The sequence below is a fragment of the Vibrio sp. NC2 genome (genome assembly GCF_025195005.1).
Lineage (GTDB): Bacteria > Pseudomonadota > Gammaproteobacteria > Enterobacterales > Vibrionaceae > Vibrio > Vibrio splendidus.
The window spans coordinates 207,643-265,313 of sequence record NZ_JANVFC010000001.1 but is presented as its reverse complement, the minus strand read 5'-3'; the positions used below and the strand labels follow the sequence as shown (position 1 = coordinate 265,313).

Annotated in this window: 47 protein-coding genes (1 of these 47 running past the window's edge); 26 read left to right on the top strand and 21 right to left on the bottom strand. The window is 43.7% G+C overall.

Features of this window, described 5'->3' with window-relative positions:
• Positions 1-132 precede the first annotated feature (132 nt).
• The 3 genes from NX845_RS01215 to NX845_RS01205 all read left to right on the top strand — a co-directional run bounded on the left by NX845_RS01215 (position 133) and on the right by NX845_RS01205 (position 3,358).
• Entirely contained in the window at positions 133-2,076 is a 1,944-nt protein-coding gene (locus tag NX845_RS01215; protein ID WP_065681255.1) for an ATP-binding protein, read from the top strand.
• Complete coding sequence (locus NX845_RS01210; RefSeq protein ID WP_004734693.1) at positions 2,069-2,566, top strand: response regulator; 498 nt, start codon at positions 2,069-2,071, stop codon at positions 2,564-2,566. Before NX845_RS01215 ends, NX845_RS01210 begins: the two co-directional genes overlap by 8 nt.
• 249 nt (positions 2,567-2,815) lie before the next feature.
• On the top strand, positions 2,816-3,358 hold the full coding sequence (locus NX845_RS01205; RefSeq protein WP_004734692.1) for a hypothetical protein: 543 nt from the start codon (positions 2,816-2,818) through the stop codon (positions 3,356-3,358).
• 160 nt (positions 3,359-3,518) lie between these two features.
• Here the strand turns inward: NX845_RS01205 and NX845_RS01200 are convergent, their stop codons facing one another.
• The gene (locus NX845_RS01200; RefSeq protein WP_004734691.1) at positions 3,519-4,100 is read right to left on the bottom strand and encodes a TfoX/Sxy family DNA transformation protein; all 582 of its coding nucleotides are present in this window, start codon (positions 4,098-4,100) and stop codon (positions 3,519-3,521) included.
• Between the two features lie 357 nt (positions 4,101-4,457).
• Between NX845_RS01200 and NX845_RS01195 the strand changes: the two genes are divergently transcribed.
• From NX845_RS01195 to NX845_RS01175, 5 genes are all read left to right on the top strand, one after another.
• Positions 4,458-5,378 carry an HDOD domain-containing protein gene (locus NX845_RS01195; RefSeq protein WP_004734690.1) on the top strand — a complete coding sequence of 307 codons (921 nt, stop codon included), beginning with the start codon at positions 4,458-4,460 and terminating at the stop codon, positions 5,376-5,378.
• A 54-nt stretch (positions 5,379-5,432) separates the two neighbouring features.
• On the top strand, positions 5,433-6,338 hold the full coding sequence (locus tag NX845_RS01190) for a lysine exporter LysO family protein (protein WP_065681254.1): 906 nt from the start codon (positions 5,433-5,435) through the stop codon (positions 6,336-6,338).
• Positions 6,339-6,512: 174 nt separating this feature from the next.
• Positions 6,513-7,040, top strand: a complete 528-nt coding sequence (locus tag NX845_RS01185) for a hypothetical protein (RefSeq protein WP_065681253.1) — start codon at positions 6,513-6,515, stop codon at positions 7,038-7,040.
• A gap of 119 nt (positions 7,041-7,159) precedes the next feature.
• On the top strand, positions 7,160-8,803 hold the full coding sequence (gene panP / locus NX845_RS01180) for a pyridoxal-dependent aspartate 1-decarboxylase PanP (protein WP_017077843.1): 1,644 nt from the start codon (positions 7,160-7,162) through the stop codon (positions 8,801-8,803).
• Between the two features lie 359 nt (positions 8,804-9,162).
• Positions 9,163-10,017, top strand: coding sequence for a MurR/RpiR family transcriptional regulator (locus NX845_RS01175; protein WP_004734686.1), 855 nt, complete (start codon positions 9,163-9,165; stop codon positions 10,015-10,017).
• A 123-nt stretch (positions 10,018-10,140) separates the two neighbouring features.
• On the opposite strand, the gene NX845_RS01170 is transcribed toward NX845_RS01175, so the two are convergent.
• Positions 10,141-11,442: an iron-containing alcohol dehydrogenase gene (locus NX845_RS01170; RefSeq protein ID WP_017094366.1), complete on the bottom strand. Its 1,302-nt coding sequence runs from the start codon at positions 11,440-11,442 to the stop codon at positions 10,141-10,143.
• 528 nt (positions 11,443-11,970) lie between these two features.
• On the opposite strand from NX845_RS01170, the gene NX845_RS01165 reads away from it, so the two are divergent.
• Positions 11,971-12,234: a GrxA family glutaredoxin gene (locus NX845_RS01165; protein ID WP_009847069.1), complete on the top strand. Its 264-nt coding sequence runs from the start codon at positions 11,971-11,973 to the stop codon at positions 12,232-12,234.
• A 249-nt stretch (positions 12,235-12,483) separates the two neighbouring features.
• The gene (locus NX845_RS01160; protein WP_017077841.1) at positions 12,484-14,166 is read left to right on the top strand and encodes an aspartate:alanine antiporter; all 1,683 of its coding nucleotides are present in this window, start codon (positions 12,484-12,486) and stop codon (positions 14,164-14,166) included.
• 291 nt (positions 14,167-14,457) lie between these two features.
• On the opposite strand, the gene fabV is transcribed toward NX845_RS01160, so the two are convergent.
• The 3 genes from fabV to NX845_RS01145 form a co-directional block, all read right to left on the bottom strand.
• Positions 14,458-15,660: an enoyl-ACP reductase FabV gene (fabV, locus tag NX845_RS01155; RefSeq protein WP_004734683.1), complete on the bottom strand. Its 1,203-nt coding sequence runs from the start codon at positions 15,658-15,660 to the stop codon at positions 14,458-14,460.
• A gap of 210 nt (positions 15,661-15,870) precedes the next feature.
• Positions 15,871-18,153, bottom strand: a complete 2,283-nt coding sequence (locus NX845_RS01150; RefSeq protein ID WP_065681252.1) for an acyl-CoA dehydrogenase — start codon at positions 18,151-18,153, stop codon at positions 15,871-15,873.
• Between the two features lie 55 nt (positions 18,154-18,208).
• Positions 18,209-18,838 carry a TetR/AcrR family transcriptional regulator gene (locus NX845_RS01145; RefSeq protein ID WP_029222147.1) on the bottom strand — a complete coding sequence of 210 codons (630 nt, stop codon included), beginning with the start codon at positions 18,836-18,838 and terminating at the stop codon, positions 18,209-18,211.
• 767 nt (positions 18,839-19,605) lie between these two features.
• Here NX845_RS01145 and NX845_RS01140 point away from each other — a divergent pair.
• Both NX845_RS01140 and NX845_RS01135 read left to right on the top strand, forming a co-directional pair.
• A complete protein-coding gene (locus NX845_RS01140) occupies positions 19,606-20,913 on the top strand; it encodes a TolC family outer membrane protein (RefSeq protein WP_017095900.1) in 1,308 nt (435 codons plus the stop codon).
• The gene (locus NX845_RS01135; RefSeq protein WP_029406074.1) at positions 20,913-21,524 is read left to right on the top strand and encodes an OmpA family protein; all 612 of its coding nucleotides are present in this window, start codon (positions 20,913-20,915) and stop codon (positions 21,522-21,524) included. Before NX845_RS01140 ends, NX845_RS01135 begins: the two co-directional genes overlap by 1 nt.
• A gap of 248 nt (positions 21,525-21,772) precedes the next feature.
• Here NX845_RS01135 and nhaA read toward each other — a convergent pair whose 3' ends face one another.
• From nhaA to NX845_RS01110, 5 genes are all read right to left on the bottom strand, one after another.
• A complete protein-coding gene (gene nhaA, locus NX845_RS01130; RefSeq protein WP_004734677.1) occupies positions 21,773-22,936 on the bottom strand; it encodes a Na+/H+ antiporter NhaA in 1,164 nt (387 codons plus the stop codon).
• A gap of 273 nt (positions 22,937-23,209) precedes the next feature.
• A complete protein-coding gene (locus tag NX845_RS01125) occupies positions 23,210-24,358 on the bottom strand; it encodes a lipocalin-like domain-containing protein (protein ID WP_017079058.1) in 1,149 nt (382 codons plus the stop codon).
• Positions 24,348-26,801 carry an ABC transporter permease gene (locus tag NX845_RS01120; RefSeq protein WP_029222149.1) on the bottom strand — a complete coding sequence of 818 codons (2,454 nt, stop codon included), beginning with the start codon at positions 26,799-26,801 and terminating at the stop codon, positions 24,348-24,350. Before NX845_RS01120 ends, NX845_RS01125 begins: the two co-directional genes overlap by 11 nt.
• Positions 26,782-27,453 (bottom strand): ABC transporter ATP-binding protein, encoded by a 672-nt coding sequence (locus NX845_RS01115; RefSeq protein WP_004734674.1) that lies wholly within the window; start codon positions 27,451-27,453, stop codon positions 26,782-26,784. Before NX845_RS01115 ends, NX845_RS01120 begins: the two co-directional genes overlap by 20 nt.
• Positions 27,454-27,575: 122 nt before the next feature.
• Positions 27,576-28,949: an MATE family efflux transporter gene (locus NX845_RS01110; RefSeq protein WP_017083326.1), complete on the bottom strand. Its 1,374-nt coding sequence runs from the start codon at positions 28,947-28,949 to the stop codon at positions 27,576-27,578.
• Positions 28,950-29,045: 96 nt separating this feature from the next.
• On the opposite strand from NX845_RS01110, the gene NX845_RS01105 reads away from it, so the two are divergent.
• Entirely contained in the window at positions 29,046-30,506 is a 1,461-nt protein-coding gene (locus tag NX845_RS01105) for a DUF2867 domain-containing protein (protein WP_065681251.1), read from the top strand.
• A 196-nt stretch (positions 30,507-30,702) separates the two neighbouring features.
• On the opposite strand, the gene NX845_RS01100 is transcribed toward NX845_RS01105, so the two are convergent.
• The 3 genes from NX845_RS01100 to rsuA all read right to left on the bottom strand — a co-directional run bounded on the left by NX845_RS01100 (position 30,703) and on the right by rsuA (position 33,467).
• On the bottom strand, positions 30,703-31,362 hold the full coding sequence (locus NX845_RS01100; protein ID WP_010441495.1) for a DUF2913 family protein: 660 nt from the start codon (positions 31,360-31,362) through the stop codon (positions 30,703-30,705).
• The gene (locus tag NX845_RS01095; RefSeq protein WP_065681250.1) at positions 31,362-32,579 is read right to left on the bottom strand and encodes a Bcr/CflA family multidrug efflux MFS transporter; all 1,218 of its coding nucleotides are present in this window, start codon (positions 32,577-32,579) and stop codon (positions 31,362-31,364) included. Before NX845_RS01095 ends, NX845_RS01100 begins: the two co-directional genes overlap by 1 nt.
• A 192-nt stretch (positions 32,580-32,771) precedes the next feature.
• The gene (gene rsuA, locus NX845_RS01090; RefSeq protein ID WP_004734669.1) at positions 32,772-33,467 is read right to left on the bottom strand and encodes a 16S rRNA pseudouridine(516) synthase RsuA; all 696 of its coding nucleotides are present in this window, start codon (positions 33,465-33,467) and stop codon (positions 32,772-32,774) included.
• A 97-nt stretch (positions 33,468-33,564) separates the two neighbouring features.
• On the opposite strand from rsuA, the gene NX845_RS01085 reads away from it, so the two are divergent.
• The 4 genes from NX845_RS01085 (at position 33,565) to NX845_RS01070 (ending at position 38,006) form a co-directional block, all read left to right on the top strand.
• The gene (locus NX845_RS01085) at positions 33,565-35,307 is read left to right on the top strand and encodes a DEAD/DEAH box helicase (protein ID WP_065681249.1); all 1,743 of its coding nucleotides are present in this window, start codon (positions 33,565-33,567) and stop codon (positions 35,305-35,307) included.
• Between the two features lie 104 nt (positions 35,308-35,411).
• Positions 35,412-35,810 carry a PepSY domain-containing protein gene (locus NX845_RS01080; RefSeq protein WP_004734667.1) on the top strand — a complete coding sequence of 133 codons (399 nt, stop codon included), beginning with the start codon at positions 35,412-35,414 and terminating at the stop codon, positions 35,808-35,810.
• Positions 35,811-35,897: 87 nt separating this feature from the next.
• Positions 35,898-36,557, top strand: a complete 660-nt coding sequence (locus NX845_RS01075; protein WP_004734666.1) for a response regulator transcription factor — start codon at positions 35,898-35,900, stop codon at positions 36,555-36,557.
• Positions 36,558-36,659: 102 nt separating this feature from the next.
• Entirely contained in the window at positions 36,660-38,006 is a 1,347-nt protein-coding gene (locus tag NX845_RS01070) for an ATP-binding protein (protein ID WP_065681248.1), read from the top strand.
• A gap of 84 nt (positions 38,007-38,090) precedes the next feature.
• On the opposite strand, the gene NX845_RS01065 is transcribed toward NX845_RS01070, so the two are convergent.
• The 4 genes from NX845_RS01065 to NX845_RS01050 form a co-directional block, all read right to left on the bottom strand.
• Entirely contained in the window at positions 38,091-38,567 is a 477-nt protein-coding gene (locus tag NX845_RS01065) for a hypothetical protein (protein WP_065681247.1), read from the bottom strand.
• Positions 38,568-38,680: 113 nt separating this feature from the next.
• Positions 38,681-41,497 carry a M16 family metallopeptidase gene (locus tag NX845_RS01060; protein WP_065681246.1) on the bottom strand — a complete coding sequence of 939 codons (2,817 nt, stop codon included), beginning with the start codon at positions 41,495-41,497 and terminating at the stop codon, positions 38,681-38,683.
• Entirely contained in the window at positions 41,494-43,197 is a 1,704-nt protein-coding gene (locus NX845_RS01055) for an ABC transporter ATP-binding protein/permease (protein WP_065681245.1), read from the bottom strand. Before NX845_RS01055 ends, NX845_RS01060 begins: the two co-directional genes overlap by 4 nt.
• Before the next feature lie 78 nt (positions 43,198-43,275).
• Positions 43,276-45,627: a TonB-dependent siderophore receptor gene (locus tag NX845_RS01050; RefSeq protein ID WP_017086499.1), complete on the bottom strand. Its 2,352-nt coding sequence runs from the start codon at positions 45,625-45,627 to the stop codon at positions 43,276-43,278.
• A gap of 515 nt (positions 45,628-46,142) precedes the next feature.
• Here NX845_RS01050 and NX845_RS01045 point away from each other — a divergent pair.
• The 6 genes from NX845_RS01045 to NX845_RS01020 are packed head-to-tail and all read left to right on the top strand — an operon-like array spanning position 46,143 to position 50,967.
• The gene (locus tag NX845_RS01045; protein ID WP_065681244.1) at positions 46,143-46,886 is read left to right on the top strand and encodes a DUF3450 domain-containing protein; all 744 of its coding nucleotides are present in this window, start codon (positions 46,143-46,145) and stop codon (positions 46,884-46,886) included.
• A gap of 2 nt (positions 46,887-46,888) precedes the next feature.
• A complete protein-coding gene (locus NX845_RS01040) occupies positions 46,889-48,250 on the top strand; it encodes a MotA/TolQ/ExbB proton channel family protein (protein ID WP_083994889.1) in 1,362 nt (453 codons plus the stop codon).
• On the top strand, positions 48,244-48,756 hold the full coding sequence (locus NX845_RS01035; RefSeq protein ID WP_017086502.1) for a MotA/TolQ/ExbB proton channel family protein: 513 nt from the start codon (positions 48,244-48,246) through the stop codon (positions 48,754-48,756). Before NX845_RS01040 ends, NX845_RS01035 begins: the two co-directional genes overlap by 7 nt.
• Entirely contained in the window at positions 48,746-49,153 is a 408-nt protein-coding gene (locus tag NX845_RS01030) for a biopolymer transporter ExbD (protein ID WP_017086503.1), read from the top strand. Before NX845_RS01035 ends, NX845_RS01030 begins: the two co-directional genes overlap by 11 nt.
• Positions 49,125-49,784, top strand: a complete 660-nt coding sequence (locus tag NX845_RS01025) for an energy transducer TonB (protein WP_017086504.1) — start codon at positions 49,125-49,127, stop codon at positions 49,782-49,784. The genes NX845_RS01030 and NX845_RS01025 overlap by 29 nt, the downstream gene beginning before the upstream one ends.
• Positions 49,785-49,788: 4 nt before the next feature.
• Complete coding sequence (locus NX845_RS01020) at positions 49,789-50,967, top strand: lipopolysaccharide assembly protein LapB (protein ID WP_017086505.1); 1,179 nt, start codon at positions 49,789-49,791, stop codon at positions 50,965-50,967.
• Between the two features lie 34 nt (positions 50,968-51,001).
• Here the strand turns inward: NX845_RS01020 and NX845_RS01015 are convergent, their stop codons facing one another.
• Positions 51,002-52,264, bottom strand: a complete 1,263-nt coding sequence (locus NX845_RS01015; protein WP_260256410.1) for an LssY C-terminal domain-containing protein — start codon at positions 52,262-52,264, stop codon at positions 51,002-51,004.
• A gap of 14 nt (positions 52,265-52,278) precedes the next feature.
• Complete coding sequence (locus NX845_RS01010; protein WP_017095886.1) at positions 52,279-53,007, bottom strand: glycosyltransferase; 729 nt, start codon at positions 53,005-53,007, stop codon at positions 52,279-52,281.
• Positions 53,008-53,376: 369 nt separating this feature from the next.
• Here NX845_RS01010 and rplY point away from each other — a divergent pair, with 369 nt between their 5' ends.
• The gene (rplY, locus tag NX845_RS01005) at positions 53,377-53,655 is read left to right on the top strand and encodes a 50S ribosomal protein L25 (RefSeq protein WP_004734628.1); all 279 of its coding nucleotides are present in this window, start codon (positions 53,377-53,379) and stop codon (positions 53,653-53,655) included.
• Positions 53,656-53,912: 257 nt separating this feature from the next.
• On the opposite strand, the gene NX845_RS01000 is transcribed toward rplY, so the two are convergent.
• Entirely contained in the window at positions 53,913-54,263 is a 351-nt protein-coding gene (locus tag NX845_RS01000) for a hypothetical protein (protein WP_026012311.1), read from the bottom strand.
• Between the two features lie 365 nt (positions 54,264-54,628).
• On the opposite strand from NX845_RS01000, the gene NX845_RS00995 reads away from it, so the two are divergent.
• Positions 54,629-55,570, top strand: coding sequence for an MBL fold metallo-hydrolase (locus NX845_RS00995; RefSeq protein WP_065681241.1), 942 nt, complete (start codon positions 54,629-54,631; stop codon positions 55,568-55,570).
• Between the two features lie 36 nt (positions 55,571-55,606).
• Positions 55,607-56,761: a DUF1566 domain-containing protein gene (locus NX845_RS00990; protein WP_208774055.1), complete on the top strand. Its 1,155-nt coding sequence runs from the start codon at positions 55,607-55,609 to the stop codon at positions 56,759-56,761.
• Positions 56,762-57,067: 306 nt separating this feature from the next.
• Here NX845_RS00990 and NX845_RS00985 read toward each other — a convergent pair whose 3' ends face one another.
• On the bottom strand, positions 57,068-57,671 hold the 3' portion of the coding sequence (locus NX845_RS00985; RefSeq protein ID WP_102446918.1) for a nucleotidyltransferase domain-containing protein. The gene runs 158 nt beyond the window's last position; 604 of the gene's 762 nt are visible here — the last part of the coding sequence; its start codon lies beyond the right edge, outside the window; it ends in the stop codon at positions 57,068-57,070.

Below are 57,671 nucleotides of genomic sequence, written 5' to 3'. Positions count from 1 at the left end.
AAACAAGAAACATTGAGTTAAATCAGTCTATTGCTCGATACTTCGATTGCCTCAATAAATTAACGGCTAGCTCTCATCCTTATTGAGCGGTTCTTGCTAGGCTAGAGACGTCGCTACTATTAAGGTTGAGCTGTGAATCAATACGCTGTTATCTGTTTGGACAATAATCCGGTTAGCATTGAAAGAATACGTTCGGAGCTGGCTCCGTTAGCATCTGTATTCGATATTTATACTGCCGAGAACATAGAAGACGCGCATCACGCATTAGAAGATATCCATGATCACCACCAAACCGTTGCTTTAGTGATCACTCATCATCATTCTGGATTTAATGGTGTGCAATTTCTTATTGAACTGGAACAGCTGCCCCATAGTAATACCGCAAGAACGATATTAGTCAGCGCTTCGTCAGACATTCAATCCATTCTGACCGCGGTGAATGAAGGCCGGCTCAATCACTGCCTAACCAAACCCGTTCAAGATCAAGTTCTATTCAAATCGGCGCAAAAAGAGCTGACCTCTTTTGTTATCCAATACGACTCAGAAAACCTGTTATCTTACAGTGATGCGTTGGATCAACAGCGCTTATTCAGAGCGCACATCGAGCAAAAGATTCATTCTTTTCAATCGGGGTTCATTCACGACTACCACCAGCTTTCTGACAATGCCCTTGCAGAGCGTGTCGTCAGTGCATTACAAGATGTGTTTTCAAAAGATGACAAAACCAAGGCTATTCGAGACTACTCACCTAAACATCTACTCACTGTAGAAGGTGAAGACAATCGCTTTTTATGGCTGATCATTGAGGGTGAAGCCGCTCTCTATAAAAAAGATGAGTTGGGGCAACAGCGGGAAGTGGTACGACACTCTAAGGGCAATATTGTCGGCGGGATGTCGTTTGTGACGGGTGAACCTTCGTTCTCAACCGCGATAACCCTAACCCAGACACGAGTCATCAAACTGGATAAAGATAGCTTTGCTCAGGTAATGCACTCAAACAATACCCTGCTGCCGTTATTCACCAATCTATTGCTCCGTCACTTTAACCGCCGCTTGCAAAGAAGTATCACGAATAAAATCAAGCTGCAACAAACGTTGGAGTCACTAGAGTCTGCACATCAACAATTGATCGAGAAAGAGAAGATGGCGATGCTTGGGCAACTTGTCGCGGGCGTTGCTCATGAGTTGAACAACCCTATTGCCGCGATCTTACGAAGTATTGAAACCTTGTCTGAACATCTCGACCAGATACTCGAAAACTCGTCATTCCCAGAATCGAATAAAGGGACTGACGTGCTGGCGCATTCAAAGTTAGCCAAGCCACTATCAACGGCTCAAGAAAGACAACTCGTAAAGCATCTTACGTCGACTATCGATGATCGTGCGCTAGCCAAAAAAGCTGTGAGACTAAACCTAAGCCAAGATTCGGCGGTTCTAGACACCTTGAAAGACTCACCTGTCGCAGGCAAAGAGCTGCTCAATGACTTAGAGCATTACCACTATGTTGGAAACTCTATCCGCTCAATTCAAGTATGCAGCAAGCGTATTGCCGATATGGTTAAAAGCCTAAAAAGCTATGCCCGAGAAGATGAAGAGGTTCGCCACTACGCAGACATTCACGAAGGGCTTGAAGATACCTTAGTGATCTTTGAAAACAGACTCAAACATCACCAACTTGAAAAACATTACGACACCGAATTACCGCCTTTATTGTGCCAGTCGCTCTCGCTACAACAAGTATGGACGAACCTGATCTCTAACGCTCTCGATGCCCTTTCTGAACGAGGAAAAGTGTCAATCACTACCTCTCAACAGACGCAAGGTGACGACACGTTTCTAGTAGTGGAAATTTCCGACACCGGCCATGGCATTGCGAAAGAAGACATCAGCACCATTTTCAACCCAAATTTCACGACCAAAAAAGAAGGCAACTTTGGTTTAGGAATTGGTTTATCTATTTCTCAACAAATCGTTTCGGCTCATCAAGGGTTTATTTTGGTGAAGTCTGAGGTAGGCAGCCATACACACATGCAAGTGTGGCTTCCATTCAAACAAGAAGGAGCACCTCATGAATAAGTACCTAATTTTATGTGTCGATGATGAGCCTGAAGTCCTCAACAGTGTCCTTCAGGACTTGGCGATATTTGAAGAGAACTTTCTGGTTGAAGGTGCTGAGTCTGTCGATGAAGCCAAGCAAGTAATTAAAGAAATGGGACAAGATGGTATAAAGCTCGCGTTAATCTTGTGCGACCACATCATGCCTGACAAAACCGGTATCGACTTTCTCATAGAACTCAATCAGAACGATTACACTAAGCCGACACGCAAACTACTGCTCACAGGGCAAGCAGGCCTGGAAGATACGGTTACGGCCATTAACAACGCTGCGCTTGATTTCTATATTTCTAAGCCTTGGCAAGGTGATCAGCTCAGAGACACGATTACTCAACAACTGACCGACTATGTCATTGCAAACGACAAGCAATTGCTAAACTGGACTTCCATTTTAGATACCGAGCGCATCCTCACGTCAATGGCAAACAAGCGAACAAGCTTTGGCGAATAACCTAATGCATTGTGAATCGACCTTAAGTTTTGGTGAATCGACCTTAAATTTTGGTGAATAGTCCCATAAACATGAGATCTCAGTTGCAGAGCAGCGCCTAAATTGTATATTTTTTAGCTAAATGGCAAAGGATTGGCATTTTTATGGATTACTTTTCCATGAGTTAGATTAAACTGTCTCAATGTTTATGGTTTGCCTGATTTTTCTCAAGCCAAAGGAATTAACACTAAATAAAGGTTTACGGTCGTTATGCGCAAAATTCTACTTACTACCGCTATGCTATTGGCTTCTAGCCAAGCACTAGCTGTTGATGAACAACCACAAGTAATGAGCAACTTTAACTACGATTACTTTGAAGCACGTATCGGTGCTAGCCCAGTAACATTTGGTGGCGCGTTCAGTAAGTCAATTCACCCGAATGCTCACGCTATAGCACGTATCGATTCAGAATTTGAAGGCGATTACGACTCAGCTGTAGGTCTTGGTTTCCACGCTCCATTAAACAACTGGGCAGACCTAACAGGTGAAATGCTAGCTCGTATCGTTCAGCCTGAAAACTCAAGCTCTACTGATATCGGTATGGAAATCAACGTTGGTGTTCGCCAATGGCTTGGTCCACAACTAGAAGTTGGTGGTAAAGGTGGTTACGTTTCTATCGATGACAACGATGATTGGACGGGTTCTGTTTACGCGCGTTTCCACTCTACAGAGCTTTTCTCTTTAGGTGCTGAAGCTCGTATTAACGACTTCTACGGTGACCAGCTAATGTTCACGGCTCGTTTCAAGTACTAATACTTAACGCTCAAGCCCTAACAAATAAGCTATCCATGAGCACTTAGCCTTTTGATACTTAGTCTTTTAAGAAATCCGGCTAAGACAGAAACAAAAAACCGAGGACATTCCTCGGTTTTTATTTATTAGTAATAATCTTAAGCATATAAGGCAAACTTCTTTAGTGGCAGCCCTTTAATAATTGCTGCTTGCGTGGCTCTTGTAATAGTTTCCAGTGAATACCATCAATTGCACCCGCAAATTTCCAAAGTAGTTTTAGGTCAACATCATTTCCGTACGCTTTGCGAACCTTATTAAACACTTCAGGCGCGCCCAACTGCATAAACATTGAAACATCGTCCACACCCGCCTTTTTAACCATGCGCTCTAACGTAAGTTGCATGTTTGGTAGATCTCTCAATCGACGGCTAGCGGATGATTTCTTAAAGCTACGTTGCTGAATTGAATTATCAATTGAAGTACGAATAATACTATCCAATTCAGGATGTTCGCATGTAAACAGGTCAGTAATATCGTAATAATTTACGGTAGCTGTTGTCTGTTTTTTTACATGACGATACTTTTCACAGTCAAGATCCGTCAGTTTTTTATCTAATGACTTTCCACCTCTGATGAATAAACAACCTTCACTCAATAAAGCGAACATAGCGTCATTTTGAAAGAGGCCGATACCTCCAAACATAGAACGTTTTTGATGCTCACCAAATTGATTCACGTAATTAATAAATGCTGTCTCGGTCATATCCGTTGATCCTTAATCAAATTACCCCGATTAGGTTCATTACCAGACAAGCAGCTTTTTATGCGAAAAATTTTTAATCTATTTTTTATTCTTTAGGTGAATATTATGATTTCGTTTTCCACCTTTAAATAAATGATACTTCGAAAAGAAAAATAAGTCTGGGCTTAGTTCACATCAATCAATTGAGTATTATGATTTTTCATGATTGATATCACAGTAAACTATCAAACAATGCTTAAATTTCGACACCCAGTGATACACCCGTTCAAATTATTCAAGGTTATGTCGTCGGATGAGTATTGCTTCACAGCATCGCGGCTTGTAAAATGGCAGAACATACATGTTGTTACTTTTTTTATGAATCATTTATCGTTTTTCTGGCTACCACAAAATAAGGCTCTTCTCTTAAAGGGTCTAGAATCAGAGTTTGCCCAACTTGTTGGCCATTCTATTTCAGCGGGAAAAATAACACTTCCTCCTATCCCTAACGTTGTACTGAAAATTCAAAAGCTTTGCACTCTCGAATCAACCGGGATTGCCGAAGTTGCCGAATGCTTACTTGAAGACCCAGGCCTCACTGCTGTCGTCATTCGAGTGGCTAACTCTGTCGTATTCAACAGACGCAACATTACTTGTGTCGATATGATGACGGCTGTGTCGCGCCTTGGCATATTAAGAGTGCGTGACATCGTTACGGCTCAGGCTATTGAACAACTCAAGCATTCAGTCAACCTGAGCAAAGAGTGTAATGAGTTACTGGTTCAGAGCGCTTCTGTCTCCAAAGAACTCGGCGCCACTATGGTACTGGTGACCAACGGCTTCAAAGAACTCTCCCCTATCGAATACCGCTACCTTGAACATGAGAAGTCACTGCTTGTTGGGTTACTGGCTGACATTGGTTTGTTCTGTTTAGTGAGCGAATACCACCTCTACCTCGAAAATGGCAATTACCTAGACCACGATATCGCCCTACAAATATTCCAAGGCCAATGTTCTGCAACCAGTAAACTGGTGCTTAATCGTTGGGGCTTCGACAGCGACTTTATTGATGTGTGCAGTAATACCATTAATAGCCACGAAGAACGCGAAGTGTCTTACTTGGATATTGCACGAATCGCTAATCACCTGCTGATGTTCAGAAACAAGGATGAGAACATCGATGATCACGAAGTTGAACTTAACGTGACAGGTGCAGAGGTGCTTTATAAATTAAGCAACTTGAGCAAACATGATTTTAATGCAAAGCTAAGCGACGTGATCAATACTAGTGGCTTCTAAGTCACTGTTAAGTGACAAGTAAATGTAATATGAAGTAAATGCAGTGGGGAAAGCATGTTTACAGGGATGATCTTTATATTTGCACCACTCGTCGTGGGGTATCTTTTTTCTATTTCGAACGATCAGACGCTAGAATTTATCAACCGCTCGACATCGCGGTTGATCTACGTGATTCTCGCGTTAATGGGGCTAAGCTTAGCCGCCCTCGATAACCTAGGCAGTAATCTGCAGACAATCCTTCTTTACACCGTCACTTTCTTTGTCTGCTTAAGTGTTTGTAACCTTATGGCACTGCCCGCTATTGATAAGTTACTGCCACTCAAAACCGACAGCAGCAAAAAGAAACTTCCCCTCTCTTCGATGGTGATGGAGTCGGCCAAACTGATCCTAGTTGTGGGTTCAGGCCTTATCGCTGGTTTAGTATTGCCTATCAGTCTTGATTGGGTTGATACCGCCAGTGAGTGGATTTTGTTTGTACTTCTCTTCTTTATTGGCATTCAACTGCGTAATAGCGGTTTAACACTTCGACAAATCTTGCTGAACAAACACGGCATGGTCATCGCAATCACGATTATCGTCACCTCAATGCTAGGTGGCGTTATCGCGGCTTACATTCTGGATATCCCTCTGTTCAAAGCCTTAGCTATGTCTTCTGGATTTGGTTGGTATTCTCTGGCTGGTATCTTGATGGGTGACGCCTTTGGTCCTGTTTATGGCGGCGCTTCTTTCATGCTTGAGCTGTTAAGAGAGTTAGTTGCCTTAGTACTGATCCCAGTGCTGATTCGCAGCTATCCGTGTACCTCTATAGGCTATGCAGGTGCTACGGCGATGGACTTCACTCTACCTGTCATTCAAACAACAGGCGGTGTTCGATGTGTGCCTATCGCTATCGTCAGTGGCTTTATCCTAAGCTTGCTTGTCCCGATTTTGATGTTGTTCTTTGTATCTCTTGCTAACTAGATCGCAGGAATAGCGTTTGTTTTAGATTAGAATGCAACTCGAATACCTATGCCCAAGACACCGATACAGTTACCGAAATAAAAAGACACTAAGTGTCATTGCTCAACAAATAACGATCACGGTAACCTGTAACGACAAAGTTATAAAAAGAATAAACTTACAAAAGGAACCACTATGAAACGCCTTTGCGTCGCATTACTGCTAGCTTCAACTTCTACTTTCTCTTTTGCAGCAGATTCAATGTCTGAAACAAACCAGTGCCAAGCAAAAAAATATGATGCGTACATCGACGCCTCTTTGAATTGGTATGACGACCTTGCTGCATTGACCTCTGAGCAATACCCAGAGCTAACAGAAGTCAGTGAGTGGTTCCTAGAAGGTCGTAAGCACCACTTTGAGCTTAATCGTGCTGCAGTAAACTACTACCTTGTGAATGACTCTAGCAAAGTGGCTACAGAACAACCTGTCGAAGGTTGGCTACAACTAGAGCAACACGACATTAAAACGCTATCAACACGTGATGATGAGCTAGGTAAAATCGCGAAAACAACGTTCGACGACCGCCAATCAACGCCTCATGCTCAAAACTACGAGCTACGTTCAGCGTTTGCAGAATTGCTTAGCCACCCTAAGCAAATCGATACGGCACTGCAACGCTACAACCAGTCAATTACTAAACTTGAAGCGATTAAGTGTAAATAACCCCTCATTTAATATGCTTTTTTGAGAAGTTGGATTTCATAATTAAGACGGGACATTGTTCCCGTTTTCGTTTAGATTGTCCCGCTCGCGTCAATATAAAAAAAAATAAATCGCTTGCTATGGTTACGGAACAAAAAACAGCAGATGTTAGCTTCGACAGTCTTTTACGTATCTTCACGGTACCTGAAGGCCCAGATTCAACACTCACTCAAATTGAAGACAAACTTTCACGAAACCTGAATCAATTCTTACGTGAACACATTGTGGCTGAAGAAAAGCCGCTGCGTGAAATTGAGAAAGATTTTTCAAATGCTCATATCCCTGAGCAGCCTGAGTTTGTTTCTGAACATACTGAGCATCTCCTCGATTCTCTCGTGTCTCACTCGGTTCATACGTCTTCGCCAAGTTTTATTGGCCACATGACGTCTGCTCTGCCGTACTTTCTGATGCCGCTTTCTAAGATCATGATTGCGTTGAATCAGAATCTAGTAAAAATTGAGACCTCCAAAGCTTTCACGCCCCTAGAGCGTCAAGTTCTGGGTATGCTACATCGCTTGATCTACCAAGATGACGATCAGTTTTATTCACGCTGGATGCACAGTGCGAACCACTCTTTGGGTGCGTTTTGTTCTGGTGGTACCATCGCGAACATTACTGCGCTTTGGGTTGCGCGCAACAATGCGTTGAAGGCACAAGGCTCGTTCAAAGGTGTAGAAAAAGAAGGCTTGTTTAAAGCCATGAAGCACTACGACTACGAAGGCCTAGCCATCTTAGTTTCTGAACGTGGTCACTACTCTCTGAAAAAAGCCGCAGATGTCCTTGGTATTGGTCAAGAAGGTCTAGTGTCTGTTAAGACGGATAACGACAACCGCATTTGCACTGACGATCTAAGACTCAAGATCGAGCAACTTAAGCAGAACAAGATCAAACCTTTCGCCGTCATTGGTGTGGCTGGTACAACCGAAACTGGTAATATCGACCCGCTAAGAGACATTGCTGAGGTATGTGCCGAAACAGATTGTCACTTCCACGTAGATGCAGCTTGGGGAGGTGCGACTCTGATGTCGAACAATCATCGTCACCTGCTTGATGGCATCGAGCTAGCAGATTCAGTCACGATTGACGCACATAAACAGCTTTATATCCCTATGGGTGCGGGTATGGTGCTGTTTAAGAAACCAGATGCGATGACAGCGATCGAACATCATGCTCAATACATATTGCGTAAGGGTTCGAAAGATCTTGGTAGTCATACGTTAGAAGGCTCTCGTTCCGGTATGGCAATGCTTGTTTATGCGTCGATGCACATCATCAGCCGACCTGGCTATGAACTGCTAATCGACCAAAGCATCAACAAAGCGCGCTACTTTGCCGACCTGATTAAAGATCAAAGCGATTTCGAACTGGTTTCAGAGCCTGAGCTGTGCCTACTGACTTACCGCTATGTGCCTGAGCCAGTTAAAGCGGCGCTGCTTAAAGCTGACGCAATAAAACGCGTTGAACTGAATGAGCTACTGAATGAACTGACCAAGTTTATTCAAAAGAAGCAGCGTGAAACAGGTAAGTCTTTCGTATCGCGAACGCGCTTAAATCCCGAAGCATGGGCGCATCAACCAATCATCGTTTTCCGGGTGGTGTTAGCAAATCCACTGACAGGTAATGATATTCTTTCTTCAGTGCTTGAAGAACAGCGTGAAATCTCTAAACTAGCACCTAACTTGATGAGTAAAATCACTAAACTGGTTACGCAAATCAACGCATAGTCATTCAATTTTAGTTGCATCAAATTGAAAATTTCTTTCTTTTTGATGTAACTAAGCTGTCAGTTCATACTCAATTTGCATTCTTTTTGCTCAAACTCTCTTCCAATTCTGTAGTTTTCTAAAATTTTGTTGAGGTTTGTCATATTCTTAAGCATTCATGCCGTGTTTTTGTATTAGTAAATAGTATGTTGGGTTTATACTGACTCTATGGTGCTAGTTAGCTTGATATCTATTTGATGCATCAGTATTTACAATACCGAATATAGTTTTGGCTTTGTGCTTACTGATATTTGCTTCAGCCATACCCCCTGGTAAAAGATATTAACTAGCAAGTTGTTCTCTATACCCTTGTGAACACTATGAATACATTAGAAAAAATACAAAAAAACCTGGAAAATTTCAGCAAGTCTGAGCGTAAGGTAGCCGAAGTAATCATGGCTTCCCCTCAAACTGCAATTCATTCTAGCATTGCTACCTTAGCTAAAATGGCTGACGTGAGTGAGCCTACAGTTAACCGCTTCTGTCGTCGTTTAGACACAAAGGGCTTTCCTGACTTCAAACTTCACCTAGCTCAAAGCTTGGCGAACGGTACACCTTACGTGAACCGTAATGTTGAAGAAGATGATGGCCCAGATGCTTACACGCATAAGATTTTCGAATCAACTATGGCTTGTCTAGACGTTGCTAAAAACAGTCTAGACGCGATGCAAGTTAACCGTGCGGTTGACCTGCTGACTCAAGCAAAACGCATTTCATTCTTCGGACTGGGTGCCTCTTCTGCTGTAGCCAAAGATGCTCAAAACAAGTTCATTCGTTTCAATATCCCAATCACTTGTTTCGAAGACATCGTGATGCAACGCATGAGCTGCATTAACTGCAGTGACAACGACGTTATTGTTCTTATCTCTCACACTGGCCGCACAAAAAGCCAAGTTGAGATTGCGAACTTAGCTCGCGAGAACGGCGCAACCGTTATCGCTATCACAGCGAAAGACTCTCCATTAGATAAAGCGAGCTCGCTGTCTATCTCATTGGATGTACCGGAAGACACTGACGTTTACATGCCAATGGCAAGTCGCGTTGTTCAGATGACGGTTATCGATGTGCTAGCAACAGGCTTTACACTTCGTCGTGGCTCTGGTTTCAGAGAGAACCTAAAGCGCGTGAAAGAGTCACTTCGTGATTCACGTTACGAGAAGTATTCTCAGTTCTAATCTGTTAAGGCATGACCTGAAAACACATGAACTGAGAACAAGTTGAATTAAAAAACGGAGCCTAGTGCTCCGTTTTTATTTATCTGTTTACAATGGTTTATGTAGTGAACTGTTCGAAGAACGTTAGATCGTCCAGCTATTGCCTTTCTCTACAACATTATTCTCAGACGCATAAGAGTTAATAATGGTAAAACTCGACTCGGCAGCCTGTTCTGGGGCAAGTTGATTAGCCTGATTCATTGAGGCTGTCTCATGATACCCCTTTCCACAACTGCACTCCTCGCAAACCTGCTTCAGAATATGTACAAGCCTCTCTTGATTCAACGGTAAAGGGTTTCCTTTAATCGCCACTGATTTGAGCGCATCGGCAGACACCTCATCAAACTGAGCTTCGCAGACACCAAATTCAAGTAAGCTTGGTAGCTTGAGTGTATCCAACACTTCAGATAACCAAGCAATCGCCTCTTCTTCTTTTGCTTCTACGTTACCCGTCACTATCTGAGCGATTCGCTGATAACGCGCTAATATGTCGTTTCTTTGCTGCTCTTTCGCTACTGCTATGTTTTCTAACATCACAAATGGTGCCAAGCGCGCTGTAATCACACTGTGCGGCGCAGAAATCTTACCTCCTAACGCAGAAGCTAGCCCGTGCGCAGCGCCGAGCTTAGCATTGGTTATCGCCATTCCTCCGAGCATAGAAGCGAAGGCAAGAGCAGAACGCGCTTGAGGTTCATCATAGATACACGCCTGAATGACAGAACAACTCAGCTTACGCAATCCTTCTTCACAGATCATATCGGTTAACGGATTCGGTTCACCACACACATAGGCTTCCATTAAATGGGTAAATGCATCCATAGCACCGCGGCCAGATAAATACGGATTAGTGCCATGGGTTAATGCAGGGTCAACAATCGCGACGTCAGCTAGCATGTCTGGGCTTCTAAGGCTTATCTTGACTTGGTCTTGGCCTGATTTAAGTACCGCATTTTTAGTGACCTCAGCGCCGGTACTCGCTGTGGTTGGAATAGCGATAAACGGAAGCGGTTTAGTTTTAAGAGGAACATTACGCCCAACCACTTCAACATAGTCGTATAAATTACCTTGATTAGGTAAAACCGCAGCTAACGCTTTTCCCATATCAATGGCACTGCCGCCACCCATTGCCACCACCATATCAGGTTTAAACCGCCGAGCAGACGTGGCAGCCTCTTCAACCATTTTGATATTGGGTTCACCCGAAACGGCAATGTGCTGGTAACGCATACTCTGCGCATCTAGATAGTCAGTAACAAGTGAGGTGCGTTCTAATGTATTACCAGTAACCAATAACACGCTATAGCCGTATTGATTAAAGAGAGACAATGAAGCGGGAAGTGCCCCATCACCAAAGATGATCTTTGTAGATGTCATAAATTGAAACATGGAGCCTCCTGCGCCTATGACGAAACAAAACTACGAACTCTTGGTTTTTTTGAAATTCTTGGTTTTTGGCATTTAATCTTCGGAATACAACCTTCGAAATGTAACCTTTGTACTTACAACACAATGCCTGCACCTTAAATACAAGCACACTAAAATGGGGTTACATCTGGCTGCTTACCGAATATGGTTCCATACCCAATAATAAGATGCCTCGTTCTGTGTTTGATTTTTTTGACGAGGTGCAACTTGTCACACTAAAGATGGATTAAAGTCGCAATCTTAGGGGTAATTCACACTCTAATATTGAGGGTACTTAACAATGGTAGAGGCCAGTGAACGCGACCCTGCGTTTTTATGATTAATATTTGCGCTGATAGGCAAAACCTATCGTATTAAGAGGCAATTCCATCTTTATTTCCCCATGGCATTGAGGCATAGTTGGTTTTAAGAAATTTTGAGTGGCATTCATTAAAGAATAGTTAACATAATTGAGTTAACGAGCCTCATCCCGTATTTAGGAGAAATTAAATGTTTGTAGTTATTTTTGGTCGCCCTGCTTGCCCATTCTGTGTTCGTGCAAAAGAGCATGCTGAAACTCTTAAAGCTAAACGCGATGACTTCAACTACCGTTACGTTGACATCCACGCTGAAGGCATCAGCAAAGCTGACCTAGAGAAGACTGTTGGTAAGCCTGTAGACACAGTGCCACAAATCTTCATCGACCAAGACCACATCGGCGGCTGCACAGAATTTGAAGCATACGCAAAAGAAAACCTAGGTCTTTTCGACTAAGCTAGGATTTCTCATACGAGAATCGAGGCTACGGCCTTAAACAGCTGACTAATTTAAGCGTTAGACTGTACGATTTATATCAAGCCCGCTCACTGTAGCGGGCTTTTTTATGACCAGTTTTCGTACGGAATAATAATAAAGTCAAAATCAAGTAAAATAGCAAAATATCGCTTATATTTTATTTATATTTAGATACAATTCACCTCTCAAACTTACCCTGTGTTTCACGCCAATTATTGAGCGACCACTGTGAATATCGACGTTGTTTTTCTGTTAGAGCAAAACCCCATCCTCCTCATCTTTGTTGTTTTATCGATTGGATTAGCCATTGGTAAAATTCGTTTCGGTAGCCTCCAACTCGGCAATTCAATCGGTGTTCTGATTACTTCCCTTATCATGGGACATCTTGGTTTTTCATTTAACGCTGATGCGCTCACGATTGGCTTCATGCTTTTCATCTACTGTGTTGGTATTGAAGCTGGACCGAACTTCTTCGGTATCTTCTTCAGAGACGGTAAGCATTATCTCATTCTGAGCCTTGTGGTTCTCTCTACCGCAATTGCTTTAACGTATTTCAGTAGCCACTACCTTGGGTTAGGCTTTGGTTTATCCGCAGGCATGATGGCGGGGGCCTTAACAGCAACGCCTATATTAGTAGGTGCTCAAGATGCTCTGAATTCTGGGCTTGCAGAATTACCAAGAAACATGGATATAGGCCTGATCATCGAAAACCTCTCCGTTGGTTATGCGATGGCTTACCTAGTTGGCTTAATCAGTATGATTATGTTTGCTCGCCTTATTCCAAAGCTTCAGAAAGTTAACCTACACGATTCAGCTGAGCAAATCGCCCAAGAGCGTGGCTTAGGTGCTTCAGGGCAACGTAAGGTTTACCTTCCAATCATACGAGCTTACCGCGTAGGACAAGAGCTTATATCTTGGACAGACGGTAAGAACCTTCGTGAACTGGGTATCTATCGCCAAACGGGCTGTTACATCGAGCGTATTCGCCGTAATGGTATTCTTGCCCATCCAGATGGTGATGCGATCCTGCAAGAAGGTGATGAAATCGCATTGGTAGGCTTCCCTGATAGCCACGCGCGTCTCGACCCAAGCTTCCGTAATGGTAAAGAGGTTTTCGACCGTAACCTTCTCGATCTACGTATCGTGGAAGAAGAGATTGTCGTTAAAAGTGACAGCATCGCAGGTAAGCGCCTGTCAGACTTAAACCTGTCTGAATACGGTTGTTTCCTTAACCGCGTAGTACGTGCTCAAATTGAAATGCCGATGGACTTAAACATCGTGCTTTCTAAAGGCGATGTCCTGCAGGTCAGTGGTGAAAAGAGTCGCGTTCACGGTCTAGCTGAGAAAATTGGTTTCATCTCGATCCACAGCCAAATGGCGGATTTGATGGCCTTCTGTAGCTTCTTCATTCTGGGAATTTTGTTTGGTTTGATCACCATGACATTCGGTCAGGTTTCATTTGGCTTAGGTAATGCGGTTGGCCTACTTCTATCGGGCATCATGCTTGGCTTCTTACGAGCGAACCACCCTACCTTTGGTTACGTGCCTCAAGGGGCGTTAAACATGGTCAAAGACCTAGGTTTGATGTTCTTCATGGTTGGTATCGGCTTAAGCGCCGGCGGTAAGATGTTTGAACACTTAACGCAAGTAGGCCCTCAGGTCATCGGTATTGCTCTAGTAGTGAGTGTGCTACCGGTATTCTTCGCTTACTTGGTGGGTGCTTACGTATTGAAGATGAACCGAGCTCTACTATTTGGAGCCATCATTGGCGCGCGAACCTGTGCTCCGGCGATGGACATCGTAAATGACCACGCTCGCTCAACTATCCCTGCACTGGGTTACGCGGGTACGTACGCGATTGCCAATATATTGATGACCTTAGCGGGTACTTTCATCATCATAATTAGCTAGCGTCTGCTACTTTAAAAGCAGCCAAGCTTAGATATTTCGAATGCACTAATTCATCTTTGGGTTAGTGCATTTTTATTACTTCTTCTCAGCTTTTAGCGCATCCCAATTCTGCTCTTAGAGCTTTTGCATCCTGCTATTCGCATCTGCTCTTAAATCTTTTCGCATCTCGCCACTCGTATCCCGCATCTGCTTTTATTTTTCCATGTCTGCTTTTAATCTCTTTCCTCAAACGACAGACAAAAAAATAGGCGCTCAATGAGCGCCTATTTCGTTTTGATTCGATTGTTTGAATTAGATGTCAGCTACATCAAATTCAACAGCAGTATCAACGTCAGCTTCGTAATCAACGCCTTCAACACCAAAACCGAACAGCTTCAAGAACTCTTCTTTGTACTCAACGTAGTCAGTCAGTTCTTTCAGGTTTTCAGTTGTGATTTGAGGCCATAGGTTACGACAATGCTCTTGAATGTCGTCACGAAGTTCTAGGTCGTCTAGACGTAGACGGTTCACTTCATCAACTTCTGCTGCGCTGCCATCTGCTTTGTATAGACGTTGGCTGAACATGCGGAAGATCTGTTCCATACAACCTTCGTGAATACCTTCTTCACGCATCTTCTTGAACACCATCGCGATGTAAAGAGGCATAACAGGAATCGCAGAGCTTGCTTGAGTCACAACAGACTTAAGAACAGCAACGTTTGCAGTACCGCCAGTTTGGCCTAGTTTTTCGTTTAGCGCTGATGCTGCACGATCAAGATCCATCTTAGCTTTACCTAGCGCGCCATCCCAGTAGATTGGCCACGTTAATTCAGTACCGATGTAGCTGTAAGCAACAGTCTTACAACCGTCAGCTAGAACACCCGCTTCAGAAAGTGCGTTGATCCAAAGTTCCCAATCTTCACCGCCCATTACAGTAACAGTGTCTTTGATCTCTTCTTCAGTAGCAGGCTCAACGCTTGCTTCGATGATCGCATCTTTGTTCGTATCTACCGCTGTAGATGTGTACGTTTCGCCGATAGGCTTAAGAGCTGAACGAATTACTTCGCCAGTCTCAGGCATTTTACGCACTGGAGACGCCAGTGAGTACACAACCATATCGATTTGGCCTAGATCTTCTTTGATCAGGTCAATTGTTTTCTGTTTCGCTTCGTTAGAGAAAGCATCGCCGTTAAGGCTTTTTGAATACAGGCCTTCTTCTTTAGCTAACTTGTCGAACGCTGCTGAGTTGTAAAAGCCAGCTGTGCCCGGCTTTTTCTCAGTACCGGCTTTCTCGAAGAAAACACCGATAGTTGAAGCACCGCCACCAAATGCAGCCGCAATACGTGAAGACAAGCCGTAGCCACTTGAAGAGCCAACAACGAGTACACGTTTAGGTGCGTTTGCGATTGGGCCTTGAGCTTTTGTGTAAGCAATTTGTTCTTTTACATTAGCTTCACAACCGACTGGATGTGTTGTAGTACAGATGAATCCGCGAATTCGAGGTTTGATGATCATATTCAACTTCCTTAAAAAATCAGGGTAAGGATAAAAGTTTCGTACGCAAATGGCATCTAATTTCTGTAAAAATGTGGTGAAAATGCAAGTGGTTGGAGCACTCAGCGGATATTTGCTGACTAAGTCACCATTTGTTAACGCATCTATTGCGACTTCTACGACAAAAACAAAAAAAGGCACCTTATTAGGTGCCTTTTATCATTTCTTTATCTAAGCAACGCTATTTAGCTTAGGTTTTAACTCTTTTCGCGTCAAAGTTTCACTAAAGTCATGACTGAAGTGGTCAACTTGAATCGCTGTGTAGCGTAGTTTATCAGCAGCAACAATTTGGTCGACTTCTTCTTGTGTCAGAACATCAGCTGCAAGTGCTTGAGCCAGTTTATCCGAAAGCAAGCCTTTACGAGCCACTTTGCCCTCTTTCACTGCTTTGAAGATCTTACGCTCCAGAGGCTTGATGCTGTACATCGCATTGAAAGCATTCTCCATAAGGCCAACACTATCATCTTCCTCTTTGCCAATGTAACAAAGGTGCGTCAGACGTTCACGGTGTGCTCCCGGAGTCATCAAGCTTTCTGCTAGTTGAACGGTTAGGTTATCACTCGGTTTTTCGAAGTGGTTACCAACAGGGAAAACTAGACCTTTAAGTACTTTACCCACCATCTTGTTCGGGAAGTTTCTGTACGCTTCCTGCAGCGACTTAGCCGCATTGTGGAAACAGTGTTGAACCGCGTAATGTACGTAGTCTAGGTCAGCTTGTTGACGACCTTCGTCTTCATACTTCTTAAGCGCAGCCGACGCCATGTATAGGTAACTTAGACCATCACCCAAACGTGCAGAGATAAGCTCTTTACGTTTCAGTTCGCCACCTAGCGTCAGCATTGCGAAATCCGCACTGACTGCAAGCGCACGGCTCAAACGAGTCAAATCTTGGTAGTAAGGCTTAGTTGGACCGCTCATGTCGGCTTTAATGAACTTAGAACCAGTCAGTGCTGCACCAAATGCGCCAAACGTGTTTTTAGTTGCGTGTGAGATGTGCTTGAACAACAAGCTATCAAAGTCTTTTGCACCTTGCTTCTCATCTGGGTTCGCTGCCGCTTCCATTTCGCTCAATACGTATGGGTGACAACGTGTCGCACCTTGACCGAAGATCATCAGGTTACGAGTTAGGATGTTCGCACCTTCTACTGTGATAGCAACTGGAATACCTAGGTAAGGCGCAGCCAAGTAGTTCATTGGGCCATCTTGAATTGCACGACCTGAATGGATATCCATTGAGTCATTCAGAATAGTACGTGCCATCTCTGTCATGTGATACTTCGCAATAGCCGTTACGATACCCGGCTTCTCTTTCATATCAAGTGAAGTAGTTGTCAGTGTACGAGTCGCTTCTAGTAGATACGTTAAACCACCAATACGGCCTAAGCTCTCAGCAACACCTTCAAATTTACCGATCGACATGCCGAACTGCTTACGAACGTAAGCGTACGCACCAGTGGTTTTCGCCGTTAGGTGGCCCATCGCCGTGCCAAGTGCCGGTAACGAGATACCACGACCTGCAGACAGACATTCCACCAACATACGCCAGCCTTTACCTGCGTAATCTGCTCCACCGATTAGCCATTCCATTGGAATAAACACATCGTGACCGCGTGTTGGGCCGTTCATAAACGCAAGACCAAGTGGATCATGACGCTCACCAATCACAACACCTTCGTGGTCTGCCGGGATAAGCGCACACGTGATGCCAATGTCTTCTTTGTCACCCAGTAGCTTTTCTGGATCGTGCAATTTGAAAGCCAGACCAAGTACCGTCGCCACTGGTGCTAGCGTAATGTAGCGCTTGTTCCAGTTAAGCTTGATGCCTAGTGTCTCTTTGCCTTCGTGCATGCCCATACAAACGGTACCGACATCAGGGATACCACCCGCATCAGAACCTGCTTCAGGGCCTGTTAATGCGAAACAAGGGATATCTGTACCGTCAGCAAGACGAGGTAACCAGTAATCTTTTTGATCTTGAGTACCGTAGTGAGACAGTAGCTCACCAGGGCCAAGAGAGTTTGGAACCATTACCGAAACCGCAGTACTAATACTACGAGTCGCAATTTTGGTTACGATGGTAGAGTTTGCGTGCGCTGAAAATTCACGACCGCCGTACCCTTTCGCGATAATTAGCGAGAAGAAACGCTCTTTGCGTAAAAAGTTCCAAACTTCCTCTGGAAGGTCTCGGTCTTCTTTCACAATTTTGTGGTCATCAAGCATAGCGAGCAAAGTTTCAAGTTCATTATCCATGAACGATTGCTCTTCTGCTGTCAGCTGAGGTTTTGGGTACTGGTGAAGCTTAGTGAAATCTGGTTTACCAGAAAACAGCTCTCCGTCCCACCACACGCTACCCGCTTCCATCGCTTCTTTCTCGGTGCTAGATAGTGGTGGTAGTACTTTTTTAAAGAGTTTAAAAGCTGGGTCACTTACCCATTTTTGTCTTAGAGAGCTCATAGTTCAGATCCTTTTGTTCACTATATTGTTTGTGAATATTTTGCTTTTTATTGTTTTATTCTTTTGCTGACATGCCAGCGGCCAAAAATGGAATGAGAATATCGACCACTGCCTTCGCATCTATCTTTGTGTCGTAGTCATTCTCTGCAATTTCTATTAGAGCTTGGCTAGACGCCATGGTGAAAACACAAGTCCCAAGGGTGAAGTGTAAACGCCAAAATAACTGCTCTTGAGTGAGGTTCGGATTCGCTTTCATTACTGACGTCGTAAACAGAGTCAGTACTTCGCTGTAGCGAGTTGTAATGAACCAACGCAAGTGACCTTGCACATCCGTATAACCTCGACCGATGAGTAACATAAATCGGCTGGTACCGTTTGGCCTTACATCATTCAGTGCTCTTAGCGGCTGTCTTAAAGACTCAAACACATCACTCATAGAATACGTTTCGTTCAAGTTTAAGTTCACTAAAGCGTCTTGCAATGCAGGCATAAATGCTTCTAAGTATCGATTGAGTACCGCACGAACCAGAGTCTTCTTATCGCCAAAGTGGTAGTTCACTGAAGCAAGATTGACATTGGCTTTACCCGTAATGGTGCGTAAAGAGGTGTCATTAAAACCGTGCTCAGCAAATAAGCCTTCAGCCACATCTAAGATTTTGTCTTTGGTTGTACTTCTTGGTGCCATTTCAATCACTCGTATTAAACAACTGTTTGAAATATACGCTTAGTACATTTATTTAACAAGCAAGCAACATCACATTTTCACCAATTGGTCGTACCAGTTAGCAAGAATCTGCTCTAACCGATTGAATCGATGTACGTTTAATAAAAAAGGAAAAATTATTGAATTTTCTGGGAACTGAATTAGAAATGGAGGGTCATAAATTAGGTAGAAAACAGAGTATTTAGAAGTTTAACAGGCCGTCAAACTTGTTTCTCTCCCTGCTTTCTTAATTACTGCATTTTCCTTATTAACTCCTATACTTGTATCCGCCCAAACCGCATTGGTTTGGGCTTTTTTTTGTTTGTTGTTTGTTGTTTGGTACGAGAGTGAGCCTTACTTACCCCTCTTCACAACTACTAACTACAACCTGAACAGCGCGACCGTCTCTTTATATGCTGTCATTTTCTCCTAAGAATCGAACTACCATGCTTGGCACATTGTTATCACTGGAACTCGTATTTCAAACAACCTACTAGCCAACGTTTACCTATCTGAGCCCAAACCTAATACTACGTTTCCTCTATTTACAGTGCATCCATTCGAAGCTTGCCACTTGCTACTATTGGCAAATTAATCAATAAGGATAGGGACTTACATTCGAAATAAAGCCAACAAACTTAGCAATTTCTTGCAGATGTCCTAAGCTTCGTTTAATACCCTTTTCAATTAAGTAGTTAAACGCTTGTTGGGAAGCGGCGGGAGCTTTTAAAAGTAGAAGGAGACCTACTTTGAGACTGTTGAAATTACCCATTATGTGTTGCTTGGTTATTGCAGCTCCACTCTCTGCTCAAACTTTAGAACAGGCCGTCGCCATTACCTTGGCTACTAACCCTGAGATAAAGAGTATCTTTAATGAGTTTGTGAGTGTACGGAAACGAAATGACGCCGCTGGCGGTGCTTATAGACCTAGTATCGACCTCGATGCTGGTATTGGTTATGAAGGCATTAACCCTGCGCCAAACAATGGTCCTGATACGGATCTCACACGAAAGGAAGCCACGATATCCCTCACTCAGTTGCTGTGGGATGGTTCATCGACTCTCAATGATATTGATCGTACTGCCGCAGAAGCAGAATCGGTTCGTTTGCAATTGCTCGCGGATGCCGAAGACAAAGCGCTAGAGGTCACACAGATCTACTTAGACGCAGTGAAAGCAACTGAAGTTTTAGCCCTTTCGGAAAGCAACCTCGCTATCCACAAGAAAATCTATAAAGACATCAAAAAGCGTGCAGTCTCAGGCATAGGCTCAACCGCAGATGTGTCTCAAGTAGAAGCAAGGATTGCAAAAGCGCACGGCAACTTATTAGCCGCGCAGAACAACCTAATTGATACACACACCCAATTTAGAAGAATAGTGGGTCAAGAACCGCTTGGCTTAGTCTACCCAAGAGCCGATATTTCTATGATTCCTCTGTCATTATCAGACGCCCTTGTTGATGCTCTGGACCAACACCCAGTCATCAAAGTCGCGACTGCAGATGTCGATTCAGCGCACTTCCAGTACAAACAATCAAAAGGGGTTAACTACCCGACGTTCTCTATCGAGGCATCTCAATCATGGCGAGATGATGCGGGAGGCGATGAAGGCTCAAGTCAAGAAACGCTCGCGATGCTAAGAATGCGATATAACTTGTACAACGGCGGAACAGACAGTGCTAATTCTGAAGCTGCTGCTTACCAATTGAACAAAGCAAAAGATTTGAGAGATCGTGCTTATCGCCAAGTGGAAGAAGGCCTTCGCCTCTCTTGGAGTGCATTGGATCTGACGTTGCAACAAAAGAATTTCTTGTCTGATCACGTGGATTCGGCATCAGAAACCGTTATCGCATATGAAAAACAATATCGAATCGGTAAGCGTACACTCCTTGATCTGCTTAACACTGAAAACGAATTGTTTGAAGCCCGTAAAGATTATCTAGATGCGCATTACTCTGAACAGTACGCTAAATACCGTGTAATGAACGCGACAGGCTCTCTATTGAACGCTCTACTGGTCGACATTCCAGACGAGTGGACAACGGCTGTGGAGTATTAATGATGAAGAGACCTTATTTATTACTTTCTGCATTAACGATAACGCTATGTGCTTGCTCTAGCCAAAATGAAGAGCCCTACATAGAAACCCCAGAAGCGGAGCAAATTTCTGATCTGCAAGATGATGATAACGATGGTGTGGTCAATGCACGAGACACCTGTCCTGGCACACCAGCGTCGTCTCTGGTAGACAACGAAGGCTGTGGAGAGACGGTTAGCTCGCAAGAAGTCAGACAGCTGAACATCCTTTTCGCCAATGACTCCTATGAAGTTAACCCTATCTTCTCAGATCAAATCACTACCATGGCTGAGTTCTTAGAAACCTACCAAAGTGCATCGATAGAGATTCAAGGTTACGCGAGTAAAGTGGGTTCCAACGAATACAACTTAGATTTATCAAAAAGACGAGCAAACAATGTTCAAGACGAGTTACTGTCGAATGGTATAGAGCCAGAGCGAGTGAGAATTGTCGGTTATGGTGAAGAACGCCTGGAAAACGAGGGTGATGATGCTACTTCTCATGCACTAAACCGTAAGGTCACGGCAACCGTGGTTGGGTTAAGTGAACAAATCGTTGAAGAGTGGACCATTTTTACCACGCTAGAAAAATAGCGTGACATTGTCACTGAAATGTAAGACGGGTTATCTTACAAAGACAGCTTAACAGTAAGATCAAGAAAGCCGTGATAGGGTTGCCCATCACGGCTTTTTTGTTCTTTGTTGTCACATGAGTCGAGGGATGACTCTGTGACTCTTCTTGCTACTCAAGAGTTGGCTTGTTACTCAGTGAGTAGGCTCGCTATCAAGCGAACCTACTACCGAATATAGTTTTACTTACCAACTATGCTTTTACTTACCAATTATAGCTTTACTTCTTGTTGCTTAGTCTTCGGTAGAGAAATACTTAGCAGGAAGTAACCTAAGATAGCTGCAGTCGTTGATCCCATCAGGATGCCTAGTCGAGCGAGCGTATCAAAGTCTGCGTTAGTTGGACCAAATGCTAGTGATGAAATAAAGATAGACATCGTAAAGCCAATACCACACAACACAGATACCGCGAAGATGTTCATGAAATTCACACCTTCAGGAAGTTTAGCTACACCCGTTTTCACAGCGCCCCAGCTGAATAGGAAGATACCCAGTGGCTTACCAACCAATAGACCCATAGCGATACCAAGCGGTAACATGCCTGTAAGGTTTGAAATTGAGATGCCTTCCAGTGAGATACCTGCGTTTGCAAATGCGAAGATTGGCAAAATTGCAAAAGCGACGTATGGGTGCAGAGCATGCTCTAGGTGTTTCAGCGGAGAACGCTCCCCTTTATTGCCTTTCAGTGGGATAGCAAAACCAATAACTACACCAGCCAATGTTGCATGAACACCAGACTTCAATACTGCGAACCACAGAATTGCACCGACAATGAGATAAATACTCAGCTTAGTCACATGCTTGTTGTTTAGCATGAACAGCACACCCGTTGCGATGAAGCCAACCGTTAGTGCAAGCGTAGATAGATCGCCTGAGTAGAACAGTGCAATGATAACAACAACACCTAGGTCATCGATAATTGCCAATGCTAGTAGGAACACCTTCAAGCTGACCGGTACTCGGTTACCAAGAAGAGCCATGATACCCAATGCGAATGCGATATCTGTTGCTGCTGGAATAGCCCAGCCCTGAAGCGCTTCAGGGTTACTTGAATTGAATAGCACGTAAATAAGTGCAGGAGCTAGCATACCACCCACAGCTGCAATAGCTGGGAAGATTGCTGTCTCTTTAGACTTTAATGCGCCTTCTAAAAGTTCGCGCTTAACTTCTAAGCCGATTAGAAGGAAGAAGACAGCCATTAAGCCATCGTTAATCCAGTGAGACACAGACATACCAAGAACGTAACTGTGCAATACGCCTTGGTACATTTCGTTCAGTGGTGAGTTTGCTACAAACATTGCGATCGCCGCAGCGATGACTAGTATGATGCCGCCAGCAGATTCCATTTTAAAGAAGTCACGGATGACGTCGGTCATGATTTCGCCCTTATATTTATTATTTAAATAAACGAATAACAAAGAATAACCATGAGTTTATATCCAAGCGTAATCGATAGATAATCACTTCTTCGGATGTTTAACTTCGGTTTTTCCTACAAATACTAAACAATACGTCGTATATTCCATAATGTTGTTATGCACCATAAAATAAGTATAGATGAGATCACAAAGGCTGTATGCACAATTAATCAGGGGCTGACCAAAATCACGAGCACAAAAAAGGCTATCAAATGATAGCCTTAGGTGTTTTTAGTAACCGGTTAATTGCATAAAGCCTGTCGCTTCATGGCTTCCGCTCGCCATAATTGGCCCTTCCCAATATGGTATGACAAATGGCAACCACATATCTCGGCGTTTGATGCGTGTCGTGAGGTTGATATTGTGCTGTGGCACGTTAATAATCCATTGGAGCGGCATTCTTCTACCATTCTGTAGCGTCGTATTCTGTAAAGGCTTGATAGAAATATCGGAGTCCGTTAACTGGTACACCTTGCCCGAACGAGTGGCCAATGTTCCAAAAACATAAGGCAGCTGTTGATTATGGCGGTAGCGGTTAATGCTCAGCGCTGTACCATCATCGAGATTAAACACGAACCAATCCCAGCCTTGTTGACCCACTCCGAGTAAGCCACTGCCCCACTCTTTATGTACCCAAGCTGTGCCTTCTACTTCCTTGGTAACGCCGTCCAGATTCAATACACCGCTTAGAGATAAAAATGGAGCGCTGAAGTTATAAGACGCGACAGGCAATAAATCGTGCTTTTTCTGGTAACCATTATCGCCGTTGAGCACATAGGGCCCTTTCGCAATGGTGTCGAGTTCAAGACCAAACGTATCCGTTTTCACTTGAAGGCGACCAGGAAATGGTGTGTTGCCAAGGGCCCGCCAGTTCCAGTTATCAATCCAAATTCTAAACGGACGACTGGTCATTCCCGCTTGGCCAATACCACCACGCGCTAAGCGTTGCTCTTTCCAAACCTTAGAATCAGAAGAGATCACGACATTTGAAATATAGACCTGTGGGCTTTGCCACCCCGGCGTCTCGCGTTCGTCAGTCGCTATTCGGAAGAAGCTCCATTGAACCGAGTACTTTTTGCCATCATCCCCTTTTAGAGAAGCAAAGTAATGCCACCACTCGTGTTGAAATTCTGGGTGGAATTGGAAGTCTCGAGGTAACGAAACGCTGCGGTCAGGTAACACAGGCTCGAATACATTAAAGTGCTCGCTTACAAGCACTGAGTTGACCTCGTTCACACCTTTCTCGCCAACATCAACAAAGTAAGAGTAGTATGCCCAGACACCTAAAATCGTGCCAAAGAAACCGATCAATAATAGAGAAGAGACAAATCGGTGTCTGAATTTCGTTGAGCCATTTCGTTGAAGCATATTAAAGCGCATCCCTCAGTGATTTCATCGGAGTGTTCCGAATCATTCTCATCACTGGCAAAGCACCAGCTAACATCAATGCTGCCATAGCCCACGCAAATGTCTGTAAATAGTCCCAGGGAATCACTTGCAACTCGAGTGACCACCCAAAAGACTGCTTGATCACGATATCGACGATCAAACTAGCCAACGCTAAGCCGAGCGGAATCGCAATTAAGGAGGAAATAAGCCCGAACACAAACAGTTGTAAGCTACCGGTCAGAATCAGTTCTTTGGCTGAGACACCTAAACAGCGCTGTAAAGATATATGCCTTTGTCGAGACACTTCACCCGCAACAGTTGCGAAGAAGATACCGAAGACTGCGATGACCAATGTGATGTTACCCAATGTATCTGCAATCGCGAACGTTCTATCGAACACACGCATCGCTTGACTGTGAATATTGTTGTTATCGAAAACACGCTCAGAGCCAAGCCTGAATACGCTTTCTAAGCGGCTTCGAAGCCCTACTGAATTCACATCATCTTTGAGTATTACGCCAAGGCCCACATTGCCCCGCCCTGCAAATCCATACAGCCAGTTTCGATGCGACATCATGACTTGATGGTAAGGGTTACCGTAATCGTAATACACACCGACAACCTGCCAACCAGAGCCAAGATTGTCATAGAGATCGATGTAGTCACCTGGGCGAATACCCAACTTGAGAGACATCGACTCGCTGATCAACACACCTTTAGAGTGATGTAAGTGGTACCAGTAATTAGGAATACCTAACTTGATCGTCAGCGCTTCTAGCTCACCTTCAGAAGGCCCAGTACTGACCACTTGAATACTACCAACAGGAGATGCAACATCTTTCTCCCAACGCCACCAAACAGAATCCACTTCAGGTTGTTCTGACAGCCAGTTACTCATACGAGCAGCACCATTGTTGGTTGGGTAGATGTAAAGATCTGCCGCCAAGCGCTGTGTTAACCATTTATCTGTGGTATCTCTAAAGCTGCCGACCATGGTTTCTACACCAATATTCGCGGTTAGCGCCAACATAAACGCCATTGTCGCCACACCACGGTAACTCATGCTTGAAGCGGCATCCGCGAAGAACCAACGAGCACGAACCCAACGTAATGAATAAGACAGGCTGTTAAATAGCTTCCACATCAAGAACGGCGTAAACAGAGCCACACTAACAAGCATCAGCGCGATAATCGCAAAACCCGTTTCTTGAGTCTGAGGCGCTTGATACACAGCGACAGCTGCAACCAAGAAACCACAACCAATCAAAGCCTGCCAAGTGAATTCAGTACCAGCAAAGCGCATCAAAGATAAACGAGAGGTCAAACGGATCGGTTGTGAACGAAGCAGACGAACCAATGGCCAAGCACACGCTAGGAATGCACCAAGCAATGCCATTAATAAGCTGTAACCGCTCCATCGCCAATTCCAGTCGATAGTTAAACCAACGTTGGCGTCATATAAATCACCTAAACTTGAAGATACCGCTGGTAACAGTTGGTTTGCCAACATGACACCGAATACATTGCCGCAGATCCAGCTCAATACCACCAATAACAGTAACTCTAAACAAAGCGCTTTAGCCAGTTGCCAACCCGACACACCCGTCTGTCTTAAGATTCCAACTAACGGTTGGCGCTGAATAAACGACAGCGACATCGCTTGATAGAAAATGAATAAGCCAACCACAAACGACAGCATACCCATCGCTTTTAGATTTAAGTGGAACGCGCTGGTCAGCGACTCAAGCTCAGCTTTAGAGCTGCGAGAGATCGTCAAACCATTAGGCAGCATGTTTTTAAGACGCTCAAACTTCTCAGGCGACATATCTGAACACGCAATCACAGACAGCCCAGCACTGCGTTTAAGCATTCTGAGCAAAGAGATATCTGCAATCAGCCTTGTACCATCAATCAGATTTTTTTGATCAACAGCGATAGGACCAAGCTCAGAACCATCCATGAGAGGAATGTAGTCCCCATTATTCCATTCCATGTGTTCTGCAAGATCATCACTCACAAGGATTGGGTATGGCGGCTTCATGAGGTTTAACGTAGTGAGATCTTTTAACGCAACACCCGGCTGAAGTTGAAGCATAGACACAGGGTCGATGCCGATAAGCATGAAGTTCGCGCCATTTTCATCAGTGATACGATGGTGGTCAAAAGGAGAACACTGTTGAAAGCCTTCACGGCGAAGCTGGATATAAAAACCTTGCGGGATTTTATTGGCGTTGTGTTTTGGTCGAATACGATAAGGAAGAGGATTCGAAAAGAGTTTTTCGCCATGCGCATAGCTTTGCTTGGCGTGTTGGTTGATAGCAGTAACACCAACCAAAAGTGATACGCCAAGGGTTAAACCAAGCCATACCAAAATAATCTGAAGTGGGTAGCGTCGATAGTGACCGAGTAGTGCCTTAACTACGGGCCATAACATGCAGTTGCCCTCCTTGTAGGCGAATTCTGCCGTCCATGTGCTGTGCTACTTTTTCACTGTGTGTCACCAACAACAAAGTGCATTCTAATTGGCGAGCCAAAGAGGTCAACAAACGCATTACCGCTTCTGCATTACGCTCATCTAAACTTCCCGTCGGTTCATCGGCTAACAGAATTTTAGGTTCCATGTACAGAGCACGAGCAATCGCTGCGCGTTGTTGTTGACCACCAGACGCTTCTTCAGGGTAACGCCCAAGTAAAGGCATAAGGTCTAAAGCAGAAAGAATCTGTCTCCAGAGGCCTTTGTCTTCAGGCAAGCCTTTTAACTGGCGACAAAAACGAATATTGTCAGCAATATTAAGCGTTGGAAGTAGGTTGAATTGCTGGAAGATGTGACCAATATTATTTCGGCGATATGCGGTGCGATTACGTTCTGTCGAATCGTGCATATTGAAGTTTGGGAAAGCAATTTCGCCAGAGTCTACTAGGTCTAAACCCGCGATAAGATTCAGTAATGTACTTTTACCTGAGCCACTTTCGCCCATTAGTGCAAGCTGGTCACCTTGGTTTAATGTTAGTTCAGCACCTTGCAAAACGGGGTGAAATTCCCCCCCGTCGACATAGCCTTTACATAGGTCTGACAGCTTTAACATTAAACAGCTCACATTAGTTAGAATTTGGAAGGAGAATCTACACTAATTCCCTGTTAGGAGGAAGTATTTTGAAAGATAGATCACACACCAACGATAAAGTGATGTGATCGATGCGCCCTACTTCAACTTCCTATCAAGTTTTTGATCCATTTTCTTGTTTTCATGCGATAGAGCGACCCACCCCACTTAATCACTTCTTCGGTGAGGAAAAGCAGATACACCCACTCCGGTGGAAACTTTAAATAGATAGCCGCAATCGCAGCCAGTGGAATACCAATCACCCATTGAGCAATCAAATCTTGATAGAGACAGAACTTCACATCACCACCCGCTCTCAACACACCAACGATCACAGTCAGCGGTACCGAGCGAATAATAATACCCACGCTGAGAATGAGAATGAATTTCTCAGAGAGGGCTCTGGTTTCTTCAGTCAACGCACTGAACGCATTCAATATTGGCATTTGGACGAAATAGAGAAAAATCGCCACAACAATACTGGTTAAGAAACACAGAATCGTTAAACCTAGTGCTTGATAATAAACCGCTTCATTGTTCTTCGCACCAAGTTGGTTACCCACCAAAACAGCCGCGGCATTGGACAGGCCAATCAATAAACTCAATGAGATAGATTCAACCGGCGTCATGACTGAAAGCGCAGCCAAACCTTGAACACCCGATTGTCCCATGATCGCGTGGTAAGCAAACAAGCCACCCGCCCACGCTAAGAAGTTAAACGTGGTAGGCAAAGACAACTTCAAGAAGCGAACGACTTTCTCAACGGTTGCAGCCGCTTTGATATCACAAAGTTTAAAAGCTAATAGGTGTTTAGAGAAATAGAGGTAGCCATATAAGGTCGCCACTTCAATGGCCCCGCTCAATACCGTCGCAATCGCTGCGCCTTTGATTCCAAGCGATGGAAAGCCCAAGTTACCGAAGATCAGCACCCAGTTTAAGAACACATTAGACAGAATGCCGATACCGCTGAAGAAAGTGCTTAACCCAGGTTTATGCATCGCTCTCAAACCTACCGCCATACTGCTGACGCACGACACTGCCAGCATGCTGAATGAGGTGATGACGATGTATTCAACGCCGAGGCTGATGACTTCTTGAGAGTCGGTCGTCACGCCCATGATTTGCGCAGGAAAAGAAACAAAGAAAACAATGGTCAGCAACGCAAACAGGGTCGAAACTAACCACGTCAGTGCGGTACTTTCTCTGACACCTTGTTTGTTACCTGCGCCCCAATATTGAGCCGTTAGCAAAGCGCCGCCCGTAGTGACACCCACTAGCATAATGGTCGTCACAAACATTGCACGGCTCGCAACCCCCACTGCCGCAATGTCTGCTTCCCCAAGCTGACCTAACATCAACACATCGACTAAGCCTCGGCTTGAAAACATAATGCTCTGCAAAGCAATAGGCAAAGCAATCGCAATAAGCCTACGAACAAAATCACCTCGAGTGTGATGAATAATTGAAGAGAGCAACATAGGGATACCTAAACGGAACGTATTGATGAATAAAGATAAATATCGCGCTATTATATCAATGTTCGGTTTTTAACCACAGATATAAATGGAGTAACAATGAAGAAAGTACTGGTTTTAGGCGCTTCTGGATATGTTGGTTCGCAGCTCCTCCCTCTCCTGCTTGAGCAAGGCTATCAAGTCACTGCTGCAGCAAGGCATATCGACTATTTAAAGGCACGAACCGAACCTCATGACAACTTGTCACTAGAGTATCTTGATCTTGCAAATCAAGCCGCAACACAAGCATTAGTCCCCGATTTTGATCTTGTCTTCTTTCTCGTCCATGGGATGGCAGAAGGCCACGACTTTATTGATTATGAACTGAATTTGGCACGTAACTTTGTTTCAGCTCTTGGGCCAAAGAATCAACACGTCATCTACCTGAGTTCGCTTCAGCCGCAAACGGGTGATTCAGAACACCTTCAAGCGAGAAAGAAAACCGGAGAACTGCTACGCAAAGGACCAGTCCCCGTCACTGAACTGCAAGCAGGCGTGATCATTGGTCCAGGCTCTGCAGCGTTCGAGATCATGCGAGACTTCGTGTACAACTTGCCTATCATGATTGCGCCCAAATGGGTCGACTCTAAAGCCAACCCTATTGCCTTGCAGAACCTGAACCACTATCTGCTAAAACTCGCACAGGACACGCCTAGCGAAAGCCAAACCTTCGAAGTTGGCGGGCCAGACATTGTCTCTTATCGAAATCAATTTGCTCACATTGCCAAAACAGCCGATCGCCCACTCAGGCTTTGGGCGACGTCACTCCTCACGCCCTCAATCGCGTCATATTGGCTAGGCGTTGTGACTTCTGTTCCGTCTAACATAGGCAGAGCGCTTCTCGCGGGCTTAAAACATGACTTTATTGCCAGTTCGACCATCATTAGAGAAAAGTACCCTCAGAAGCTTATCTCGTTCGAAAATATGGTTGAGCAAGCGATTCACGCTGAAGGAAACTTCGTGAAAAGTAATGTTTGGGGCTTTGATAAGACCGCCTTCAAACGCTGGCAAGCTGGTTATGGCTATTATCCTAAGAAAACAGGCGCAAGTATCACCTCAAGCGCATCTTTAGAGTCCCTTTGGCAGGTGGCTCAGCAAATAGGAAGCCCGAAGCAAGGTTACTTCTTTGCTAATGCTCTATGGCGCACACGCGAATGGTTAGATCTTCTCTTTGGCGGTGGTGTACCGGTTCGACAAATGCCTGAAGGGCCTACCCTAAAAGTCGGCGACAAAATCGATTCGTGGAAAGTCATTCGTTGTGAAGAAAACCAGTTTTTATCTCTGCTTTTCGGTATGAAAGGCCCGGGGTTGGGGCGACTCGAGATTACCGTCTCTGACCACGGTGATTCACGTGAACTGAACATATCAGCTTGGTGGCATCCAAAAGGCTTTCTAGGGTTACTGTATTGGTTTGCGATGATGCCAGCCCACCTGTTTATCTTTAAAGGCATGGTTAAAGCGATTGAGAAGCAGGCTAAAGAGCAGATGCGAGATTCGAGTGTCGAGATGAGAAAAGATTAAAAGCGGATCCGGGATTCGAGTAACGAGATGCGAAACGATTAAAAGCGGATACGGGATGCGAAGAGATTAAAAGCAGATTCGTCTGTCGAGATGCGAAAAGACTTAACAGCAAATTTGCGACACGCGCTATGAGAGGCAAAAAAAGAGCGGATAATTCCGCTCTTCGTATCTCTCATCTCGTATCCCGAATCCGCTATTAGCCAATAACGCTAATTGGGATCTCTGCAAGTTGGTTGCCTTGGTTAGCAGGGTAAACAATGTATTCACCGTGATACTTCACCGCAGACTTGTAGTCCGTTACTTTGTGAAGCATGAAACCCGCTTCCATCGCTGCTTGAATGAACTCGGCGTGGTTACCACGAACAAACCAATTCATAGGCTTAACCATCAACTCACCGTCGAAAGAGTCGTCACACTGTTTGCCACACAAAGCAAAAGAGTGCTCACCATCGGTGAAGAATTGAATCTTGCCGCCAGTCGTTAGCTCATCTTCACTCGATACGCTCCAACCCATCTCGTACATTTTGTCCATGAACGCTTCAACGTCACTGTCTTTTAGCGCTTTAGGCTCTTCGCCCTCAGGGAAAAAACGCCCGTAAAACGCAGAAATACGTTTAAAGGTAAAAGTTAAATCAGAGTTATTGCCTTTTGAGCGACCCTGTTTCTGCCAGCGAACCAAGTCAGGCACAATCACGCGATCATAAGCTTGGGATTTAATTGCCTTTGTCACCCAGCGAACAAGGTAAAGGTTGTTCGCGATAGGTGCATCAATGGCCTTGCCAGACTTATGTAGAGCGTATAGCTCGCCTAGCGCATCATTCACTAACTTCTGAATTTCAATATAGTATTTTGACATTATGCCTTCTTTCCTAATGTCCAATATAGTAATGCTGACATTACTGCACATGCAGCCATTACCATAGCCATAGACCCAGCACTGTCACTTGGCAGCATCGCAACAATAGCCCCAACGACAGAACCAGTACCAAATCTTAATGTTCCCGCAAGCGATGAAGCCGTGCCTGCCATGTTTGGATAACCACTGAGCAATAGACCCATAGAGTTACTGCCGATAGTAGAGATAGTGCCAATAAATAGCATCACAAACGGCACAATTCCCCAAAGCCCGAGATCCAATGCCCAACCGACAAGTAAGCCTACGCCAGCCAGTAATTGGATGACCAGAGCTGCCCTCAACATTGTATGAGAACCGACCTTCTTAACGATTCGACCATTGATTGTCGTCATCAGAATCATCGCAACAATGTTCAGACCAAATAGGTAACCAAACAGGTCAGGACGTACGCCATAGACATCAATGTAGACAAAAGAGCCTGCGGTTAAGAATGCAAACATCCCAGAGAACGAGAATGCACCAGAAAAAATCAGGCCCATAGCGGTCGGGTTTTTACATAAACGAGCGTAATTACGAATCGTGGTTTTAAAGCGCAATGGTTGACGATTATCGACAGGCAGTGTCTCGGGGATTTTGATGATAACCGCGAGAATCACGATCACCGCAAAAATAGCCAACACCCAAAAGATTGAACGCCAACCAAACCACAATGCCAAATAGCCACCAATCATGGGGGCTACTAGTGGCGCAACCGTCATCACTAAGGTAACGAACGACATGGTTCTTGCGAAATCTTCACGGTCGAACATATCGCGCACAACCGCTTGGATAATAACCGCGGCGGCAGCACCTGCAAAACCTTGCGCGGTACGAACTAACGTTAGCGCTTCAATGCCATGAGTCGTCGCACTCACAACAGACGCGACCGCAAAAAAGAATACACCAATCAGTAGAACAGGCTTGCGACCATAACTGTCGGCTAACGGACCATGTAACAACTGACCTAATGCAAAACCTGCGGTGTACGCTGTGAGTGTGATTTGTACTTCACCCGCTGTCACGCCTAGATCTTTGGCGATCGTTGGCATAGCAGGCAGGTACATATCGATGGCGAGTGGTGTCAGTGCACCAATCGCACCCAGAACCAAAAACAGCATCCAACCTAACTGAGGAGTTTGTGGTTGTGAGCTCGGGGTCTGTTGGGTAGACGTTTGCATAACTCTCCGACTAAGTACTAGGTTCTATGTGAGCACGAGCATGCACGCAACAATATACGAATACGCACAGTGATACACGAATATGCGCACACATACATGAACATATAGTAATAATGGCTGAAACTGTCCTAGTACCAGTCAAAATAATCAGCCGACGCTATCCTTGGTCGGCCACATCTACGGCAGAAAAGATTACTTCCAGATAGAGTCGACTTCTTCTTGTGTTAGGTAACGGTATTCACCCAACTCCAAAGATTCATCCATCTCGATTTCACCGATACGCTCACGGTGTAACCCTTCAACTTTATTACCAAGTGCCGCAAACATACGTTTTACTTGGTGGTATTTGCCTTCGTGAATCGTTAACAGTACTTCACGCTCAGCACGAACTTCTAAGTGTGCTGGAAGTGTTAGGCCATCTTCGCTCTTAAGCTGGATGCCCTCTTTGAATTTTTCAACGTAATCGTCTTCAACAGGTTCAACCAACCACACACGGTACGTCTTCTCGCATTTGTGCTTTGGCGATGTGATGCGGTGAGACCACTTACCATCATCGGTAATCAACACAAGACCCGTCGTATCAATATCTAGACGACCAGCAAAGTGCAGCTTGTCCATTTTGATTTCATCGAGTAATTCAAAGGCGATACGATTTGCGCCATCTTCATGCGAACAAACAAAGCCTTCTGGCTTATAAAGCATGATGTAACGTGGGCCGTGAACATTCAGTTCATTGCCTTGCCATTCCACAACGCACTCTTCAGTTACCTTGAGTGAACCGCTTTTTTGAATGACATCATTTACTGTCACTGCCTTGGATTTTAATAAGTGTGTTGCTTCTCTTCGAGTGACGCCTAACGCATCGCACAGAAATTTATCTAAACGCATGAATACCTCAACTAATCTAAGTCGGGTATTATAGTCACCTTTGCTCAATTAGTTGAGCTATTTCACACTATTTGTTTTCTACCCTACAAGACGCGATATGTATACACTCCGCCCGTACCAAGCTGATTCTGTAAAATCAGTGATTCATTACTTCAGAAAACACCAAACACCGGCTGTTCTTGTGTTGCCTACAGGCGCTGGAAAAAGCCTTGTGATCGCAGAGCTAGCAAGGCTTGCGAAAGGTAGAGTTCTGGTACTCGCTCACGTTAAAGAGTTGGTCGAACAAAACCATGAAAAGTATGAAGGTTATGGGCTAAAAGGCTCAATTTTCTCTGCGGGTTTAGGGCGAAAAGAGACAGACCAACAAGTAGTGTTCGCTTCGGTTCAATCTGTGGTTCGCAACCTCGATTCATTCTCTAACCAATTTTCACTGTTGGTTATCGACGAATGCCACCGTGTTCCCGATGAAAAGACCAGTAGCTACCAAAAAGTGATCACTCACTTGCGCGAGAATAATTCGGGCATCAAGGTGCTTGGGCTGACCGCGACCCCATATCGTCTTGGTATGGGTTGGCTTTATCAGTATCACACGCGTGGACAAGTACGATCTGAAGAGCCTAGGTTTTTCAGAGATTGTATTTTCGAGTTGCCGATTCGCTACTTGTTGGACGAAGGCTTTCTAACACCAGCACGCATGATCGATGCGCCAGTGTTGAGTTATGACTTCTCACAGCTAAAACCCGCAAGTACAGGCCGCTACAAAGAAGCCGAACTCGATATGGTGATCGAGCAATCTAAACGTGCAACCCCACAAATTGTCGACCAGATCATTGAACTGGCCAAAGACAAGTTAGGGATCATGGTATTTGCTGCCACTGTTAGACACGCACAAGAGATCCTTGGCTTACTGCCTGAAGGTGAATCGTCAATCGTAATCGGCGACACACCAACTCTCGAACGTGACCAAATCATCAGTGACTTCAAAGAACGTAAAATCAAGTTCTTGGTTAACATATCGGTATTAACCACAGGTTTTGATGCCCCTCATGTAGATTTAATCGCGATTTTACGCCCGACAGAGTCCATCAGTTTGTATCAACAAATCGTTGGCCGTGGCTTACGCTTATCGCCGGGTAAAAAAGAGTGTTTGGTGCTCGACTATGCTGGCAACAGTTACGATCTTTACCAACCTGAAGTAGGCGACCCTAAACCCGACTCAGACAGTGAAATCATCACCATCCCCTGCCCTGCATGCGGCTTCAACAATAACTTCTGGGGCAAGCTAGACAGCAATGGCTTCTTGCTCGAGCACTTTGGCCGTAAATGCCAAGGCTACTTTACCGATGAAAACACGGGCGAACGCGAACACTGTAATTATCGCTTCCGAGCCAAATACTGCGGTGAATGCGGCGCTGACAACGACATTGCCGCGCGCATTTGCCATGAGTGCGATGCAACCTTAGTCGACCCAGATAAAAAACTTAAAGAAGCACTGAACTTAAAAGATGCGTTGGTGTTTGAGTGTTTAGAGATGGACTTGAACGTTCTTAAAGACGATAAAGGAAAATCGCAGCTTAAAGTCACTTACCGTGGAGAAAACCAAGCTCAAGTGCATGAATTTTGGTCACTAACCACCAAGAAACAGAAGCAGAGCTTCAAAGACCAGTTTGTTCGCCCTCACCTTGCCGACAGACACCGCCCTTTTGAGGAAGCCTCACCAACAAAAGTGGTTGCTCACCAACATAGATTCCGCCCACCTCAATTCGTGATTGCACGTAAAGTCGGGCGCTTTTGGAAAATGAGAGACAAAATATTCGAAGACGAGCTTCAGCAACGTTAACATCTCATTTTTTGAGAACCTAAATCTCATTATTCATCAGGTTCACTTTCTGTTCAGAATTACTTTTTTATACTGAACGCTATCAACCTTCTCTAGGATTCGCTATGTTTAGTAAAGTTATGATTTCTATGTTTTCTTTAAGCTTAGGCTTATGTGTCGCCGCTAGTGCGTGGGCTGACTCAGATCATAACGGTCATGATCTTGTACAAGATGTCCATAAAGCGGGAACCCGTATCGAATTTGAAGAAGATCAAGACGAAGTCTACGAAGCTGTACGCGAAGGCTATATTCGCCCTTTCTCAGAAATGTATGCGGCCGTTGAGAACGATCTTCATGGCAGAATCATTAAAGTAGAGCTAGAAGAAGATGACGACATTTGGGTGTATGAACTAAAAATCAATTACCAAAACAACATCATCAAAGTCGAATACAACGCCGAGACGTTAGAGATGCTCATGATTAAAGGCCGAAACTTTAAAGACGCAATTAAACACGGCGAATAAGTAAGCGCCGCAACTTTAAAGACGCCATTGATCACGACGACCATTAAGCACAACGAACAGTCATTACAAGAATTAAGAAGAACAATTATGAAAATTTTAGTCGTTGAAGACGAACCTCGCTTGGGCCAACAAATTCTAGAAACCCTTGAGGGAGCCGACTGGGTTCCAGAACTTTCTCAAGACGGTATCGACGCACTCTACCGTGCAACATCAGAAGAGTGGGATGCCATCGTTCTCGATTTAGGTCTACCTAAGCTTGACGGCCTAACCGTATTAAAAGGCATTCGAGACGAAAACATTAACACGCCAGTGATTATCTTAAGTGCGCGTGACACGCTGACCCAACGTGTAGAAGGCTTGAATGCAGGCGCTGATGACTATCTAACTAAACCATTCGAAATGGTCGAGCTGATAGCCCGCATTCGTGCTCAACTACGCCGAGCGTCAGGCAGTGCTGCTCCTATACTTCAAATTGGTGATTTAAGCCTAGACACACGCAGCTCTAAAGTGTTGTGGCAAGGTCAAGCGGTTAGCCTCACGGCGCTAGAATATAAAGTTGTCGCGTACTTCATGCATAACCAAAACAAGGTTATCTCGCGCACTGAGTTAGTTGAGCATATCTACAAGCAAGACTTCGACCGCGACTCAAACACGGTTGAAGTGTTCATTGGTCGTATTCGTAAGAAAATCGCACCAAAGATCATCAAAACCGTTCGTGGCCTTGGCTACCAACTGAATGCTGAATAATGCTGTATTTAATTAAGCTAAGAGCAATCTCCAATTAGTGGACAGCCTGTGCTGATCGTTGTTGTTCTCATAGCAAGATGAGCAAAGACAGGCTGGTAACGTATGAATCTAAAAAAACGAACACTTAAAAACGTCAGTCTAAAAAGCCGCTTGCTCCTCGCCGCGGCTTTTTGGCTAGGTGCGATGATATTAGCGGCAGGCGTCGGAATACCTAAGTTGGTTAACGATTACTTGGTCGATGACGTCAAGCAACAGCTCAGCCTAACCATGGACGAGTTAACCGCCAACATAGAAACCAACGACAGTGGTAACCTCATCATGGCAGAGCGTCTGTCTGACCCTAGGTTTAACCAACCCTACAGTGGTATTTATTGGCGAGCTGCTACCCAAGACCAGATTATTCGATCTCGATCTCTATGGGACAAAGACCTCACCATCAAGCGTTCGCCGATTCATACTTCAATCAAAGGGCCTGAGAAAGAAAAGCTGATTTACATCGAGCAGGATATCTATCTGCCTGAACTGAACGATCCTGTCACGATCACCATTGGTATTGATGAAGACCCATTAGAATCCACACTAACCGAACTTACAGGTCAAGTCTGGTTGATTCTGATGTTGCTGTTTGTGGGCGTGCTGATGTTGATTGGTATTCAAGTCAGCTGGTCACTATTGCCACTGAGTAAGATGCAACGTGAACTGGTGATGTTAAGAAACGGCGAGCAACAAGGGTTAAGCGACAACTACCCGAAAGAAGTTTCTCCTTTGGTTTCTGACCTCAATGCCCTGCTCTTCCACTATCAAGAGTTATTAGAACGAGCTCGTAACCACGCTGGAAACCTATCTCACGCGTTGAAAACACCGCTGTCGGTTTTGAAAAATGAGATAGAGCGACTTCCAGACGATGACAAAACATTGTTACAGCAACCCATTCATCAGATTCAGAACCAAATAGATTATCATCTTGGCCGTGCACGCATGGCAGGTGCAATGAACATTCTTTCGGTGAAGTCATCACCTTGTGAGCGTGTTGAAGCTATCTCAATGGCGTTTGATAAAGTCTACGCTGCTAACGAAGTCACCATGATTAACGAGCTAGACTCTGAGATTGAAGTGGCGGTAGAGAAAACCGACCTTGATGAAATGGTCGGCAACCTACTCGAGAACAGTTACAAATGGGCGAGCAGCATTATCCGAGTCCATTCGAATGAACTCGACGATGGCAACATTGAATTGGTGATTGAAGATGATGGCCAAGGCATTCCTGAAGAGAAACTTGAGCAAGTCACCAAACGTGGTGTTCGACTTGATGAAACCACACCAGGAACTGGCTTGGGGCTTAATATCGTGAATGAAATGGCACACAGCTACCGAGGAAAGCTCAACTTAGAAAAAAGCTCTATGGGCGGATTAAAAGCCACGCTTATTTTAAAGCTGGCCCAAAGCTAGCCTTCATCAAATTTGAGTTGATAACATTGAATTTTGAATAGGCATACCAGCGTATTGATATGCCTATTCATCTGAAATGATTGGCTATTTGCAACTTTTAACCAATGTCATATACATGGTTTTAAACCCTCTCAGTGATACATTGATCTTTTCCACCTCTTGCGCATCCCCTTGTAGTTCAACACTTAAAGAGTCAGCACTATAAAAAGATTCAAGTTGGCCTATCGGTACCGTCGCCCAGTGTGTTGTCCCTTTAATCCAGACATCCATATCGAATACTGAACCATTGTTTAGTGAAGCTTTTGCTGAATAGCCAGGTTCTTGCCTTGAAACTCCATTGAAAAACAATAGATTCACGCCTTCTGTGGTACATCTCAACGCGACCGTTTCTGCATTACCATCACTTTTAACACTCGATACTCCAAGAATCACAGCCTCTCCAGAATCAAAACTCTTAGACTCGTAATGTTCCCAATCTTGATAGGTCTTCGCTAACTCCAAACCAGCTGCTACGTTAAAAGTGCAAATAGATAGTAGTCCGAATAATACGTATTTTTTCATATTTCTGATCCAATAAAGAAGCCGCGCTTTATCATTATCATTATCAATTCCCACTAAGTTCAAGTGAGTGACAAGTGTGCGCAGCTTAAATGATTGTTGAATGATTAGTTAACCTAATTGGTCACAGATTCTGGTAGCAACACAGCTTCAAAGCGATCTGCACGAGTTAAAAACTGACGCATAATTCCATCGACTTTCGACTTGTTTGCTTCACTATTCGCTCGGCGCTGTGCTTGAATCAAGCGTGGGCTATCAGTCAGTACATAGGATTGTTCCATCGCATTTAACATGCCTAAATCTGAGTGCAGATAACGATCAATTTGGTCGTCGCGTTGAACTAATTTATTCTCAAGCACTTGTTCATCGGCTCCTTGCATTGCAACTGAACTCAACACCGAATGTGTCAGTGATATCAATTCATCCACTCGCTCAGGATCACAAGTAAACAGGATTCTTCCTTCTGCTTGCGGGCTGTAATTATATTGCCAAAACCAACTTGCTACACCATATACTCCCGATGCCTGCTCTCGAAGCTTCAAGCGTAACTGCTCTTGAACCAACTCGCCGCTCAGCTCCAAGTAATAAGCATTATCAGGTCGCCACTGAGAGTCTTGAACTAAGTAAATCTCGACCTCTGCTCTCGGCTCTTTAGAATCAGATTTGCTGTAACGTACTTCAGGCGACGACGCTCTAAGCTCGTAGTAATTTCTCGCAGGCTCTTTCACCTCGACCGAGGACAAATAGCGCGCGGCAAGTTGTTCAAGTTGATCAGCAGATATATCACCCACAACAAAATAGGTGTAATCTGTTTTACCAGCGATATATTCTTGATAAATATCGCTAAGCCCTTGTGCGGTATAGAGTGTCGCTTGTTCACCATTATCGCTATACACTGTTGGGACGTCAGGGAAGCGCAACTCGGAGACCTTTCTAACAAAGCGGTCTGCACCGTCAAATTGGCTGCCACTTAAACGCTGCTCCATCTCAACTTGATATTCTTTTAGTGACTTTTCCGATACTGGACTTGCCGCCAATTTTAAATGAAATAGCTTTAACATCCTTTCAAAACTGTCGGTCTTGGCCCAACCAGAGAAGCCTTGTTGGTAATCTCCTACCAATGTCGACATCACAACAGGGTTACCACGGAAGATAGTTTGAATATCAGCCTGTGGGACTATACCCACACCCGTATCATCCACCAGACTGATCGCCGTTTTTAGGGCTTGATAATCTTGTTGAGGAACTGAGCGTAAACCGCCTTCAGTTAACGCCTTAAAGTGGACTTGGCCAGGGTTGCTGTCGCTATAGCGATATACAAGTTTACTTCCATTGCTCAAGCGATATTCAGTAATTCGATGTTCCGCCCACTTTTTCTCTTGTTTGAGTGTCCCCAATTTTGGTTCAACAACTGGCAACACAGCTTGGCTATCATCGATAACCCATCGCGGCTGTTTGCTAAGCATATTCGACTGCCATTCACTCTCAATCCACTCAGTCTCCGGTTTAGGTTGTCGCTTATTTGTTGGCTGCGTTAACAAAACCAAACGCGATTTAGGTTCTATAACTCGTCGGAAAGCTTCATTCACTTGATCAACGTTGATGCGCTCTAAAAAGTATTGATTAAGTTGATAAGCTTGCTCTTTATCTATCAATATTTGTTTGCTGGCTGCTGAAACCATAAGATCCCCAGCAAGGTCGATGCTGTAATTCTTTTTGTCTTGGTTTCGGTCAATAACGCCTTTTAGACGACGGATTTCTCCATGTACTTCCTGTTCAGAAAAGCCGTGCTGGGTAAGCTGTGCAACAAACTGGAACAATGCTTGTGTTGCTTGTTCATATTGCCCTTCAACAAGTTGTAGAGAGAAGACCGCTTGTGATGTTTCTCTACCTACATTTGACGAGTAAAAGTTAGCTGCGTTGACCACGTTACCTTCATCTTGTTCCCAACGTTGAAGACGAACATTGAGCAGACGCGTCGCTATTTGATGGGCAAGATCCTCTTGATAGCGAGCGTAGCTAAGATCTGGTTGGAAAGTTGAGAAAAAGCTGACCTCGACTGATGGCGATGAGTACCCCTCTTCTGATACCACTTCACTACGCCAGCCTTCCACTAGTGGAATGCTGTAATCAACGGTCTCTAACGGTGAATCAGGCGCTTTGGCATCACCTAATTTACGAGTAATTAGCTGTTTGATTTGTTCAGTTTGAACATCGCCAACGACCACAACCGACATATTGTCTGGGCGATACCATTTAGTATAAAAGTCCGCAACTCGATACTTTGATACATTTTTAATGGTATGAGGGTCACCAATTGGGTCACGCATAACATAGCGTGATCCAGCCATTTCAATCGCACTTTTCTTATCACCCAACCTTAACATTGGGCCTAATCGAGCACGCCACTCCTCCAAAACAATGCCACGTTCTGCATCTAAATCCCCTTTAAGCATCGTCACATTGCTTGCCCAATCAGAAAGTACATCCATCACCAATTCAAGAGTTTCCGGATCGTTACTCGGTAAGTTAAGGGTGTAAACCGTATTTTCAAAGTCGGTAAACGCATTGATGTCGACACCAAATTTCATTCCCGCTTCTTCCAGCACTTTAATGACTTCATTCCCGGGATAATGTTTTGTGCCATTAAATGCCATATGTTCAACGATATGAGCGACACCTCTTTGATCATCGTCTTCGCTCATTGAACCAGCATTAACGACCAAGCGGACATAAACTCGCGATTCAGGATTGGTGTTTTCAGCAATGTAATAGCTCAAGCCATTTTCAAGCTCGCCAACTTCTACATTGCTGTCAAAATTCAACGTCTGTGATAGGTCCAAAGGCGCATCTACATTTTTGGTCGGTGTAATCACCTGACAAGCACCCAAAAATGCCGCGCTTGCCAGTATCAGTATTTTGTTAATCTTCATAAATATTTAAACGATTGTGTTTGTGTGCATAAAATAAGTTGGTTTTGCTCTTCTTCGTGACTCTCGCGATGTGATACTTCGACGATATAGCAACCTGGGAGCTGCACCTTCAATACTTCTCGAATTGAACGATAACTTTCAGGATCGAGTGCCGACATAGCTTCATCCAAGAAAAGCCATTGAGGTTTTTGAACCAAACTGCGTGCCAGCATGATTTTCTGAAGCTCACCGCCTGACACACTCTGTTGCCAGTTACTATTGAAATCGAGCTTATCGCCAAACTTGCTTACTCCAGCAAGCGTTAACGCATCCACTAGATCTGAATCAGACGTCGATTCACCGTTTGGATACAACAAGATGTCGCGCAAACTAGCATTCGGCAGATAAGGCTTCTGAGGAATGAACATGCATTCTCTGTCATCTGGCATACTGACTTCACCATTTTGATAAGGCCATAACCCTGCCAAAGAACGAATGAAAGTACTCTTACCCCCACCAGATACGCCTTTGATGGTAATACTTTGAGAGATGTTTCCACTTTGTTCTGCAAGTAATGGCTGCTGTTCCGGTGAATACAAATTGAGATCGCGCCACTCAGGTTGGTTCGAATGCGGCATAACATTCGCTGCCGGCAGTGCTTCTAATTGAGTGTGGAACGTGATTAAACGGTCAGTCACTGCGCGCCAATCGGCAAGTGATTCATAAGAATCGACGAACCAACTGAAGGCTTCTTGAACGCGATAAAAACCGGTCGCGGTTTGCATCATATCGCCAAGTTGTAACGCACCACTCATCAATCTCGGTGAGGCAACCAAGTAAGGAAAAATTCGCGCAACTTCATTATAACCACTGGTAAAAGCGCCATATTTTAGCTTCATGCCTGTAAGTTGCTGCCAGTTATCCCATACCTTACCAAACAGATTTTGGGTGCGGTGGTTTTCAGCGGATTCGCCACGCTGCAGCGCAATAGATTCGGCATGTTCTCGTACACGCATTAAATGGAAACGAAAGTCAGCTTCACTTTTCTCTTGTTCAAAGTTCAGTGGTACCAAACGTTTGGCAATTTTGTGTGTCAACCAAGTACCAATGATGGAATAAACAATCGCAACCCATACCATATACCCAGGAACAACCCATTCACTGCCTGCAAACTCGAAAGTTAGGCTGCCTGACAGGTTCCAAAGAATCACCACAAATGAAAATAAACTGGTGACAGTGCGAAGTAAACCTAGCCCCATAGATAGTGTCTTGTCACAAAAGTCTTTCACATCCTGTGAGATACGTTGATCTGGGTTGTCACTATCGGGATAACTAAGTTGGTGGCGGTATAAACGTTTACCACCCAACCACTCTTGCAAAAACGTATGGGTAAGCCAACGGCGCCAGCGGATACGCAGTGCTCTTCTCAAGTATTCCTCAGCTAAGTCAACCACTGTGTAGACCATCATGATCAACACAAACTGACCGAGCATATTCCAGAAGTTATTCCACTCTTCATTTTGCATTAGGTTGAAAAAATCACGGTTCCAGTTGCTGTATAGAACCGCCACTTCAACAATCAAATAGTTCAGACCAACAACAAGGCCGAGCAGCAACCAAGCAATACGTTTCTCGTCGCTGCGCCAGTATGGATGTGCTAGCGACCATACTTGAGAAAGGAAGGATTTGTCTTTTAGAGACAAGGGGGATGGGTTAGACATATTTCACCAAAAACGACAAGGCAACCAGTAGCCAAAAACCACTGGTCACCTATTATCAAAAAAATTAAAAAGAAGTGATTAGAATTCGTAACCTAGCTCAAGCCAGAATTCACGGCCTGGGGAGTACATGCCGTAATCGCCCTGTCGATTCGCTTTTATTTCATCTTTACGAACTTGGTCAAGTACATTTAGTACGTCCACTTGCACGTACGCAGAGTGTGTACCAAATAGGCTTGGTTGGTAGCGTAGTCTCGTATCCCATTGAGTATGGGTGCCATATTCATAGTGACGATACGCCTCAATATTGTTGCTATCAGTAGACATATACTCATATTTATCAACAGGTGCTTTTATGTAGACTTTGTTCGCCCAAGTCACATCATAGCTAGGGATTCTCATATCAAGACCAAAACGGGCAACCCACTCTTCTGTGTTGCTATTTACCTCTTTTTCCATTTGAGCTTTGGTCGTTAACTTGCCATCAAAGATAACCGTTTGGTTAGGATCCTCGATGTCAGATCTATCTGTAACCAAATAATCAATGCCCACGGTTGTGGACCATTGGGTAGGACCAAGTACCCATGGAAGGATATTGGTGGCTTGAAGTGTATACGTATCGGTTGCGAAGCTCGAGCCGTTGTAATAAGTATAAATTCTCTTATTACCGTCCCTAGTTTCATTATGTTCTATCGTGTTTCTAAAGTTTCGATACACATAGCCTGCTGATACAAGGAAATTCCCGGCCACCTGATCAACACTAAAGCTGATTTCATCTGAATACTGAGTATCTAGATTTTTAATCGACTCGTAATCTCGCGTTTCATCGCCATTCAACTTTAAGATTTCGCCAGCAAGTTTCATCATGGCAAACGAGCGGCCATAGTAACGGTTAGCTCCCAAATTCAGCGTTGTATCATTTGTTGCAGTCCAAGAACTGCTGAAGCGATAGGCAATATTGGTATTTTCAAGGTAGTCATCTTGATCTACACGAATACCAGGTCGGAATGTAAAGTCATTCCATTTGATAATATCTTGAGCATAAAATGCGTAATCTTGATAGTCGGTAGAGACAGTACCTTTACTCGCAGTGCTCGTGCGATCGTCGATTACCATACCGTAGAAGTAAGTCACAATTCTCTGAGTTGCATCCTCATCACGATTAAAATCAAAGTCCGTTTTTCGATAGCTAGCACCAATAGAAGGTAAGTGAGAAGTACCAGCTAACTCCATACGATCGAAATCGTAATCCAGTTTCAACTCGACATTCTGTTGAGTCAGTTGACTATCTCCATAGCCACCTTCCTCATAGTCCATTTCATTATCTAAATCACTTGTTACAACAGCATAAGTAGAATTCGATTCGCGCTCATCTTGAAACTTATCGTAGATAACCGTCGCTGATATTGCCCCAGAACCAAGACGTTGATTCCACTTGATAGTTGAACCATAAGCCAAATGCGTATCTTTTACGTTTCCGTCCAAGTTAGTTGCATAGTATTTCCCTTCTTCATAATCAGATAGACGAAATCCAACTTCAAGGCTGCGGTCAACACTTGGTATCCAATTAAAATTAGTGAGGAAGTTATCTGACTGACGAGTATGATCCCTAAAATCAGTTTCTCCGGCTTTGTTAATTAAACGCTTCTGATTAATGTCTGACTCACGACGACTAAAACCAACAACCATGCCGATGTCGTCTGTTAGAGACTGTTCAGCCATAACGCTGAAGAAATCTTTTTTGTAATCAGGTTGATAATCTGCACCATATCCATTTGGAGTCGCATTTTCTAAATCAGATTTAATATTGCTATCAACTTGCATTTCAGCCCAATCTGATTGAGTAGTGCGATAGCTCAACCTTACACGATCTTCACCGCTATACTTGCGCGTTTGAGCATCAATAGCACCACCCGTAAAGCCACCTAAATGTGCTGGAACATTTGATGTGTAAACCTCTACGCCACCTAATAAATTCGCATCAAAGTAATACGCCTGCCCAGAACTAACGCTAGGAATAGTGCCCGCCGTTCCATCAAACAAACTAGATAAAATACCGCTTGGATCAAGATCATTATTGACGTTTGCACCATCAACAAGATAAGCCGTTTGTGATGGATCTGCGCCATGAATAGACACAGAAGCAGGTTTAATTTCACCACCTTGAAAACCATTTAAATCACCACCAGCAAAACGCACATTTGGATTGTCTTTTAGGTAGTCGGTCAAGTTCCCGTTTGATGACGGTGTATCTTTAATATCATCAGCATCAAGCGTCTGTTTAGTTGAAAGATCATCATCTCTTGTATCAGTGACATTAACGGTAAGATCAGCTTGAGTATTCGATGTTTGTTCTGTTTCCGCATAAACGCTGGACACAGAACAGAGTGACGCAATGGTCGCGGCAAGTATGGTTTTATTAAAAGGGTGCATTTCAAAAGGTCTAAGTGATAATAATTATCATTAATACTAACAATAAGTTATTCAGTAAGTAAATCCCACTACACATACCTATAAGCAAAGAAGAATTCACTGCTACACGTTTTTTGTTAGCAAAACATTAACATTCACCAGACTTATAAAACCTACCGAACCTTTCTGAAACCTTTATATACCCAAACGAAGATGATAATTAATACCATTTAGAATAAAACTCTACTAGAACTTTAATGGCATACAATTTTTTAACATAATTATTTTTATAGAAATCTAATTTTGTTAAGGCAATCGATAAAATGAAAAAGACTAGAACTTAGTACCTCTTCTAGAAAATATTACGATTTATCTAATAAAATAAAATTTATTTTCATTTAAAATCAAAGGATTAAACAATAAAACCAAGAGAACAAGAAAAAATAACCCTTCCCTTATAAATAAAAACAATTATCATTCTCTCGTTTAAACATCGTTATTTTAAATAACAGCAACCAAAGACAGTAAGAATACTGATGATTCAAATCCGATTTACGCCATTAGCAATCTGCTTAATATTTCTGCAAAACACATCTTTTGCAGCATCAATCACTAATCAAAACCTTCAAAAGCAAATTGATTATATTGAATCATCTTCCACTACTCAGAAGCATATTGAAGCCATCGACGATCAAACTCAGCTTCAGCGCGAAATAACGAGAAACTTGGATCACGAGATACGATTACAAACACGATATGAGCAGCAACTGCACAAACAATTGCTGCAGCTAAAGGGGGTAGTCGATGAGCTAGAACAAGAAATGGATAATATTCGTCAAACAAAGGTCAACCTATACCCCCTATTGGAGCGAATGACCAACACACTCCAAGCGCTTGTAAAGGCGGATCTTCCTTTCGATAAACAACGAAGACTTGAGCGAATTACACAAATCAACTCTGATTTAGATAACCCGCAATTGAGCGACGCCGAAAAACTTGAGCGTATTCTGATCGCGTATCAAACAGAGATCCAATACGGCACTCAAGTAAAATCATGGTTTGGCCGATTATCCCCTATTCAAGAGGTTCAATACCTAAGAGTGGGACGTTTGGGGTACTACTATCTGTCTCTCGATGCTTCAAAAGCAGGCGTATGGCACTCGAAAGAGCAGCGATGGGTAATTTTAACAAACAACGAAACTGAGCAACTTCGCCAAGCAATCACTGCCCTTAATGGTGGTAGTGCATATCCACTCCTAACACTTCCAAAGGCGCTATAGTCATGAAAAATGAACGAATCATGAAACAAAGCAGCTGGAAAACTCATTGTTATGTGATGTTGATAGTCAGCTTAATGACAGTGTTGGGTATTGAACCAGCGGCAGGAGAGACTACATCAGATAAGCCAGCTCAGTATGAAACACTCCAAGCGATCTTTGAACGTGTCGAACGCGATAACAAAAATGATGTGCAACGCTATCAACAGCTAAAGTCACGTAAACAAAGTAAGTTGTCTGAAGTTAGTGACCAAGTCAACGCTCAGCGGTATCAGCTTAAAATGCTCAATCAGAGCAATGGACAACTTGAAGAAGAACTTCTTAAACTTCAACAAAGACTTCGCGACAAACAAAAACAAGTTGAAGCAGCACGAGCAGGTATTGTTGAAGTCATCGACCTCACCGCAGCTCAACAAAGGAACTTTGTTGCAAACAACAAACCCCTAGCGACTTGGTTTGATGTTAAGGAACCAAAGCCGATACAAGAAAGTCAATTCAATATCACGAACATCAAGACGCTTTGGCTCATCATGGTTCAACAATTCTCAGAGGCCAGTCAACCTAGAGAATATGTTGGCGAACTATTAATGCCTAGCGGTAAAGTAGAACGTATAAACATTCAGCAAACAGGTGCGTTTAATCAATATTCTGTGGAGTATGGTTGGCTGACCTTTGATGGCGCCCGTAAGCAATGGCGACAAATTACTCCCCCGCCCCAAATGGACTTAACCCCGAATCAGTGGATCATCGACCCAAACTTTGGTTTAGGCTTTGAGGCTATCGCAAAACAACCTAGGTGGTATGAGTCCTATATGGCTGCTGGGATTATTGGCTTACTCATCGCTTTGCTTGCTGTGGTTGGTTTTACAATCGGCTTCACTCGTTTAGTCACACTGACCAAAGAAAAAAGAGCCGTTACTCACCAAACCACCAAGCTAAATAATCTTTCTGATCAGAATATTTTAGGTCGTGTCCTCATTCAACTTAAAGAATGCGCTACCGACCAAGAAATGGAAGATGTGGTAGATGCAAACATTAGTCGCGAGATGCCTTGGCTACATAAAGGGGTGGGAACAATCGCCGTATTAGCTGCAATTGCGCCTCTCATGGGTTTGTTAGGTACCGTTGGCGGCATGATTGAAACATTTTCAGTGATCACAGCTCAAGGTGTAACAAATGGTGACTTACTCTCTGGTGGAATTGCAGAGGCGCTACTCACAACCAAGCTTGGGCTGCTTGTTGCTGTTCCTTTATTGATAATTCATTGCTTAGTTAAAAACCAAGCACTGCAACTTGCCGAGATTTTAGAGCATCAAGTCACCAGTTTAGTTGTCGATATACGCTATGGAAAACGCGAAGCATGTTAGAACAACTATTGAGTGCTCGCCTACCAATGGACCATCCTATTATGTGGTCTATCGGTTTGATATCGCTGGTCATGTGGGGGCTAATCATTCAATGCTACTCACGCTTCCATGTACTTAGGCGCATGGACTTAGCCTCAAAAATTGAACAGACATTGGCTCAGTACACCAAAATCAGTTCGACGCAGCGCCGCTACTTGAAGCAAGGATGGATAAGTCAAATTAGACTCCACCTAAATACAGGGCTAAGTCAAATCCATCTATTTGTTCGTATTCTTCCTATGCTTGGGCTACTTGGCACTGTCGACGGCATGATGGACTGTTTCAAACAACTTAATAGTGACGACGTATTAAGCGCAGTATCTAATGGTATTAGCCAGGCGATGTTAACAACGTTGGCAGGCTTACTCGCGGCGCTCTCAGGCATGTACCTGGCTTACAATCTAAAAAGACAACAACAAAAACTCATTGACCACTACACACATCAATGGAAATTTTATGAAAATTAAATCCTTCACAGACAGAGAAGAATCACCTCAAGTAGACTTGACTCCGTTGATTGACGTGGTGTTTATTCTTCTTATCTTTTTCATCTTGTCCGCCAATTTTCAAAAAGAGTCTACCATAGAAGTGGATAGACCCAGCGCATCCAGCTCTACACTAAAATCCGAGTCAAAAATTCTGACCGTAAGTGTCGATCGTGACCAAAATATTTGGTTTAACGGACAAAACATCAACCTAAGTCAATTGCAGTTTCAAGTGAAAGCACAATTAACGAATAGCCAAACAACCAATGCAATAGTTAATGCCGACCGAAGTTTAGATACCGGTACTCTTATCTCCATTATTGACACACTGCGCTTATCAGGACTTACCAATGTTGCTATCGCTACCCAAGACCAGTAAACCTAAGTGGGTTAGTATCTTGCTGGCGGCTATGATCATCAATCTTGTGCTGGTTACACTTTTGCACTTGCTGATCTCAACACATGATGTGAGTCCAGATCGGATCAAACACCCAACGTACGTTCAAACGATTTCTGCTCATAAAAAACAAGAGGACCTAGAGGTCAGCAATCCAATTGTTGCCGCCTCAGCACCCACATCAGCTCCTAGCCGCCCAGCTTTGGTGAACTTCTCTATACCCGATATGGAGAGCTTAGTGACTCTACCAGAAGTAACGTTTAAGCCGAGTGATGAACTAGATGTCCACTTGACGTTTGATTTTTCGTACTCTGGACAAGGTGTGCAACAAGGAAGTGACTTTCAAACAAAAGTAGTCGTAGCTAAGCCAACTTACCAAATCTCACCGACATACCCAGCCAAAGCAAAACGCAATGGCATAGAAGGCCATATCATCTTCTCCTTATTAATAAATCAACAAGGCAAACCGACCCAGTATGAGATTGTTGAAGAAACCCCGAAAGGCGTCTTCCTGCGTTCATCACTACGCTCTGTCATGCGTTGGAAGTTTGTGCCTCCAAAGTCTGGAGAGCAATGGCAGCAAGTCACTGTAAATTACAGCCTAGAGGATTAACATCATGAAAAAAGCTGCTCTGCTCTGCTTGGCTTTATTTAGCTGCATGACACACGCTCAAGTAAGCGTAGAAACTTTTGAACGCTATCAACAACTCAGCCGTTTTCTGGAGCGCAATGACATCAGTATCGATAGTTTTGCTCGATTTCACGACAATCATCAAAGTGCCAGTACAGAAACTAAAGAGCTCACCAAGAGTCTTTATTTACAAGCTTGTTTGAAGCTTGAAATGGTCAAGTGTGCGCTTGATAGAACTAATGAGCTGTTGATGCTCACAGAAAACCTTGCTAACAAAGAACAACTTTTACGCCTCGCGGTACAGCTCAACTATCAAAACCAGCGTCACCTTAGTGCGTTAAATAAATTCATTGAATGGCGAGACTTGCATTTATCAGAGAACTCTATAAAAAAAAGCAAACTCACAGCCTCACAAACCTCTGAGGTTTACACCATTGCTGGGCACAGTGCTTATCAAATTGAGCAATGGCAACAAACTGCATCGATTATGAAAGAGGCGATAACATTGGATGGAACAGAGCAACGTTATCAGCTTCTACTTGCTAGTTATCAACGCTTGGAAGATTTTGACAATGAACACGCATTACTGCTTGAAGTTACCGAACTTTTTCCCAGCAGAGATATCTATTGGTCCCGCTTGGCTCAAGCAAGTGTACAGCACGGAGAAAAGCAACAGGCGATCATTGCACTTTCTGTCGTAAAAAGGTTAGGAAAAATTACGGATCAACAGCGTATTCTTTTAGCACAACTGCAGATCGGATCAGAGACGCCAGCACTTGCTTACCAAACACTCAATAACTTCATACCCTCACCTGAATACCGAGATAAGGTTGATCAATTAAGGCTTCATGCTTTACTGCGATCACGACAGCGAAATAAAGCGATGCAGCTTCTGAAATCACTTTCTAACACAAATGTATTGGCGACAAGAGCTCAGCTAGCCTACTCAGAGCAGAAATGGGAACGTGCGATTTCACTGATAGCAGAACTGCTCACTCAGCAACCGGAAAATCAACGATGGCAACTATTAAAAGCCATCGCTCACTTTGAACTACACGAATATAACGAAGCCAAACCGTTGCTGACGTCTTTAGTCGGTGGGGAGTTTGATAGTTCAGCAAAACAATGGCTCGGACAAATCGCATACTTAAACGATGCTAGTTAATATATTGTTTTAAACTTGCACGCATTATTAAAACCTAACTCGGCCAACCAATCGCAAGAATATTGCCGTCTGTATAGTAATCATGATCTTCATCGATCACTTCCACCGTCGCCAATGGATACTTGTCTAGATCAATATCTGGTAATGACGTTCGTATCTGATTAGCGAGCCTATCTCGCTCTTCATCAACATTAGGGTCAATGTTATGAAGTATGGTAACAATACCCGAGTAAGGGGTGACTTTAAGGCCATCATCATAACTAATTGCGCCTAACCACTGAGGCTGGTTAGTTTTAATATCAACACCAGCACGCCACCAGCGAATATGGCTACGCTTCATCAAGTTACCCGGTAATTGAAACGCCATATCTTGCGGCTTGTCTCTCCAATATAAATCGGACACTGGCGGCGTTTTGTCTCTAAGCAATGCGAGGTAACCAACCCATTCAATCTCATTTCGAGAGAAAATTTGATTCTCTATCCAGCCTAATTGCTTCATTAAATCTCTTGGGGTTGCTCCAACATAAATTACGTTGATCGCTTGTGCCGAGTAAAACGAAGATTTGCCAGGGAACGCTTTATAGGTAACCGAATTCCAGTCGACTTTGTCAATTTGAGCCGTCTCTGGTTGATTCTGAAAATCATCGGCCTTCCAGAAAAAGTGAGCGTAATTCGCAAACAATACCCATGCCAACAAAAGTGCACTGGATTTAAGCACCAAGCGTCGCCACTTCATTCGATAACCAATAATGGTGAAAACCGATACTGCGAACACACCGACGATCAAGCTATTATGCTCAGAGATAAATATCTTAAGACTATTAAGCCACGGGAAGTTTTCAACGCCGTGCGCCAGTAACATGCCCCAAGCAATGAACTGTCCACCACCAAGAGCCAAGCCGATAAACGCCAACACACTAAAACTACGCCACGGTACACGATGCGAGCCAGCTATAAATGGCACAACCCAAGCGATAGGCCCTAATAAACGAGCAAAAAGAATGATGTATGTGCCTTTGCGAGCAACCAGATAGCGGCAGCGCGCAATTAATCTTTTGGTTTTAGGGCGAAACTTAATGAGCCTTCGTTGCGCCTTAGCACCGTATTTATAACCAATGAAATAACTGAGTTGGTCACCAAGCAAACCACCTAGCATCACCAAAACCAACGCCATCCATGCACCTGAATACAGTTGAAAGCCCGCTGCGATAAAGAAGGGCTCTCCCGGTACAAATAGGTTTGGGCCAATGAGAGCATCACCCAATGCCCCCAGAAACAGCCCTAGTCCATCAAACATAACAACCTCAATACTTACTGTTCTTTGTAGTGACCAAACTTGTAGTTCATCTCGTTGTTACGCATTTCGCCTTTGAAGAAGCGTCTTACATTGGCTTTAAGATAAGTTGAGCCTGTCTTCACAACGCCATCTTGGTCTAATCGACGTGGGTCAAAACCAAAAGTCATATTCAGGAATCTAAATCGCCATGTCTTGCTCGCACGTTTTACGTAGTCACAGTCTTCACACAGTACGATATCTTCATCGAAACCGCCGATCTCATCATGCGCGCGTTTAGTCGAGAAAATACATGCGCCAATCGCCGTCGGGAAAAAGAACTGGGTAGTAAATAAGCCTGCGTTAAATAAGCCGTAACCAAACTTGTGTACAAGCGGCAGACCTTTCGAACTCATGTACACACCCGCAACTTCAAGCTTCTTCTCCTCTAGTTCATAAAGCGCTTTCGCAAGAAAGTTTCGGGGCAAGCTCACGTCAGCATCTAAGAAAAGGATTCTGTTGTATTGCGCCAATGAAGCTCCTGTGTTTCGTCCAAGGCTCACACCACGATTTTCCATATGATGAACCGTTAATTTTGGCAACGCGTTTTCATAGGCTTGCGCAACGTCCCTTGTGTTGTCTTCACTGTTCGAGTCGACAACAATCACTTCAAACTCTTGGTGGGTTTGCACACTCAACTCTTCCATTAAGCGGCTAATGCGTTTCTCTTCGTTTAGCGTAATTACGACAATGCTTACTGGTTCCATATTTTCACCTATTCATTCTGCTGTTTAATTAACACTAAGATTAACCAACCAAGCCTTAACCAAGTCTTAGGCAAACATTCATTTTCCGTTCATTAACTTGATGATTTAGCGGTGATATAAATAGATAAGAATGGCAATGTAAAAGACGATAAAACGGGGTAAATAAGAGTTAGTGAACGTTTTATCTCCAAACGAATCATTTATCGAAGGAAATTCACTTTGAGATGGGCTTCTGACTTGCTCAGATTTGAATGTGATGTTAGTATCCGCGCTCGCTTAAGCATGAACTCGTTTATGCCTAAGCATTACCACACACTCAAGGTCGCATTGAGGTGTGAAGTTAATTTTTACTAATTTGAGAGTAAAACTATGAAATTTGAAGCAGTAGTACGTACTGAACTAGGTAAAGGTGCGAGCCGCCGCCTACGTCACACTGGTAAATTCCCAGCAGTAATCTACGGTGGCGAAGCAGCAGCTGTAGCTATCGAACTTGTTCACGCTGAAGTGATCAACCAAATGGATAAGCCTGAATTCTACGAAGCAATCACTCTGTTGATTGACGGCGCAGAAGTTAAGGTTAAGCCGCAAGACGTTCAACGTCACGCGTTCAAGCCTAAAGTTGAGCACATGGACTTCATCCGTATCTAATTCCCTACCAAGGAATAAGATTGGATTAATCCAAGCCTTCTGCATAGAAAAGATAATCGATCTTACCAGTCGAGAAATCTAGAAATTCGAAACCCCGATGCTACCAACATCGGGGTTTCACCGTTTTTGAGCCCTCAAAAACGTCGTAAATCTCGCGCAATACACTGAAATAAATCACTGTCACCTTCCTCATCTTATCTTCTATGGGAAGCGTTATTGTAAAAGCGATAGAAGCCCTACGTGTTTGCTAATTACCTCTACTCCAAGCTCTCCAACCCAGATGTATCGATACTTTTCAATGCTTCTTTGGCTACGTCATCAGAGTTCGTCGATTTATTCTTTTGTGGATAACTACCGGCTAAACCTTTGCCAATCGAAGTTGCTTCATCTTGAAGCTTTTTACCTTCGGACTCACCGGCAAGCCACCCTTGCTTGTAATCGGCATCTGAATTGAAGCGATTTTGATCTTTTATATAGTCTTCAAAACTATTACCAGTTTCTTGCATTCCACTATGCCTACCGTCATGGAAGCCTTGTATGTAAGACTCGTTATGACCACTATCAATCAAAGCACTGTCACTGGTTCCGCAACCAGAAGAAATAAGCACAAACAATATTACCAACAAAAATCTTGTCATTTCCAAACCCTCGACGAGTATCGCTTTAACTTAACAATAGTCTAATATCTCAAGGGTATTAATATTGCTGCTCTCGGTAACTCACGACAGCTCGGCGTGATCTTATTGTATGAGGATGACCCACTCATGAATGTCACTTAGAACGTCCTTCCCTCTCCCAAGATTCTTGTATTATTCAATTTAGGGCCTAGATAATAAACTCATCATTTTTATTAATATTTATAGCTTCTGTAAAGGTAAGTAAGTGATACGTAATGTTCAGTAAAGAGCGTGTTATTTATCTATAGTAAACCCTAAAATGCAATGAGTTTACTAACCTAGAATTAGAGGCTCTCATGGATGAACTGAAGCGAAGTGTAATTATCATTGCCGCATTTGGCTTAGCTAATATAGCGTATGCTCAATCCCCCCAAATGAATACCACCATTATAGGCTCCGGCTCTCCTGATTATAATCCAGAACGAGTCAGTGCTGGTGTGTTAATCACTCAAGGGGGCACTCAAATCTTGATTGATATGGGAGACGGCGTTAAACGTAATTTAGAAAAACATGGTGTCGATGGGCGTAAGATGAACGCCATTCTTTTCACTCACCACCACTTAGATCACAACGCCGACTTTTCTCTTATATTCACTTCCACTTTACTTGGTCGTGGAGACTTTCTTGTTGCTGGACCTAAACAAACGAAAGATTTTGTCAACAATAACATTAATTTATATGACCAAGATCTAGATTACCGCCTTGGTAAAACTCAACGTTCTTTAGATGAAAGGTTAGATCACCTTACTATCCGTGAGCTAAAAAGTGGTGACCGTTTTAATGTTGATGAAATAAAAGTCTCGACTCTTTCTGTTCCGCACACCATCGAATCGATCGCATACAGATTTGATTATCGTGATCAATCCGTTGTCATAACAGGAGACTTGAGTGCTGGCCCTGGCGTTGCGAAATTTGCTAAAGATGCCAACTGTTTGATCATTGACTCAGGTGGAATGATCATGAATAAAAGAGGGAAGAAACAACGTAATAAGACACTCAAATCAGAAAGAAAAAATGGAGCCCAAAAGGGTAAGAAACAACATGCTCATTTAAATATAAAAGAATCCAGTCAAATAGCAGCAGATGCCAATATTAATAAGCTTGTTTATACCCACTTTGTACTCGGTAAAATTGATAAGTCCGCGAGTATGAAAATTATCGAACAGCAATATAAGGGTGAAGTTATCTTTAGCGATGATCTTATGTCATTAAATTGTGGAAACAAAACGACTAACTAATAAATACATAACGAATTCACATTTATAAGGATATTTATGTTTACTTTAATACGAAAAGTTCTTATCACAACTGCTTGCTGTGCGGCTACGTCTCCTTTTGCCCAAACAGCACCAACGACTTCCAATAACTTAGCCAGTTATCCTGTCGTTTCAATAGACAGCACTCAGTATCAGAATAACAACGACAACACTGTCACCGATAAGATCACAGGCTTGATGTGGCAAAAAAACTATAAAGTGTTGAGCTTTAAAGATGCCATTGAATATGCAGAATCGGCGAATATTGGTGATTATAACGATTGGCGAGTCCCAAATATAAAGGAATTGTATTCACTAATATTGTTTACAGGCATCGATGCAAGTAATCGAGATATGTATACGGTTCCTGATGGCGCAAAGCCTTTCATTGATATCGATACCTTTGATTTTGCTTACGGTACTAATGGAAAGCGAGTAATTGATTCACAGTATCTAACCACATCTGTTTATACCGGTAAAGTTATGGGCAAAGACAAAGCGGTCTTTGGCGTTAACTTTGCAGATGGACGAATTAAAGGGTATCCACTTGTCCACCCACGCACCAAACAAGAGAATAAGTTCACGGTTCGTTTAGTTCGTGGAAATATCGATTACGGTCAAAATAACTTTCAAGAGAACAATGACCAAACAGTCACTGACCTTGCAACACGACTCATGTGGGCAAAACAAGACAGTAAAAAAGCAATGGATTGGTCAGAGGCTAAAGAGTGGATAGGTCATTTAAACGCTGAAGAACACTTAGGTCATAGTGACTGGCGTTTACCCACTATTAAAGAACTTCAAACGATTGTCGATTATACCCGCTCGCCTCAAGCAACAAACTCTGCTGCAATTAGTCCCGTATTTTCAATTTCCTCAATTAAAGATGAGCAAGGAAAGCTGAACTACCCTGCATTCTGGAGTAGTACCACTCACCTCCGAGTAGGTCCAAAGTCTCAGTCACAAGCCGCCTACTTCTGTTTCGGCGAATGCTTAGGATACATGAAAAGACCACATTCAAAGACCCGCACTCTACTTGATGTACATGGCGCAGGCGCACAACGAGCAGAACCTAAAACAGGAGATGCAAAAGATTACCCGAATGGACATGGCCCCCAAGGTGATGTCATTCGAATTGAAAACTATGTTCGTGCTGTGCGTGACCTATCTTAGTTAGTATTAAAGGAATAAAGCGCCAGCAGAAACAACAGTTCAACTCACCTTAAAAGCCTTTAAAAAGGCAGGTACGTGTAAAGTAAAACTGTACCATCGTGCACTCACTTAGTGGGATGATGACCTCATCACCCACTAAGTTGTACTAATCCAATCTCGATAACAGAGCACCAAGGCTTAAAACTGCCCAACTTCAAATGACTGTGCATAATACGAATCACTTGTGACTCATATTCATCAGATTTTTTCTTAAACAGTTACAACGACGGCTACGTTTACGTTTACGTTTACAGCAAGTGTAAAATCTTAACTTAGATTAATTTCTTTGCTCAGCCTTTCATACAATTCAAAAGCTTCTGTTTTAGATATCAAATTTCCGAGAGCGTATTGATGAGCTAGCTCAATATCGTCGCTTTGATTGGAGTAATAGCGCTTGGCGACTGCAGCGCACTGGCTCAGATTGGTGTACCAACTGCCGTCTTGCTCGGCCACAAAATAATACGCCGCTCGCACTAACTTTTTACCAATTACCTTAACGATATCCGCATCAGTCATTGTTTTGAAACTCGAGGGCATTTGCTTAAGAAAAGTCGATAAATCGCCATTAAGAGCTTGGGCTATTTCATTACTGGGCTTATATCGTGGAAACTTTATAGATAGATCATTCCCCCAAATACAACAGCAACAATGCTTGAGCCAAAACTGCCAATGGAATTCTTCGTTGGGCTGCAGAACCTCTGAGAGAGACCCTGGATCAATATCAAGCTTAGTCACTTGAGGATAGGTTTGGGGTATGGTGTCGGAAAGTAGGTTAAATACTTCCTTTTCTCTCTGACCAACAGGCGTAGCGAGTACGATAGAAACATCCAAATCAGAGCTACCAACAATGGCCGTTCCTCTAGGCACGCTT

What these genes read in the sequence shown, in the direction of transcription:
- NX845_RS01210 (WP_004734693.1), top strand. Translation starts at nt 2,069, where the DNA reads ATGAATAAGTACCTAATTTTATGTGTCGATGATGAGCCTGAAGTCCTC.
- NX845_RS01205 (WP_004734692.1), top strand. Translation starts at nt 2,816, where the DNA reads ATGCGCAAAATTCTACTTACTACCGCTATGCTATTGGCTTCTAGCCAA.
- NX845_RS01200 (WP_004734691.1), bottom strand. Translation starts at nt 4,100, where the DNA reads ATGACCGAGACAGCATTTATTAATTACGTGAATCAATTTGGTGAGCAT.
- NX845_RS01195 (WP_004734690.1), top strand. Translation starts at nt 4,458, where the DNA reads ATGAATCATTTATCGTTTTTCTGGCTACCACAAAATAAGGCTCTTCTC.
- NX845_RS01190 (WP_065681254.1), top strand. Translation starts at nt 5,433, where the DNA reads ATGTTTACAGGGATGATCTTTATATTTGCACCACTCGTCGTGGGGTAT.
- NX845_RS01185 (WP_065681253.1), top strand. Translation starts at nt 6,513, where the DNA reads ATGAAACGCCTTTGCGTCGCATTACTGCTAGCTTCAACTTCTACTTTC.
- panP (WP_017077843.1), top strand. Translation starts at nt 7,160, where the DNA reads ATGGTTACGGAACAAAAAACAGCAGATGTTAGCTTCGACAGTCTTTTA.
- NX845_RS01175 (WP_004734686.1), top strand. Translation starts at nt 9,163, where the DNA reads ATGAATACATTAGAAAAAATACAAAAAAACCTGGAAAATTTCAGCAAG.
- NX845_RS01170 (WP_017094366.1), bottom strand. Translation starts at nt 11,442, where the DNA reads ATGTTTCAATTTATGACATCTACAAAGATCATCTTTGGTGATGGGGCA.
- NX845_RS01165 (WP_009847069.1), top strand. Translation starts at nt 11,971, where the DNA reads ATGTTTGTAGTTATTTTTGGTCGCCCTGCTTGCCCATTCTGTGTTCGT.
- fabV (WP_004734683.1), bottom strand. Translation starts at nt 15,660, where the DNA reads ATGATCATCAAACCTCGAATTCGCGGATTCATCTGTACTACAACACAT.
- NX845_RS01150 (WP_065681252.1), bottom strand. Translation starts at nt 18,153, where the DNA reads ATGAGCTCTCTAAGACAAAAATGGGTAAGTGACCCAGCTTTTAAACTC.
- NX845_RS01145 (WP_029222147.1), bottom strand. Translation starts at nt 18,838, where the DNA reads ATGGCACCAAGAAGTACAACCAAAGACAAAATCTTAGATGTGGCTGAA.
- NX845_RS01135 (WP_029406074.1), top strand. Translation starts at nt 20,913, where the DNA reads ATGATGAAGAGACCTTATTTATTACTTTCTGCATTAACGATAACGCTA.
- nhaA (WP_004734677.1), bottom strand. Translation starts at nt 22,936, where the DNA reads ATGACCGACGTCATCCGTGACTTCTTTAAAATGGAATCTGCTGGCGGC.
- NX845_RS01125 (WP_017079058.1), bottom strand. Translation starts at nt 24,358, where the DNA reads ATGCGCTTTAATATGCTTCAACGAAATGGCTCAACGAAATTCAGACAC.
- NX845_RS01120 (WP_029222149.1), bottom strand. Translation starts at nt 26,801, where the DNA reads ATGTTATGGCCCGTAGTTAAGGCACTACTCGGTCACTATCGACGCTAC.
- NX845_RS01115 (WP_004734674.1), bottom strand. Translation starts at nt 27,453, where the DNA reads ATGTTAAAGCTGTCAGACCTATGTAAAGGCTATGTCGACGGGGGGGAA.
- NX845_RS01110 (WP_017083326.1), bottom strand. Translation starts at nt 28,949, where the DNA reads ATGTTGCTCTCTTCAATTATTCATCACACTCGAGGTGATTTTGTTCGT.
- NX845_RS01105 (WP_065681251.1), top strand. Translation starts at nt 29,046, where the DNA reads ATGAAGAAAGTACTGGTTTTAGGCGCTTCTGGATATGTTGGTTCGCAG.
- NX845_RS01100 (WP_010441495.1), bottom strand. Translation starts at nt 31,362, where the DNA reads ATGTCAAAATACTATATTGAAATTCAGAAGTTAGTGAATGATGCGCTA.
- NX845_RS01095 (WP_065681250.1), bottom strand. Translation starts at nt 32,579, where the DNA reads ATGCAAACGTCTACCCAACAGACCCCGAGCTCACAACCACAAACTCCT.
- rsuA (WP_004734669.1), bottom strand. Translation starts at nt 33,467, where the DNA reads ATGCGTTTAGATAAATTTCTGTGCGATGCGTTAGGCGTCACTCGAAGA.
- NX845_RS01085 (WP_065681249.1), top strand. Translation starts at nt 33,565, where the DNA reads ATGTATACACTCCGCCCGTACCAAGCTGATTCTGTAAAATCAGTGATT.
- NX845_RS01080 (WP_004734667.1), top strand. Translation starts at nt 35,412, where the DNA reads ATGTTTAGTAAAGTTATGATTTCTATGTTTTCTTTAAGCTTAGGCTTA.
- NX845_RS01075 (WP_004734666.1), top strand. Translation starts at nt 35,898, where the DNA reads ATGAAAATTTTAGTCGTTGAAGACGAACCTCGCTTGGGCCAACAAATT.
- NX845_RS01070 (WP_065681248.1), top strand. Translation starts at nt 36,660, where the DNA reads ATGAATCTAAAAAAACGAACACTTAAAAACGTCAGTCTAAAAAGCCGC.
- NX845_RS01065 (WP_065681247.1), bottom strand. Translation starts at nt 38,567, where the DNA reads ATGAAAAAATACGTATTATTCGGACTACTATCTATTTGCACTTTTAAC.
- NX845_RS01060 (WP_065681246.1), bottom strand. Translation starts at nt 41,497, where the DNA reads ATGAAGATTAACAAAATACTGATACTGGCAAGCGCGGCATTTTTGGGT.
- NX845_RS01055 (WP_065681245.1), bottom strand. Translation starts at nt 43,197, where the DNA reads ATGTCTAACCCATCCCCCTTGTCTCTAAAAGACAAATCCTTCCTTTCT.
- NX845_RS01050 (WP_017086499.1), bottom strand. Translation starts at nt 45,627, where the DNA reads ATGCACCCTTTTAATAAAACCATACTTGCCGCGACCATTGCGTCACTC.
- NX845_RS01045 (WP_065681244.1), top strand. Translation starts at nt 46,143, where the DNA reads ATGATTCAAATCCGATTTACGCCATTAGCAATCTGCTTAATATTTCTG.
- NX845_RS01040 (WP_083994889.1), top strand. Translation starts at nt 46,889, where the DNA reads ATGAAAAATGAACGAATCATGAAACAAAGCAGCTGGAAAACTCATTGT.
- NX845_RS01035 (WP_017086502.1), top strand. Translation starts at nt 48,244, where the DNA reads ATGTTAGAACAACTATTGAGTGCTCGCCTACCAATGGACCATCCTATT.
- NX845_RS01030 (WP_017086503.1), top strand. Translation starts at nt 48,746, where the DNA reads ATGAAAATTAAATCCTTCACAGACAGAGAAGAATCACCTCAAGTAGAC.
- NX845_RS01025 (WP_017086504.1), top strand. Translation starts at nt 49,125, where the DNA reads ATGTTGCTATCGCTACCCAAGACCAGTAAACCTAAGTGGGTTAGTATC.
- NX845_RS01020 (WP_017086505.1), top strand. Translation starts at nt 49,789, where the DNA reads ATGAAAAAAGCTGCTCTGCTCTGCTTGGCTTTATTTAGCTGCATGACA.
- NX845_RS01015 (WP_260256410.1), bottom strand. Translation starts at nt 52,264, where the DNA reads ATGTTTGATGGACTAGGGCTGTTTCTGGGGGCATTGGGTGATGCTCTC.
- NX845_RS01010 (WP_017095886.1), bottom strand. Translation starts at nt 53,007, where the DNA reads ATGGAACCAGTAAGCATTGTCGTAATTACGCTAAACGAAGAGAAACGC.
- rplY (WP_004734628.1), top strand. Translation starts at nt 53,377, where the DNA reads ATGAAATTTGAAGCAGTAGTACGTACTGAACTAGGTAAAGGTGCGAGC.
- NX845_RS00995 (WP_065681241.1), top strand. Translation starts at nt 54,629, where the DNA reads ATGGATGAACTGAAGCGAAGTGTAATTATCATTGCCGCATTTGGCTTA.
- NX845_RS00990 (WP_208774055.1), top strand. Translation starts at nt 55,607, where the DNA reads ATGTTTACTTTAATACGAAAAGTTCTTATCACAACTGCTTGCTGTGCG.